Source organism: Aeromonas sp. FDAARGOS 1407 (assembly GCF_019048725.1).
Taxonomy (GTDB): Bacteria; Pseudomonadota; Gammaproteobacteria; order Enterobacterales; family Aeromonadaceae; genus Aeromonas; species Aeromonas enteropelogenes.
In genome coordinates this window covers 3,377,934-3,435,604 of record NZ_CP077399.1, presented here as the reverse complement: position 1 = coordinate 3,435,604, position 57,671 = coordinate 3,377,934, and the positions used below count along the sequence as shown (strand labels likewise).

Annotated in this window: 48 protein-coding genes (2 of these 48 cut by a window edge); 29 read left to right on the top strand and 19 right to left on the bottom strand. The window is 59.2% G+C overall.

What is annotated here, in order from left to right; all coding sequences use genetic code 11:
• Positions 1 to 138: the 5' end (the start) of an alkylphosphonate utilization protein gene (locus I6L37_RS16225; RefSeq protein ID WP_042069286.1), read on the bottom strand. Its footprint begins 441 nt before the window's first position; only the first 138 of its 579 coding nucleotides appear in the window; its start codon is at positions 136 to 138; the stop codon falls past the left edge of the window.
• 229 nt (positions 139 to 367) lie between these two features.
• Here I6L37_RS16225 and I6L37_RS16220 point away from each other — a divergent pair, with 229 nt between their 5' ends.
• The 5 genes from I6L37_RS16220 (at position 368) to I6L37_RS16200 (ending at position 8,287) form a co-directional block, all read left to right on the top strand.
• Positions 368 to 1,552: a methyltransferase gene (locus I6L37_RS16220; RefSeq protein WP_216992386.1), complete on the top strand. Its 1,185-nt coding sequence runs from the start codon at positions 368 to 370 to the stop codon at positions 1,550 to 1,552.
• 325 nt (positions 1,553 to 1,877) lie between these two features.
• On the top strand, positions 1,878 to 3,326 hold the full coding sequence (locus tag I6L37_RS16215; RefSeq protein WP_216992385.1) for a chitinase: 1,449 nt from the start codon (positions 1,878 to 1,880) through the stop codon (positions 3,324 to 3,326).
• A 725-nt stretch (positions 3,327 to 4,051) separates the two neighbouring features.
• On the top strand, positions 4,052 to 5,761 hold the full coding sequence (locus tag I6L37_RS16210; RefSeq protein WP_216992384.1) for a beta-N-acetylhexosaminidase: 1,710 nt from the start codon (positions 4,052 to 4,054) through the stop codon (positions 5,759 to 5,761).
• A 209-nt stretch (positions 5,762 to 5,970) separates the two neighbouring features.
• Positions 5,971 to 7,158 carry a cation:proton antiporter gene (locus I6L37_RS16205; RefSeq protein WP_042026127.1) on the top strand — a complete coding sequence of 396 codons (1,188 nt, stop codon included), beginning with the start codon at positions 5,971 to 5,973 and terminating at the stop codon, positions 7,156 to 7,158.
• Between the two features lies 1 nt (position 7,159).
• Positions 7,160 to 8,287, top strand: coding sequence for a YbdK family carboxylate-amine ligase (locus I6L37_RS16200; RefSeq protein ID WP_216992383.1), 1,128 nt, complete (start codon positions 7,160 to 7,162; stop codon positions 8,285 to 8,287).
• Positions 8,288 to 8,427: 140 nt separating this feature from the next.
• Here I6L37_RS16200 and I6L37_RS16195 read toward each other — a convergent pair whose 3' ends face one another.
• Complete coding sequence (locus I6L37_RS16195; RefSeq protein ID WP_026457123.1) at positions 8,428 to 9,717, bottom strand: sensor domain-containing diguanylate cyclase; 1,290 nt, start codon at positions 9,715 to 9,717, stop codon at positions 8,428 to 8,430.
• Between the two features lie 281 nt (positions 9,718 to 9,998).
• On the opposite strand from I6L37_RS16195, the gene I6L37_RS16190 reads away from it, so the two are divergent.
• Positions 9,999 to 10,409: an SRPBCC domain-containing protein gene (locus I6L37_RS16190; protein ID WP_216992382.1), complete on the top strand. Its 411-nt coding sequence runs from the start codon at positions 9,999 to 10,001 to the stop codon at positions 10,407 to 10,409.
• A 111-nt stretch (positions 10,410 to 10,520) separates the two neighbouring features.
• Here I6L37_RS16190 and smrB read toward each other — a convergent pair whose 3' ends face one another.
• Complete coding sequence (smrB, locus tag I6L37_RS16185; protein WP_201939600.1) at positions 10,521 to 11,045, bottom strand: endonuclease SmrB; 525 nt, start codon at positions 11,043 to 11,045, stop codon at positions 10,521 to 10,523.
• 65 nt (positions 11,046 to 11,110) lie between these two features.
• Here smrB and prmB point away from each other — a divergent pair, with 65 nt between their 5' ends.
• The 3 genes from prmB to I6L37_RS16170 all read left to right on the top strand — a co-directional run bounded on the left by prmB (position 11,111) and on the right by I6L37_RS16170 (position 14,874).
• Complete coding sequence (gene prmB / locus I6L37_RS16180; RefSeq protein WP_026457121.1) at positions 11,111 to 12,046, top strand: 50S ribosomal protein L3 N(5)-glutamine methyltransferase; 936 nt, start codon at positions 11,111 to 11,113, stop codon at positions 12,044 to 12,046.
• A 12-nt stretch (positions 12,047 to 12,058) separates the two neighbouring features.
• Positions 12,059 to 13,147, top strand: coding sequence for a chorismate synthase (gene aroC / locus I6L37_RS16175; RefSeq protein ID WP_042026132.1), 1,089 nt, complete (start codon positions 12,059 to 12,061; stop codon positions 13,145 to 13,147).
• A 320-nt stretch (positions 13,148 to 13,467) separates the two neighbouring features.
• Positions 13,468 to 14,874, top strand: coding sequence for a DEAD/DEAH box helicase (locus I6L37_RS16170; protein ID WP_216992381.1), 1,407 nt, complete (start codon positions 13,468 to 13,470; stop codon positions 14,872 to 14,874).
• Between the two features lie 197 nt (positions 14,875 to 15,071).
• Here I6L37_RS16170 and I6L37_RS16165 read toward each other — a convergent pair whose 3' ends face one another.
• Together I6L37_RS16165 and cra are read right to left on the bottom strand one after the other, a co-directional pair.
• A complete protein-coding gene (locus I6L37_RS16165; protein ID WP_216992380.1) occupies positions 15,072 to 16,265 on the bottom strand; it encodes an aromatic amino acid transport family protein in 1,194 nt (397 codons plus the stop codon).
• Positions 16,266 to 16,592: 327 nt separating this feature from the next.
• Positions 16,593 to 17,579, bottom strand: coding sequence for a catabolite repressor/activator (cra, locus tag I6L37_RS16160; RefSeq protein WP_042026136.1), 987 nt, complete (start codon positions 17,577 to 17,579; stop codon positions 16,593 to 16,595).
• Between the two features lie 305 nt (positions 17,580 to 17,884).
• On the opposite strand from cra, the gene fruB reads away from it, so the two are divergent.
• Genes fruB through fruA form a run of 3 tightly spaced genes read left to right on the top strand, consistent with a single transcriptional unit; the run spans position 17,885 to position 21,701 of the window.
• Positions 17,885 to 18,985 (top strand): fused PTS fructose transporter subunit IIA/HPr protein, encoded by a 1,101-nt coding sequence (gene fruB / locus I6L37_RS16155; protein WP_216992379.1) that lies wholly within the window; start codon positions 17,885 to 17,887, stop codon positions 18,983 to 18,985.
• Positions 18,985 to 19,974: a 1-phosphofructokinase gene (pfkB, locus tag I6L37_RS16150; RefSeq protein ID WP_216992378.1), complete on the top strand. Its 990-nt coding sequence runs from the start codon at positions 18,985 to 18,987 to the stop codon at positions 19,972 to 19,974. Before fruB ends, pfkB begins: the two co-directional genes overlap by 1 nt.
• Positions 19,971 to 21,701 carry a PTS fructose transporter subunit IIBC gene (fruA, locus tag I6L37_RS16145; RefSeq protein ID WP_216992377.1) on the top strand — a complete coding sequence of 577 codons (1,731 nt, stop codon included), beginning with the start codon at positions 19,971 to 19,973 and terminating at the stop codon, positions 21,699 to 21,701. Before pfkB ends, fruA begins: the two co-directional genes overlap by 4 nt.
• A gap of 90 nt (positions 21,702 to 21,791) precedes the next feature.
• On the opposite strand, the gene I6L37_RS16140 is transcribed toward fruA, so the two are convergent.
• Positions 21,792 to 22,043 carry a DUF1289 domain-containing protein gene (locus I6L37_RS16140; RefSeq protein WP_216992376.1) on the bottom strand — a complete coding sequence of 84 codons (252 nt, stop codon included), beginning with the start codon at positions 22,041 to 22,043 and terminating at the stop codon, positions 21,792 to 21,794.
• A gap of 149 nt (positions 22,044 to 22,192) precedes the next feature.
• Here I6L37_RS16140 and mltA point away from each other — a divergent pair, with 149 nt between their 5' ends.
• A complete protein-coding gene (mltA, locus tag I6L37_RS16135; protein WP_216992375.1) occupies positions 22,193 to 23,344 on the top strand; it encodes a murein transglycosylase A in 1,152 nt (383 codons plus the stop codon).
• Between the two features lie 163 nt (positions 23,345 to 23,507).
• Here mltA and yfaE read toward each other — a convergent pair whose 3' ends face one another.
• The 5 genes from yfaE to ubiG all read right to left on the bottom strand — a co-directional run bounded on the left by yfaE (position 23,508) and on the right by ubiG (position 29,319).
• Entirely contained in the window at positions 23,508 to 23,840 is a 333-nt protein-coding gene (gene yfaE, locus I6L37_RS16130) for a class I ribonucleotide reductase maintenance protein YfaE (protein WP_042069306.1), read from the bottom strand.
• Positions 23,837 to 24,970: a class Ia ribonucleoside-diphosphate reductase subunit beta gene (gene nrdB / locus I6L37_RS16125; RefSeq protein WP_124240112.1), complete on the bottom strand. Its 1,134-nt coding sequence runs from the start codon at positions 24,968 to 24,970 to the stop codon at positions 23,837 to 23,839. Before nrdB ends, yfaE begins: the two co-directional genes overlap by 4 nt.
• Positions 24,971 to 25,033: 63 nt before the next feature.
• The gene (gene nrdA / locus I6L37_RS16120) at positions 25,034 to 27,301 is read right to left on the bottom strand and encodes a class 1a ribonucleoside-diphosphate reductase subunit alpha (protein ID WP_216992374.1); all 2,268 of its coding nucleotides are present in this window, start codon (positions 27,299 to 27,301) and stop codon (positions 25,034 to 25,036) included.
• A 615-nt stretch (positions 27,302 to 27,916) separates the two neighbouring features.
• Positions 27,917 to 28,603, bottom strand: a complete 687-nt coding sequence (locus tag I6L37_RS16115; protein ID WP_216992373.1) for an HAD family hydrolase — start codon at positions 28,601 to 28,603, stop codon at positions 27,917 to 27,919.
• Positions 28,603 to 29,319, bottom strand: a complete 717-nt coding sequence (gene ubiG / locus I6L37_RS16110; protein ID WP_216992372.1) for a bifunctional 2-polyprenyl-6-hydroxyphenol methylase/3-demethylubiquinol 3-O-methyltransferase UbiG — start codon at positions 29,317 to 29,319, stop codon at positions 28,603 to 28,605. Before ubiG ends, I6L37_RS16115 begins: the two co-directional genes overlap by 1 nt.
• Before the next feature lie 199 nt (positions 29,320 to 29,518).
• Here ubiG and gyrA point away from each other — a divergent pair, with 199 nt between their 5' ends.
• Together gyrA and I6L37_RS16100 are read left to right on the top strand one after the other, a co-directional pair.
• A complete protein-coding gene (gene gyrA, locus I6L37_RS16105) occupies positions 29,519 to 32,266 on the top strand; it encodes a DNA topoisomerase (ATP-hydrolyzing) subunit A (protein WP_216992371.1) in 2,748 nt (915 codons plus the stop codon).
• Between the two features lie 185 nt (positions 32,267 to 32,451).
• Complete coding sequence (locus I6L37_RS16100) at positions 32,452 to 32,607, top strand: hypothetical protein (RefSeq protein WP_197460149.1); 156 nt, start codon at positions 32,452 to 32,454, stop codon at positions 32,605 to 32,607.
• Between the two features lie 51 nt (positions 32,608 to 32,658).
• Here I6L37_RS16100 and I6L37_RS16095 read toward each other — a convergent pair whose 3' ends face one another.
• The gene (locus I6L37_RS16095; RefSeq protein WP_216992370.1) at positions 32,659 to 33,714 is read right to left on the bottom strand and encodes a PA0069 family radical SAM protein; all 1,056 of its coding nucleotides are present in this window, start codon (positions 33,712 to 33,714) and stop codon (positions 32,659 to 32,661) included.
• A 172-nt stretch (positions 33,715 to 33,886) separates the two neighbouring features.
• On the opposite strand from I6L37_RS16095, the gene I6L37_RS16090 reads away from it, so the two are divergent.
• From I6L37_RS16090 to I6L37_RS16025, 14 genes are all read left to right on the top strand, one after another.
• A complete protein-coding gene (locus I6L37_RS16090) occupies positions 33,887 to 34,474 on the top strand; it encodes a tetratricopeptide repeat protein (protein WP_061477528.1) in 588 nt (195 codons plus the stop codon).
• A 234-nt stretch (positions 34,475 to 34,708) separates the two neighbouring features.
• On the top strand, positions 34,709 to 36,637 hold the full coding sequence (gene thrS / locus I6L37_RS16085) for a threonine--tRNA ligase (RefSeq protein ID WP_216992369.1): 1,929 nt from the start codon (positions 34,709 to 34,711) through the stop codon (positions 36,635 to 36,637).
• A gap of 21 nt (positions 36,638 to 36,658) precedes the next feature.
• On the top strand, positions 36,659 to 37,189 hold the full coding sequence (gene infC, locus I6L37_RS16080) for a translation initiation factor IF-3 (RefSeq protein ID WP_268854729.1): 531 nt from the start codon (positions 36,659 to 36,661) through the stop codon (positions 37,187 to 37,189).
• 86 nt (positions 37,190 to 37,275) lie between these two features.
• Positions 37,276 to 37,473, top strand: coding sequence for a 50S ribosomal protein L35 (gene rpmI / locus I6L37_RS16075; protein WP_005300673.1), 198 nt, complete (start codon positions 37,276 to 37,278; stop codon positions 37,471 to 37,473).
• A gap of 15 nt (positions 37,474 to 37,488) precedes the next feature.
• On the top strand, positions 37,489 to 37,845 hold the full coding sequence (gene rplT / locus I6L37_RS16070; RefSeq protein WP_026456846.1) for a 50S ribosomal protein L20: 357 nt from the start codon (positions 37,489 to 37,491) through the stop codon (positions 37,843 to 37,845).
• Between the two features lie 323 nt (positions 37,846 to 38,168).
• A complete protein-coding gene (gene pheS, locus I6L37_RS16065; RefSeq protein WP_026456847.1) occupies positions 38,169 to 39,152 on the top strand; it encodes a phenylalanine--tRNA ligase subunit alpha in 984 nt (327 codons plus the stop codon).
• Positions 39,153 to 39,164: 12 nt separating this feature from the next.
• The gene (gene pheT, locus I6L37_RS16060) at positions 39,165 to 41,552 is read left to right on the top strand and encodes a phenylalanine--tRNA ligase subunit beta (protein ID WP_216992368.1); all 2,388 of its coding nucleotides are present in this window, start codon (positions 39,165 to 39,167) and stop codon (positions 41,550 to 41,552) included.
• A gap of 3 nt (positions 41,553 to 41,555) precedes the next feature.
• Positions 41,556 to 41,852, top strand: a complete 297-nt coding sequence (gene ihfA / locus I6L37_RS16055; RefSeq protein WP_005300715.1) for an integration host factor subunit alpha — start codon at positions 41,556 to 41,558, stop codon at positions 41,850 to 41,852.
• A 53-nt stretch (positions 41,853 to 41,905) separates the two neighbouring features.
• Positions 41,906 to 45,856, top strand: a complete 3,951-nt coding sequence (locus tag I6L37_RS16050) for a transporter substrate-binding domain-containing protein (RefSeq protein ID WP_254203499.1) — start codon at positions 41,906 to 41,908, stop codon at positions 45,854 to 45,856.
• Entirely contained in the window at positions 45,840 to 47,084 is a 1,245-nt protein-coding gene (locus tag I6L37_RS16045; RefSeq protein ID WP_042069323.1) for a response regulator, read from the top strand. Before I6L37_RS16050 ends, I6L37_RS16045 begins: the two co-directional genes overlap by 17 nt.
• A gap of 2 nt (positions 47,085 to 47,086) precedes the next feature.
• Complete coding sequence (locus I6L37_RS16040; protein WP_216992366.1) at positions 47,087 to 47,719, top strand: GNAT family N-acetyltransferase; 633 nt, start codon at positions 47,087 to 47,089, stop codon at positions 47,717 to 47,719.
• A 60-nt stretch (positions 47,720 to 47,779) separates the two neighbouring features.
• A complete protein-coding gene (gene cobB, locus I6L37_RS16035; protein WP_061477530.1) occupies positions 47,780 to 48,553 on the top strand; it encodes a Sir2 family NAD+-dependent deacetylase in 774 nt (257 codons plus the stop codon).
• Positions 48,554 to 48,677: 124 nt separating this feature from the next.
• Positions 48,678 to 49,154, top strand: coding sequence for a hypothetical protein (locus tag I6L37_RS16030; protein ID WP_216992365.1), 477 nt, complete (start codon positions 48,678 to 48,680; stop codon positions 49,152 to 49,154).
• On the top strand, positions 49,154 to 50,809 hold the full coding sequence (locus I6L37_RS16025; protein WP_216992364.1) for a GGDEF domain-containing protein: 1,656 nt from the start codon (positions 49,154 to 49,156) through the stop codon (positions 50,807 to 50,809). Before I6L37_RS16030 ends, I6L37_RS16025 begins: the two co-directional genes overlap by 1 nt.
• A 49-nt stretch (positions 50,810 to 50,858) precedes the next feature.
• Here the strand turns inward: I6L37_RS16025 and I6L37_RS16020 are convergent, their stop codons facing one another.
• The 7 genes from I6L37_RS16020 to I6L37_RS15990 form a co-directional block, all read right to left on the bottom strand.
• A complete protein-coding gene (locus I6L37_RS16020) occupies positions 50,859 to 51,869 on the bottom strand; it encodes a substrate-binding domain-containing protein (protein ID WP_216992363.1) in 1,011 nt (336 codons plus the stop codon).
• Complete coding sequence (gene rbsK, locus I6L37_RS16015) at positions 51,869 to 52,801, bottom strand: ribokinase (RefSeq protein WP_216992362.1); 933 nt, start codon at positions 52,799 to 52,801, stop codon at positions 51,869 to 51,871. The genes I6L37_RS16020 and rbsK overlap by 1 nt, the downstream gene beginning before the upstream one ends.
• Before the next feature lie 113 nt (positions 52,802 to 52,914).
• The gene (gene rbsB / locus I6L37_RS16010; protein ID WP_026458219.1) at positions 52,915 to 53,790 is read right to left on the bottom strand and encodes a ribose ABC transporter substrate-binding protein RbsB; all 876 of its coding nucleotides are present in this window, start codon (positions 53,788 to 53,790) and stop codon (positions 52,915 to 52,917) included.
• A gap of 35 nt (positions 53,791 to 53,825) precedes the next feature.
• Entirely contained in the window at positions 53,826 to 54,794 is a 969-nt protein-coding gene (gene rbsC, locus I6L37_RS16005) for a ribose ABC transporter permease (protein WP_216992361.1), read from the bottom strand.
• Positions 54,791 to 56,314 carry a ribose ABC transporter ATP-binding protein RbsA gene (gene rbsA, locus I6L37_RS16000; protein WP_216992360.1) on the bottom strand — a complete coding sequence of 508 codons (1,524 nt, stop codon included), beginning with the start codon at positions 56,312 to 56,314 and terminating at the stop codon, positions 54,791 to 54,793. Before rbsA ends, rbsC begins: the two co-directional genes overlap by 4 nt.
• 20 nt (positions 56,315 to 56,334) lie before the next feature.
• Positions 56,335 to 56,754 carry a D-ribose pyranase gene (rbsD, locus tag I6L37_RS15995; protein WP_216992359.1) on the bottom strand — a complete coding sequence of 140 codons (420 nt, stop codon included), beginning with the start codon at positions 56,752 to 56,754 and terminating at the stop codon, positions 56,335 to 56,337.
• A gap of 394 nt (positions 56,755 to 57,148) precedes the next feature.
• On the bottom strand, positions 57,149 to 57,671 hold the final stretch of the coding sequence (locus I6L37_RS15990) for a phosphoethanolamine transferase (protein ID WP_216992358.1). 1,109 nt of this gene lie beyond the right edge of the window; the window shows 523 of its 1,632 coding nt (coding positions 1,110-1,632); the start codon falls outside the window, past its right edge — the gene reads right to left on this strand; it ends in the stop codon at positions 57,149 to 57,151.

Below are 57,671 nucleotides of genomic sequence, written 5' to 3'. Positions count from 1 at the left end.
GGTGTCACAGAGGGCAACGCTGTGATCATCGTCGCTGGCGGGGGAGTGAGGTACCACGAAGGCAGTCAGCTCCTGCTCGGCGCTGCACAGTTCACACTTGGCGCCCGCGCGCGCCTGCAGAATGGCGTTGATGGTCATGTTTTTGGTCCCATTGCTATTGGTAAAACGGCCCGCACCAGGCTTGCCGCGTAAAAGAGGGGGCGGAATATAGCATAAAACCCTGTACTTTGTCAGGTTGAGCCTGGACGTTGCGGTGAGGGTGATGATTTTTTGTCTGTAAAAAGCGCTATTGACGCCGTGGCGGGAGTGCATTTTGAAAGGGGATCGCTAGAATGAGCCTCCTTTTTGCTGCTGGATAAAGGCTCCCGTGCTGGCTCAACGTTTTCAACAACTGGATCGACTGCTCACCCGGCACAGGCGCTGGTGGCAATATCAACCCTACCACCACCTGACGATGCCCTTTACAGAGGAGGCCCCCGAGCTGGTGGCTCAGCTCAATGAGCTGACCTGCGAAGAACTCGAGGCGCTCGATGGGGACATGGATGCGCTGGCACGCCTGCTCGCGCCCTGGATTGCGGAGGGGCCGGAACTGCAACAACTCAGTCGGCTTGAGCCCTTCACGCCCGAGCCCATTACTTGCAGCAAGGGTATGGCGAGCCACATGCCTGGGCGCAAGCAGGCCCAGATAGAGGCCTTCACCGCCTGCCTGCCCCCCCATCAGGGGCCTTATCTGGAGTGGTGTGCGGGCAAGGGGCACCTTGGCCGGCTGGTATCGCTCCATCGCAAGACCCGGGTGTCGAGCCTGGAGCTGCAGCCACAGCTTTGCGAAGAGGGGCGTCAGCTGGCCGAGCGCGACGGGGCGACCATGACCTTCACCTGCGCCGATGCCTTTTCCCCGGGCTCCGCCCTGCTGCTGGCCCCGGAGCACCACGCCATGGCCCTGCATGCCTGCGGCGAGCTGCATACCCATCTGCTGGAACGGGTTGCCGAGCGCAGGGCGCGCGGGGTGACCATCTCCCCTTGCTGTTATCACCTGATCCGCAGCGTCGACTATCGGCCGCTGTCGGCGCTGGCCCGGGCAAGTGCACTGCGCCTTAGCAAAGCGGATCTCAAGTTGCCGCTGCAGGAGACGGTGACCGGTGGCGCCCGCATCACCCGTCTGCGTGAGCAGGAGGTGGTGTGGCGACTGGCGTTCGACTGCCTGCAGCGCCAGGTGCGCGGGGTAAACGCATATCTGCCGGTTCCCAATATGCAAAAAAGCCTGCTCGCCGGCTCTTTCGAGGCATTTTGCCAATGGGCAGCTGCACGCAAGGGAATGGTATTGCCTGAGGACCTCGATTATCCCACCTTTGTGGTGCAGGGGGAGCGCCGTTTTGGCGATGTGGCCCGTATGGAGTTGGTACGCCACCTGTTTCGCCGCCCCCTCGAGATCTGGTTGGCCCTCGATCGGGCGCTCTTCTTGCAAGAGCAGGGCTATCGGGTCGAGGTGGGAGAGTTTTGTGCCAAGCCCATGACCCCGCGCAACATTCTGATCCGCGCCTGGCGTTCCTGATGGGGTGATGAGAGGGGCTTAAAGCCTCTCTGCTCTATGAGGATAAATTCTATGAAGACACAAATAGGCACTGGCGTACATCTTCTCTGACAGGGGCATCAGGCTCAGCGTGTCGCCTCTTTTTCAGCATGCGATGTGCTCTCTTCTGGCTGCTTGGCTGCACATTTTCAGGGAACTGCACCTCATCTGACGATCCTTTTGACGCAAATGGGCTCAAAGTGAATCCGCTCACACTTCTGATTAATTCTTAATTTTCATCGTGAATTTAGTAGCCCGAGTCCCTATGCTCGGGGGGCCATTCATTGAGGGACAAAGGAGTGTAGTGATGCTAAGACGCAGATATTGCGCCTGCTTGGTCGCAGCCATGTTTGCCGCGCCCGGTTATGCCGCCATGAATATCCAGCCCGATCCGCAAAATCCGGGGGGCTATCTTATCTCGGCGGCGGACGTGAAGGCGGTAGCGCAACAAAAGACCGCCAATCCCATGTACGCCATCTGGTCCAAGGCGCTGGCAACTCGCCCCAATACGGTGGTGGATGCCATCGAGCCGGGCCTTGCCAGCAACCCGGAGAACGTCAAACGGGTAGAGCGGGTCTTTCCACAGGCAGAATGGGATTTTCTGACCCAAATGGCTGCGCCTGAATACACCTATGTCCGCTTCTTGCGGGCCATCGGCAAGTTCCCGGCGTTCTGTGGTGATTACAGCGACGGTCGCAATGCCGACGAGATCTGCAAAAAATCCATTGTGACCGCCTTCGCCCACTTCGCCCAGGAGACGGGTGGCCACATTGCCAAAGACAACATCTCCGATAACCCGCTGGCACTGGAAGAGTGGCAGCAGGCATTGGTACACGTGCGGGAAATGGGATGGTCGGAAGGGCAGACCGGCTATACCACGGGGTGTGGCCAGAACGACTGGCAAAACAAGAAGTGGCCTTGTGCCACCGGACAGGGCTACTTTGGCCGCGGGGCGAAGCAACTTTCCTATCATTTCAACTATGGCGCCTTCTCGGAAGCCATGTTTGACGGCGATGCCAGCGTATTGCTCAACAACCCGGGCCTGGTTGCCGACTCCTGGCTCAACCTGGCCTCGGCAATCTGGTTCTTCCTGACCCCCCAGGCCCCCAAACCGGCCATGTTGCACGTGATCGATCGTACCTGGGTGCCCTCGACGCGAGAGACCAATGCCGGGATTGGTTATGGGTTTGGCACCACCATCAACGTCATCAACGGCGGCATCGAGTGTGGCGAACAGAACAAGGACAAGGGCCAGCCGGTTAACCGGATCCGCTACTGGGAAGGGCTCTCCGCTCACTACCAGATCCCCCTCAAGAGTGACGAGAAAAACACCTGTTGGCAGCAGACGCCCTATGGCAGCCTCAATCTCAATGGCGCCACCGACGTGCTCTACACCAACTGGGATGGCAACTGGAAATACTACCCGGATCGCCCGGGGGGTTACTCCTTCGAGTGCGAGCTGGTGGGCTTCCAGACTGCCTATTCGGCTCTGGTGCCCGGAGACTACGAGAAGTGTGTGACCAACCTCTATGGCTCCCACGCCAGCTGGCCCAAGGTTCGGATCGTGGAGACATTGCCTGTACCGCCAGTTGATCCGGGTGAGCCACCTGTAGACGGTATCCCGACCTGGGATGCTGGCAAGGTCTACCAGGGGGGTGACAAGGTGAGCCATAAAGGCGTCGTCTATCAGGCCAAGTGGTGGACACAAGGGGACGATCCCGTCAAGGGGGGCCCCTGGGCGCCAGTCAGCCAGTGATGAGCGATGAATATTACTCGTGAGCGTCAGTTTGGTGCTGACTAAATGAAATTAATTGAGCAGCTGTAAGTCAAGAGGGAGGCCTGGTGCCTCCCTCCTTATTTATGCCGCCGGTTTGCCAGATAAGAGATAACGAGTAGTGGAATAGTGGGAGGTTCTTTATCTTCGGTACTTTTATCCTCAATACTCTGAACATGTTGAGACTGCTGTAGCCGGTGTGATCATCATCAAATCGTTTGTGCAGGGTGCGTATAAAACTGTCGCATGCGCAATAAACACCCATGTAACTGACCACTGGGGTGTAAATGCGCTATATCGGCGGTCTGCCACCAGATAATCGCGCAACACATCTTAAACGCACCTTCAATCTCATCAGCGAGATGAGATTAGTGTCACATATTATCCGGATACAACATGTTATGCATACCAAATATACCTTGGGTTCAAGCGAGTTAATCATATTAACAATAAGAATAGCGAACGATGAACAATGTTACCCAACCTCATGAGATTAAATGGCTGGAGGGCGATGATAAGACAATGATGGTTCAGATATAGCAGTATTTTCTTCTCGTTATTGATGACAATGCGAGTTGTCGTCGAGTGAGTGTAAACGATGTATATGGTTGAGTGACAAAATGACGGAGGGTGGAATGGTAAGACATTTCATAAATGATTCAATCTCATAGAGATATCAATTCTTTCAGGGAGGTTAGACGGTTATCATGGCTAAAACTAGAACAGTTTATTACTCGTTGGCAGTTTCAATAGCACTGATTGTTGTTCTATTGGTGCTTGCAGGATGCAATAATGACTCATCTGATACTAGCAAGCCTGTTACTCCAGAAGTTCAAGTTGTCTCGGTTATTCCAGCACCGGTAAAACTTGAGCAAACGGAAGGTGGCTGGACGGTAGATAATACTGTGAATATCGTCTATGAACAAAATACGAAGTTAAAGGATGAGGCTACTTATCTTGCTGATAAACTTAAGCAGAATAATAATTTAAGCCTCAATGTAAAGGAGTCCCCGGTTGATGACTCAACCAAGACTGATAAATCTATCATTCTCTCTGTCGAAGCCTCAGCCACCGTATCCGAAGAGGGATATAAGCTGAATATTGTTGATGGGCAGGCAAACATTGTTGGTAATACAGAGGCGGGTGTGCTGTACGGCATTCAAACATTATTGCAACTCTTGCCATATGAAAAAAATACGTTGCCAATTGTCAGCATCATCGACTATCCAAAATTTAGCTGGCGTGGTATGCATCTTGATGTGGCACGAAACTTCTTCAGTGTTGATAATATCAAGAAATTCATAGACCAGCTGTCATATCATAAACTTAATAAATTTCATTGGCACCTGACGGATGATCAAGGGTGGCGGATTGAGATCCGTGACTGGCCAAAACTGACGGAAGTGGGTGGGTGCCGTGCATCAACACCGCCTTATGGGGACAGAACAGGGTCAGATGGCCAACCAACCTGTGGCTATTACACACAAGAAGAGATAAAAGAAGTCGTTGCGTACGCCAAGAGCCGGCATGTGGAAGTGATCCCCGAGATCGATATGCCAGGCCATATGGCGGCGGCCGTGGCAGCCTACCCTGAATTGGGCGTGACGGATACCACGGAACCCTTTAAGCCAGAAGTCAAAATAACATGGGGTGTACACCCTTATTTGCTGAATACAGATGTGGCGACATTTAGGTGGATTGACCAAATATTCACCCAGATAGCCGAGCTGTTTCCCAATTCTCGCTATGTCCATTTGGGGGGGGATGAGGCGACTAAAGAGCAATGGAAAACATCCAAGTCAGAACAAGACAGGATTAAAGAGCTAAAACTCTCAGATGAGAATGGTCTGCAGCGTTGGTTTGTACGGGAAGTAGAAAAAACTATCAACAGCAAAAGATTCACCGCTGTTGGTTGGGATGAGGTTATGGAAGGTCGTGGAGTGGAAGGGGATGACATATCGAAGAATATGGTTGTGATGGCTTGGCGAGATAAAGATAAAGGCAGACTGGCAGCAGAAAGAGGGAACCCGGTTGTGATGGCTTCAGGGCTGTATTTTGATCATTATCAAGCACCAGAGAAGCAGGAGTTGGCGAAGGGGGTTGAATATGAGGCAATTTGTTGCCTGACAACATTACAGGATGTCTACAACTATGATCCTATTCCTCCCAAATTGGCTATTGAGTACAGGGGTAATATTCTTGGAGCACAGGGTCAGCTCTGGTCTGAGTATATGCATAGTTGGGACAAGGTTGAGTATCAAGCGTTTCCAAGGATGGCAGCACTATCCGAAATGTTATGGACACCGAAAGAAAGGCAAAACTATGAGGACTTTAGAGGACGCTTGAACAGCATGCTGGCTTATTATGAACGTGAAAATATTCGCTATGGCGAGATTTACGATGGCCTCAAACAGTAACAATATGTTGGTTGTTGTTTGGTAAATTGGAAGGGCTGTAAAAGTGGTGCAATGACTCTGTACTCTCTCGGTACAGAGTCATTGAAAAACCACAAAGCCATCATAGCTTTCATTTTTAATGCTGTTGCGGATGAATTTAAAATAACAACTAACAGTGCTCATTTTGTTGTTGCAATGTACCGATGTGGCACAACTGAGAGAGACACGACATGACTGAACTCATAGCAGTATTAAAAGATGGGGCATGGCCGATAACTATTTTTATAGCATGGTATATGGGCGAGTTGGCGCAGCGCTGGACAAAATTGCCACGTATTAGTGTGTATGCAGTGGTGGGTTTCATTCTGGCTTCATCACAAAGCGGTTTTTTGCCGCCAACAAACTCGAGCACCACATTGTTGGCAAATATTGCATTCGGGTTGCTGCTGTTCGAATGTGGTTACCGGATTAATTTACATTGGCTTCGTACTAATCCCTGGATTGTGGTAACCAGTGTCACGGAAAGCATGTTCATTTTTATCACTGTGTATGCCGTGATGATCTGGTTTGCGCAATCGCAAATGATTGCATTGTTGCTGGCGGCGTTATCAACGGCATCCTCGCCGGCAACGATCATACGGGTCATCCTGGAACAAAGAAGTTCCGGCCAGGTGACCGAACGGGCGTTGCATCTCTCGGTGCTGAATTCAATGCTGGCCGTGTTGGTGTTCAAAATGATACTTGGCCTGGTTGTGTTCAATACGTCTGGCAATGTATGGGACGCGATACATATCAGCCTGATGGTGTTGTTCGCTTCTGCGGGTGTCGGCGCTGTGATGGGAATGATGATTCCGACCCTGTTAAGGCCGACAGACCGAACCACCCATGATAATACCCTGGCATTCACGATCACCGTTATTGGGCTTGTTGCATTGACACATAGCCTCAAGCTCTCTCCCATCTTTGCTGTGCTGATATTTGGGATCGTGGCGCGCCATCGTCGGGTCGTGTTGACGTCATCACAACGTGGTTTTGGTTCATTGGGTGAACTTGTCTCCATATTTTTATTTGTCTTTATTGCGGCCAAGCTGGCATGGGGACAGGTATATGCCGGTATCTGGCTTGGTCTCTTTATTCTGGTCGTGCGACAGTTGGTAAAAGCGGTTGTGATAAGCATTTTCGCAAAATTGAGTGGTATCTCCTGGCATAAGGGGTGGCTTGTCGGCCTGGCAACGGCTCCCATGTCGGTCTCCATTATCTTGATGCTTGAACAGGCCCGCTACCGTGGGGTTGATCTAGTCGATCAACTTTCACCACTTATCGCGATAGCCCTGATGCTGGAGATATTGGGACCTGTCTTGAGCCAGCTGGCATTGCGTTGGGCTCATGAAGTGGCTGAGCCACATAAGGAGGTTTGATATGCCACTTGAACCATTCAAATCGTCACAGGCCCTGACGCTGGGGGTTGAACTGGAGTTGCAACTGGTCAGCTTTAGCGATTTTGACCTGGCTGCAGCCAGCCCCGATATGCTCGAATTATTGGAGCGTGATATTTTCCCGGGATTTGTCGTGCCAGAAGTGACCGAGAGCATGCTGGAAGTCATGACGGATGTGCACAGTGAATACACCACGCTACTGTCTCAATTGATAAAAATCAGCACGGCTCTGGTACAGGCAGGTGATCGCCTTAATATCGGCGTCTGTGGGGGAGGGACCCATCCTTTTCAACTGTGGCCTGAGCGTCGTATTTTTAACAAGACAAGGTTCAAGGAGGTGTCGCTGTTATATGGATATTTGACAAAACAGTTTACTATCTTTGGTCAACATGTTCATGTTGGTTGTATTGAAGCCAATGAGGCACTCTTCCTTTTACATGCCTTGAGCCGTTATGTTCCCCATTTTATTGCGTTGTCAGCCTCGTCACCTTTTGTGCAGGGATATGATACCTGGTTTAATTCTGCCCGTCTTAATTCAGTATTTGCATTTCCTCTGAGTGGCCGGGCGCCATTTTATCTGTGCTGGGAAGAATTTGTTCACAAGTTTTTCTCGAAAATGGAAAATACGGGCATTATCACCAGCATGAAGGATTTTTATTGGGATATCAGGCCGAAGCCGGAATATGGCACAATTGAATTGCGAGTGTGTGATACGCCATTATCGGTAACTCGTGCTGCGGCAATAGCCGGATATTTACAGACACTCTGTAAATATCTGTTGGAACGCAGTGAACCCGATCCGGTAGAGGATGACTATCTGGTCTACAACTACAATCGCTTTCAGGCGTGTCGTTTTGGCATGGAAGGGATACTGGTACATCCCAAGTCTCATGAAAAGATGTCATTACATGATGATATTTTGGCTACCGTTGCTCGCATTCAGCCCCATGCCGATGCCCTGCATTGTTCAGCCGCCCTCGAACATGTCTTGCAGATCGTTCGGGAAGGGAATGATGCACACTATTTGCGACGAGAGTATGAGTTGAACGGGAGCGTCGAAGGCATGGTCGATTTTGCCCTGCAGCGGTTTCGCGCGTCTGTCCAGAACTAGTCAACCGCAGACGATCGGGTGCCTCGCGGATCAAGTGCATGAAAATGGAGAGTGGCTTTTTCGGTCATATTGAATGAGCCTGCCTCTGACACGGGCTTTGCCAATGCGTTGTGTCTCATGCAAGGGGTGAGTGGGGCAGATTACTTCATTACCTCCTGCTGGCAGCAGTTGCGCCCCTGCTTTTTGGCCAGGTAGAGAGCGGTATCGGCCCTGTGCACCAGTTGTTCGACCGTATCCTGGGCACCCTGGCTGGTGCTGATGCCAATGCTGACGGTGAGTGGGACTTCGATGCCGCTATTGAGCTCATGAAGCCCTGATTCGATGATCGAGCGGATCCGCTCCGCGCTGCCCCAGGCTTGTTCCTGCGAGGTTTCCGGCAGTAGCAGGACAAATTCCTCGCCCCCCCAGCGTCCCAGCATGTCCACTTCTCGAAGCTGTCTGGCGATGCGCTTGACCAGGCTGAGGATGGCCCGATCCCCTTGCTGATGGCCATAGGTGTCATTGATCTGCTTGAAGTGATCGATGTCGATAAGCAGCAGACTCATGGTATGGCTGAAGCGTTGGCTGCGTTGCATCTCGAGATGCAGCATTTCGTCGATGCGGCGGCGGTTGGCGATCCCGGTCAGGGGATCCGTGGTGGCGGCCACCTTCAGCTCCTCCACCAGACGAGCCCGCTCCGAAATATCCCGCAAGATGGCGGTCATCTCGGTGGTTTGCCCCAGATTGATCTTGGCAATGGTCACCTCCAGCGGAAATTCGCTGCCATCACGCCGCAATCCCATCACGGCAGAGCGGGCGTGCATGGGGCGAGAGTTGATGGGGGAGTTGCTGAAAGACTTGAAATAACCCTCATGATGGGCGCGAAAGCGTTGGGGCAACAGGGTTTCCAGGCGCTTGCCAATATAGCTCTCGTCGATCCCGAACATTTCGCAGGCGGCGGTATTGATGAGTTCGATGCGCGACTCGCTGTTGACGCTGATGATGCCGTCATAGGCGGAGTTGACCACGGCCTCGAAGCGCTTGCGGCTCATCTTGAGCGCCTCTTCCAGCTGTTTCTTGGTGGTGATGTCGATGGCGGTGACCATGATCCGGCTGATGCGGGAGTGCTCCGACATGATGGGGGAGATCACAAAACGCCACCAGCTGGTGCGTGACAGGGTGTCGATGGGCAGTTCGCTCTCCAGCCCCGTCTGCTGGGTGACGCACTCGTTCATCGGCGGCTCTATGCAACCAGTGATGTAACGGGGGAACATTTCGCCCAACCGCTTGCCGATGCTGCCGACGACATCCAGCTCGAATGCCTGGGCAAAGGTGTCATTGGCCGACACCAAAATAAAGCGGTCATCCTCATCAAGCTCAAACATGGCCACAGCGGCACCGATGGCATTGAGTGATGATTTGATATCGGCGTGGGTTCCCTGTGTAAACATGTAACCTCCATTGCGAATAACTCATTGATAATCAGTATAGAGCTGCTTTATTGAGCGTTATGTTTGTGTCGGGCATCGGGGCCGTTTGTACCAACAGTTTCATCCTGTATTGCCTGCATCAGATTTGGCAACTATTCCTTCGCGGCTGGTGGTGAATAAAGGGGTGAGCTTTACTCTGTGGACTCGTGGATCGACGTCATGCATCTTCGCAAGGTATGAATGGCAGCAGTGAGGGAGCGGCTCGATCGGGAATTTACCTTGGTACAAATCGGGAGAGGGTGATGAAGATCAGCGTCGAGACGCGTGTCGAACAAGAGATAGAAGCGGTGTGGTGGGCCTGGAATGATCCGGATTGTGTGGCCAGATGGAATGCGGCCAGCGATGACTGGCACACGACCAGCTGTCGGGTCGATCTGGTGGTTGGGGGGCGTTTTTGTCATCACATGGCGGCCAGGGATGGCAGTGCCGGTTTTGATTTTACCGGCACCTTCACTCGTATCGAGGCACCCAACCTGCTCTGTTATGTGATGGATGACGGGCGAGAGGTAGAGGTTCGTTTCACCGAAGAGGCGGACATGACGCACGTTCATGAAATCTTCGATGCCGAGACCGAGCACAGTGCGGCCGTACAGCAGGCCGGTTGGCAGAGCATCCTGGATAACTTCAAGCGTTATGTGGAGGCCGCCGGATAGTGACCCGTCAGCGCCGATAAAAAACCACCGCAAGACGCCGGTGGTTTTTTTATTGCGCCTTGATTGCGCGATGCGCTGGTGTGGCGCTGCCCGTGGGTCGCCGCGAGGGCGTTACTCTTCTATATCCAGCAGTACCAGGATGGCGCTGTCGCCGCCCCATTCGCGGGGGGCCTGGTGGAAGGCGCGCACATTGGGGTGCTGGGCCAGCCAGCTCGGGATGCGCTGCTTGAGGATGTGTTTGCCGATGCCGTGCATCACGGAGGCGACGTGAATGTTCTCTTTTTGGCAGAGGGTGAGCAGGGCGGCCAGCTCCTGCTTGGCCTGTTGCTGGGTCATGCCATGCAGGTCCAGATAAATCTCCGGCGGGTAGCTGCCGCGCTTGAGCTTTTTCAGCTCGAATTTTGACACGTCTTCGCGCACGTAACGGGTCGGCCCATCCTCTTCCAGATGGGGCTGGTACTCATCGCTGAAATAGTGGTCAACCCCAAGCTTTTCGCGGCTTTCACGCTGTTCGCGTTTCTGCTTGACCGGGCGCAACTCGGCCCTTATGGTATCTTGCTTGATTTTCCGGGTACCTTTTATCGCATCGCGGAACAGCTGGGTTTCCTCGTCTGTCGGTGAGGGCGTTTTTTTCATCAGGTACTCGTCTTGCTCGCTTTGTAAAATTCTCGGGCCGGATATTACTCGACTTGGAGGTGGATTTGGACAAGATATTTATCGATGAGGTGGTTGCCGAGATGCACACCATCCAGGACATGTTGCGCTGGGCCATGAGTCGTTTCAACGACGCCGGTATCTTCTACGGACATGGGACCGACAACGCCTGGGATGAGGCTGTGCAACTGGTACTGCCCGCGTTGCATCTGCCGCCGGACGTTGATCCCGCCATGCGCCACTCCCGCCTGACCAGCAGCGAACGTCACCGTATCGCCGAACTCATTATTCGCCGCGTGCAGGAGCGGGTGCCGGCACCTTATCTCACCAACAAGGCCTGGTATGCCGGTTGGGAGTTCTATGTGGACGAACGGGTGCTGATCCCGCGCTCTCCCATCGCCGAGATGGTGGCCAACCGCTTCGCGCCCTTCCTCAAACATGAACCGACCCGGATCATGGATCTCTGCACCGGCTCCGGCTGCATCGCCATCATCATGGCTCACGAGTTCCCCGAGGCCGAAGTGGATGCCATCGACATCAGCGTCGATGCCCTTAACGTGGCCGAGCGCAACATCAATGATCACGGGCTCGAGCAGCAGGTTATTCCGATCCGCTCCGATCTGTTCCGCGATCTGCCGGCCGGCGACAAGTACGATCTCATCGTCTCCAACCCGCCCTACGTGGACTCCGAAGACATGTCGGATCTGCCGGACGAGTTTCGCCACGAGCCCGAGCTGGCGCTGGCATCGGGTTCCGATGGCCTCAAGCTCACCAAGCGCCTGCTGGCCCATGCCGCTGATTTCCTCAAAGAGGACGGCGTGCTGGTGGTCGAGGTGGGCAACAGCATGATCCACCTGGAGGCCCAGTTCCCCGAGATCCCCTTTACCTGGGTGGAGTTCGAGAACGGCGGCCACGGAGTGTTCGTGATGACCCGTGACGAGCTGGTGCAGTATCAGGATCATTTCGCTATCTACAAGAACTAAGCAGGAGCAAGCATGGCAGGGAACAGTTTTGGCCAACTCTTTCGGGTCACCACCTTTGGTGAGAGCCACGGCCTGGCGCTGGGCGCCGTGGTCGATGGCTGCCCGCCCGGGCTCGAGATAAGCGAAGCGGATCTGCAGGGGGATCTTGACCGGCGCAAGCCAGGCACCTCCCGCTATACCACCCAACGCCGCGAGCCGGACGAGGTAAAGATCCTCTCCGGGGTGTTCGAAGGAAAGACCACCGGGACTTCCATCGGGCTGCTTATCGAAAACACCGATCAGCGCTCCAAGGATTACTCCGATATCAAGGACTTGTTCCGCCCTGGCCATGCCGATTACACCTATCACCAGAAGTACGGTCAGCGTGATTATCGCGGCGGTGGCCGCTCCTCTGCCCGCGAGACCGCGATGCGGGTGGCGGCGGGGGCTATCGCCAAGAAGTACCTGAAACAGGTGCACGGCATCGAGATCATCGGTTTTCTCTCCCAGCTCGGCCCCATCAAGGCCGAGGCATTCGATGGGGCGCAGATCGAGCAGAATCCCTTCTTCTTTCCCGATGCGGGCAAGCTGGAGGAGCTCGATCAATTCATGCGCGATCTGAAGAAAGAGGGCAACAGTATCGGTGCCAAGGTGCAGGTAGTGGCTCGCAACGTGCCGGTGGGCCTGGGCGAGCCGGTGTTTGACCGCCTCGACGCCGACATCGCCCACGCCATGATGGGCATCAATGCGGTGAAAGGGGTGGAGATCGGTGACGGGTTTGCGGTAGTGGAGCAAAAAGGCTCCGAGCACCGTGACGAGATGACCCCGACCGGCTTTGCCAGCAATCATGCCGGCGGCATCCTGGGCGGCATTTCGTCTGGTCAGGATATCGTGGTGAGCATGGCGCTCAAGCCCACTTCCAGCATCACGGTGCCGGGCAAGACCATCACCACGGAGGGGGAGGCGACCGAGATGATCACCAAGGGTCGCCACGATCCTTGCGTCGGCATCCGCGCCGTGCCCATCGCCGAGGCCATGCTGGCCCTGGTGTTGATGGATCACCTGTTGCGCCACCGCGCCCAGAATCAGGGCGTGATGACTCATACCCCACAGCTGCGCTAAAGGGGGTTATGCGCTCGTGGCCGAGGCCATGATCAACAAGGCGACCCCGGGGTCGCCTTTTTATTGCCGCGCGTCATTTTTGCCAGAAAAGTCCCAAGGCTGGCATCAGCCAGTGGTTTTCCTTCCGTGCTGGGAGGAATGTCACATTTTTCTCGTCTATCCGAAGCAACTCCGCTAGACTGCGCCTCTATTCTTTCCCCTTTGCTCTGCTCCCCGGGGAAATCGTTGTTTTCTCAAGGCCCGGATCCTGCGAGATGGCATCGGCTCAGCAGAGGAGCCCCATCACGGATCCCTGGCGCCCCTATCCCTAGCAGGTAACTATGAGCTTTACTTCCCTCGGTCTGGCCGAACCCTTGTTGCGTGCCGTTGCCGAACAAGGTTACGACACCCCGTCTCCCATCCAGCAACAAGCGATCCCCGCCGTCCTGGCCGGCCGCGACCTGATGGCAGCGGCCCAGACCGGGACCGGCAAGACCGCAGGCTTCACCCTGCCAATGCTGCAGCGCCTGACCGAGAGCAAGCGCAAGGTCTCCCCGAACCGCATTCGCGCCCTGGTGCTGACCCCGACCCGCGAGCTGGCCGCCCAGGTGGGCGAGAGCGTGCGCAACTATGGCAAGCATCTGCCCATTCGCAGCCACGTGGTCTTTGGCGGCGTGAGCATCAACCCGCAGATGATGGCGACTCGCCGTGGTCTGGACGTGCTGGTGGCCTGCCCGGGCCGTCTGCTCGATCTCTACAACCAGAATGCCGTCAAGTTTGACGAGGTGGAGATCCTGGTGCTGGACGAAGCGGATCGCATGCTCGACATGGGATTTATCCGCGATATTCGCCGCATCCTGACCCTGTTGCCGAAAAAGCGCCAGAACCTGCTCTTCTCCGCCACTTTCGCCGACGAGATCCGCGAGCTGGCCACCGGTTTGCTGGACAACCCGGCGGTGATCGAAGTGACCCCGCGCAACAGCACCGCCGAGCGCATCGAGCAGCTGGTGCACCCGTGCGACAAAGCCAACAAGATTGCCTTGCTGAGTCACCTTATTTCCAGCAACAACTGGCAGCAGGTCTTGGTGTTTACCCGCACCAAGCACATCGCCAACCGGGTTGCCGAGAAGCTTGAAAAAGACGGCATCAGCGCCGCCGCCATCCACGGCAACAAGAGCCAGGGGGCCCGCACCCGCGCCCTGTCCGGCTTCAAGGATGGCAGCGTGCGCGTCATGGTGGCGACCGACATCGCGGCCCGTGGCCTCGATATCGACAAGCTGCCACAAGTGGTGAACTTCGAGCTGCCGAACGTGGCGGAAGATTACGTGCACCGTATCGGTCGTACCGGCCGTGCTGGCGCTGCCGGTCACGCCATCTCCCTGGTGGCGGCGGATGAGGGCAAGCTTATCAAGGCCATCGAGCGTCTGACCAAGCAGAGCATCCCCTGCGAGCAGGTGGCGGGCTTCGAAGCTTCCCGCGAGACGCTGGACAATATCGCCCGTGGCATCGGTGCGCCGCTGCGCAAAGAGCCCCGTGATCCGAGCGAGCAGCGCCGTGCGCCGCGCCCGCAGGGTCAAGGCCAGCGTCAGGGCGCCGGTCGCTCCAGTAATGGCGCGGGTGGTAACGGTGGTGGCAATCGCACTGGCAACGGCGGCAAGCCCAAGCCTCAGGGTGGCCAGCGTCCGGCCGATGGTGCCGGCAAACCGGCCCAGGCTCGTCGTCCGCGCCGCGCCAGCCACAACCAGTAATCGGGTCGGGAGCGACGCTCCCTATTCGTAATATTGCTCTAAAGGCCCTGCCAATCTGGCAGGGCTTTTTTGTGCCCGCGATCCGGATTCCGCCCTCCGTTTTGGGGATCTGATTTGCTGGATACAAAACGGGATAGAAAAAGCCCCGCCAAGTTTATTGGTGGGGCTTTTGAACTTCTGTCGCGCGGGAGGCGAGTTTACAGGGCCGGTAGCAGACCCATACTGACGCTCACCTGTACACCGACGATCAGCACACCCATGGCGCCGGCAAGTCCCAGGGCCAGCACGCCGCCCGGGGCGCGGTAGTGGTGAGTCTCTGCCTGTTTGCGGCTTTGCCATACCAGGGCCACCGGCAACAGCACCGCCAACACCGCGAGCGCAATGGCGGCGTAGCCCAGCGCCATGATGAAGCCCTGCGGGAAGTAGAGAGCAAACAACAGGGGCGGCACGAAGGTGATGAGGCCGGTCTGGGTGCGACCCTGCCAGTTGTCCTTGCGACGGGTCACCTTGGCCATGAAGTCGAACAGACCCAGGGTCACGCCGAGGAAAGAGGTAGCCAGCGCCAGATCCGCAAAGAGGTGCATCGCCTGGTTGAACGCAGGCCAGCTGACCAGCTTGCCGACGCTGGCGAGCAGGCTATCGAGCGCGCCGCCGTTGGTGAGCAGGGCCTCTTGTCCCAGCAGCCCCAGAATGGCCACCTGCCACAACACATAAAGGATGAGCGGCAGGGCGGAGCCCCAGACAAAGACCCGGCGCAGCTGCTTGGGGCAATCACCCAGGTAGAGCATCACGCTCGGGATGGAGCCGTGAAAGCCGAACGAGGTGAAGATGACCGGCAGACCCGCCAGCAGCAGCCCCTGGCCCAGCGGCATGGAGAGCAGATGCTGCCCCTCGGTGCGCGGCAGCAGCAACGCCAGCACCGCCACCATGATCACCAGCTTTACGGTGAACATCAGGCGATTGAGGTAATCCACCGAGCGGGTACCGACACAGACCATGCCGCCAAACAGCAGGGTGAAGGCCCAGGCTGCCTGTTCTTGGCTCAGGGGGATCCCGGCGTCTGCCAGTGCCTGGGCCAGCAGGCTGCTGCCGCCGCTGATGTAGGCGGAGGCGAGCGAATAGAACAGCATCAGGATGCAGAAGGAGGCGATGCGCTTGCCCCAGGGACCGAGTAGGTGATCCGCCAGCTGGTGCAGGTACCACTTGCCGGTGGTGAGGCTCGCTTCCACCTGCAGCATGGCGGTGAAGGCCATCAGGGCCCACAGGCCGATCATCAGCACCAGTGTCGCGGGGCCGCCGAGGGAAGAGGAGGCCAGCGGCAGGGCCAGCATGCCGGCGCCTATAGTGGTGCCGGCGATCAACAGGGTACAACCCAGAGTCTTGGTATTCATGGAATCCATCCGAAATCGAGCGTGAAAGTGTAAACAATACGTGCCATTGACGGTGTCGGGGCGCCTCCGGGAGTGAGACCGGAGGCTAGCAATATCGGAGTGAACCCATCGTTACGAAAAATCCATTGGCTGTAAAAGATGGTTGCCAAGTTAACGGATCAAAATATCGGAAACAACCCCTTCAAGGCAGATTTTGTACTGTAGTCCTGAGATAGGTGGAAATAAATGATGACAAGGAGGCTGGTTCGGTGAAAAAACGCGCTATGGCAATGCCGTTACCATCAGCGCGTCAACTTATTGTGCCAGCTTGAAGGGGCGAGGAGAGGGTCAGCGTCGGCGCTTGAGGGTTCGGCTCACATAGTGCAGGCCGCACTGATAGTCACCGTTGACCGCCTTGATGGCGAGCGCCAGCGCCTGGTTGGCGAGGGCATCGTGCTGCTGGGGCAGGGAGTTGATGCCAAAGGGGAGGAAGTCGAGCAGCCGATCGTCGCCGAAGGTGGCCATGGCGAGCCGGCTCATGTCGGCCTCCTGCTCTATCAGGTAGTCGAGCACCCCTTCCATCAGAATGTAGGAGGTGGTGATCAGCGCCTCTGGTAGCTGGCCAAGTTGCTGGTGCAACGTCTTGATCAGTCGATAGCCCTCGGTACGGGAGAAGTGGGCCCCCTCGCACAGATGGCGCTCGGCGCTGTGGCTGGCGACGGCCTGTTCGAAGCCGGCGCGGCGCTCTTGGCTGATCGTGAGATGTGGCAGGGCGGTGATCAGGGCGATGTGGTGGATAGCCGGGGTGAGCAGGGAGGCGGTGAGATCAAAGCTCGCCTTTTCGTTTTCGCTGGCGACGGTCACGAACTTGTCGGCGGTCATGGCCCGGTCGATGGCCAGCACCTGGATGCCGCGTGCCTGCAGGCCCGGGTAGAAGGGATCGTCTGGCGGCAGGCAGCTGGCCACCAGCAGAGCGTCCACGTGGCGGCTGGCCAGCATCTGGGCCAGCTCCTTCTCGGTGGCGGGATCATCTTCCGAGCAGACGATGAGCAGCTGATAGCCATGGGGTCGGCTGCCCTGTTCGAGGCGTTTGGCCAGCTTGGCGTAACTGGCGTTCTCGAGGTCGGGCAGGATGAAGCCGAAGGTTTTGGTCTGGCCACCGCGCAGGGAGGCGGCGCGACTGTCCGGCTGGTAGTTGTGGGCGGTCACCACCGCCATCACCTTGTCACGGGTCGCCTGGCTGATGCGGTATTGATCAGCCTTGCCGTTGATCACATAGCTGGCCGTGGTGCGCGAGACACCGGCGAGGGCGGCGATTTCATCCAGTTTCATCATATCGACTCTGTTCGAGTTGCAAGGCCCACGGGCACTGTGCCGGGTGAGGGCGGCGAAAAGTGTGCGCGGGATCATATCATTGAAAAGCACTCTTTGTGGGTACTTGATCAATTCGCTGAAACGATTCAGTCTGAGTGTAAGTGAAACGATTCAGCTTGTCAGCAGACAATCGATGGACGGGGATGAAAACCCGATAGGCCCGCGAAGGGATGCAATCCGGTCTATTGTCAGCTGATAAATGACCCGCATTGTCAATTGTGATGAGCCGGCGTCCCTCGGGCGCCAGGATCGGATGGAGGATCCCTATGTTGAAGTTGGAGCAACGGCAGATTTTGCTGGGGCAGTCGGTAGCGACCAAGGCTGACGCCATCGCATTGCTGGCAGATAAGCTGACCGAAGCCGGTCTGGTGGAGGCGGGCTACGTGGAAGGGATGCTGGCCCGCGAGGCGCAGCACGCCACCTATCTTGGCAGCGGCATCGCCATTCCCCACGGCACCACGGACACCCGCCATCTGGTGAAGAGTACAGGCGTCATGGTGGCCCAATTCCCGCAGGGGATTGAGTGGGACGAGGGGCAGATCGCCTATGTCGCCATCGGCATCGCCGCCAAGTCTGACGAGCACCTGGGCATCCTGCGCCAGCTCACCCACGTGCTGGGTGACGAGCAGGTTGCCGCTCAATTGAAAGAGGCTACCGATGCCGACACCATCATCAATATCCTGACCGGCGCGACGGCAGCAAAAGAGGTGCAGTTTCTGACCCTGGCTGACTTCCCGGCCGATGATCGCGACCAGCTGCTGCTGGGCGCCGCCGCCCGCGCCAAATCCGCCGGCTGGGGGGACGCCGCCATGGTGAGCGCGCTGCTGGCAAGCGAACCTGCTTATCTTGGTGAGGGGATCTGGTTGGCCCGCGCGCAAGCCGCCCAGACCGGCTGGTTGCTGGCGACCCCAAGCAGTGTATTGACGGCGGGCGATCTGCCGGTAAATGCCATGTTGCTGCTGTGCGCGGCCGATGCGGGCCACCTGCCACAACTGGATAACCTGGCCAAACTGGCAGCAGCAGGTCAGCTCGGGACGCTTGCGGGCAGCGAGGGGCTTGCCATGCTGCAGGCGGGGCCGGCGAGTGGTCTCTCAGATACTTTCACCATCATCAACCCCCACGGTTTGCATGCCCGTCCGGGCGCCATGTTGGTCAAGGTGGCGAAGGAGTATGAATCGGATATTCGGGTGGCGAATCTGGATGGCAGCGGCGAGGCGGTCTCCGCCAAGAGCCTGATGAAGGTGATCGGCCTTGGTGTCAAGTGCGGCCACCGTCTGGCGTTTCGCGCCGAAGGGCCGGATGCCGAAGCAGCCCTCAAGGGGATCGGCGCGGCCATCGCCGCGGGTCTGGGCGAGGGTGCGCACTGATGGAGATCGTCACCATTACCCTCAATCCGGCGCTCGATCTCACCACCCGCCTCGACGCCATGCAGCTTGGCGAGGTCAATCTGGTAAGCGAGGCCTCCTTGCGCGCCGCCGGCAAGGGGATCAACGTCGCCATGGTGTTGAAAGATCTGGGCCGTGACGTGGGGCTGACCGGCTGGCTTGGTGAAGGCAACCAGCAGAGCTTCGTCTCCCTGTTTGCCGAGCGGGGCCTGACCGACCGCTTCGTGCGTGTGGCGGGCAGTACCCGCATCAACGTCAAGATTTCTGAGCAATCCGGTCGGATCACCGATCTCAACCTGCCGGGGCTTACCATTCACGAAGAAGAGGTACAGGCGCTGGAGGCTGTCATCGACGAGCTGGCCCCGCACACTGACTGGTTCGTGCTGGCGGGCAGCCTGCCCAAAGGGGTGGCACCTGACTACTGCGCGCGCCTGATCAGCCTGCTCAAGGCCAAGGGCAAGCAGGTGATCTTCGATTGCAGCGGCGCTGCCTTAAGCGAAGGGATCAAGGCGGCGCCGACTCTGGTCAAACCCAATCTGGAGGAGCTCGGCCAGTGGGCGGAGCGTCCCATCAAGACCCTCGCAGAGCAGGCCGAGTGTGCCCGTGCGCTGCAGGCAAGCGGGATCCCCCACGTGGTGATTTCCAACGGCGCCGATGGTCTCATCTGGTTTGGTCCGGATGCCACTTGGCAGGCCACTCCGCCGCGCATGCAGGTGGTCAGCACGGTGGGTGCCGGCGATTCCCTGGTGGCCGGGCTGGCTCATGGTCTGAGCCTTGGCTGGGCGCCGGAGCAGACCCTGCGTATGGCCACCGCCGTCTCTGCGCTGGCGGTCAGCCAGGTAGCGGTCGGCTTTAGCGATATCAAGGTATTGAACCCCTTACTCGAGCAGGTGCGTCTCACCCGTCTGGATGAACAGGCACAGGCTCATTGCAATACTCCCTCAATGGAAAACTCAGGAGATGCCCAATGAAAGCAATCTTGGTTACGGCTTGCCCGGCGGGCATTGCCACCAGCTTTCTCGCTGCAAAACGGATAGAACAGCAGGCCAAACTGGCAGGCTGGGAGCTCACCCTCGATGTCGGCTCCAGCGTGCAGCCCCGTCAGGTACCGGGCAAGGAGCAGATTGCCGCAGCCGACCTGGTGCTTGTTGTTGCCAGCACTCAGGTGGATCTCGCTGCCTATGACGGCAAGCGGGTCTATCAGGGGAGCATGGATCTTGCTCTTCAGGATCCGGCTGCGCTTCTGGAAGCCGCCGCCAGTGGCGCCAGTGTCTATCGCCATCAGGCTGCCCCGGTCACAGCCAAACCGGCAACCACTGGTGCCAAGCGCATCGTGGCGGTGACGGCTTGTCCTACCGGCGTGGCCCACACCTTTATGTCGGCAGAAGCGCTGGAGACCATGGCCAAACAGCTGGGTCATCAGATCCGCGTCGAGACCCAGGGCTCGGTCGGTGCCCAGAACGCCCTGACCGCGGACGAGATTGCAGCTGCCGATCTGGTGTTCCTCGCCACCGACATCGAGGTGGACATGGCACGCTTTGACGGCAAGCCTGTCTATCGCACCAGCACCGGGGCGGCCCTCAAGAAGACCCGTGCCGAGCTGGATAAAGCATGGATCGAGGCCAAGGTGTATCGTCACAGCGGCGCCGCTTCGCCGAAGAAAGAGGAAAAGGCAGGTCCTTACAAGCACTTGCTGACCGGCGTCTCTTTTATGCTGCCCATGGTGGTGGCGGGTGGCCTCATCATCGCCATCTCCTTCATCTTCGGCATCGAAGCATTCAAGCAGGAAGGTACCCTGGCCGCGGCCCTGATGCAGATCGGTGGCGGTTCGGCCTTTGCCCTGATGATCCCTGTGCTGGCAGGCTACATCGCCTATTCGATAGCTGATCGCCCGGGTCTTGCTCCGGGTATGATCGGCGGCATGCTGGCAAGCTCCCTGGGCGCCGGCTTCCTCGGTGGCATCGTTGGCGGTTTCCTTGCCGGTTACAGCGCCAAGTTCTTGAGCGACAAGGTGCGCCTGCCGGTGACCCTGGAAGCACTGAAACCCATCCTCATCATTCCGCTCTTTGCCAGCCTGTTTACCGGCCTGGTGATGATCTACGTGGTGGGCGGGCCGGTCGCTGGCATCATGAGTGCCATGACCGAGTTCCTCAACAACATGGGCTCTGCCAACGCCGTGCTGCTCGGGATCATCATCGGCGCCATGATGTGCTTTGACATGGGGGGGCCGGTCAACAAGGCGGCTTATGCCTTCGGGGTCGGCCTGCTTGCCTCCAAGACCTATGCACCCATGGCGGCTGTGATGGCTGCCGGCATGGTGCCGGCACTGGGGATGGGTATCGCCACCTTCCTCGCCAGCAAGAAGTTCATCAAGGCGGAGCAGGAAGCGGGCAAGGCCTCTTTCGTGCTGGGTCTGTGCTTCATCTCCGAGGGGGCCATTCCGTTTGCTGCCAAGGATCCGATGCGCGTCATCCCGGCCTGCATGGTGGGCGGCGCCCTGACCGGTGCGCTCTCCATGTTGTTTGGCTGTGAGCTGGTGGCGCCCCACGGTGGCCTGTTCGTGCTCTTTATTCCAAACGCCATCAGCCACGTCATGATGTATATCGTGGCGATTGCGGCGGGGTCGCTGGTGACCGGCGTCACATACGCCATGCTCAAGCGCACCGAGCAACCGGCAGCCAAGCTGGCGGCGGCCTGACAACAGCAATGACATTCACCAGGCGGCCTGCGGGCCGCCTTTTTTATGCTTGATAGAGTGGAATGATTGATAAAGAAGGGAAGGGGGAGGTTAGAAATCCCAGCCGGGTTGTGGCATCTGTTCGGGGGGCGCCCCTTCTCTGGCCTTGCGCCGCGCCGCCTCGACCCGGCGTTTGCGATCCCGGCACAGGCGCATCACCTCCTGCTGCTGGGCCTGGGTCATCTTTTGCCAGTTGAAACGCTCCTCGCGGCTGCGCAGGCATCCCTTGCAGTAGCCCTTGTTGTTCACTTCGCAGACCCCGATACAGGGGCTTTGCAGCGGGAAGATCTCGAGCTGTTCCATCCATGGCCTCTCACACCTGTTACCTTGTTATAACCCAGAAGCTCCCCTTTGGAGAAATCCTGCGTCGTGGTGGGGAAGTCGTTTGCTTTCCCCCTGCAAATTTGGCATCTTCCCCGCCGAGCATGGCTCTTGGTGTTATATGAGGACATATGAACAAACACGCGTACTGGCTGACCGCCGCTGTGCTGGGGTTGGCCGGTTGTGCAGGCAACTCCGAGCAAGCGGAGGCGCCCAAAAAACAGGCCGACAACAGATGTTTTCTCAACTGCGAGGTGCCGGAGAATCTGGGCAAGCAGTATCTGGACGGCTTCCTGCCGGATGATCTGGTGCGGGTGGAGCGGGTCAACAGCCAGGCTCCCGCCGATTACAGCAGGTTCGCTCAGCAAAGCAGGCTGGTGCTGGATCGCTCCGGCCGCATGGCGAGCCGCTATGGCGAGCTTTATCACCAGCTCTCCCGCTGGGTCGCCAATGGCGGCCATCCCGCCGACATCACCCATTACGGCATCAGCCTGGCCCAGCTGGGCGGTGCCGATCGCATGGGCAACGTGCTCTTCACCGGTTACTACTCGCCGGTGCTGGAGGTGCGCCACCGTCCGGATGCCAACTACAAGTATCCCATCTACGCCATGCCCAACTGCGGCAGCCGTTGTCCGAGCCGGGCCCAGATCCATCGTGGGGCGCTGGCCAACCGGGGGCTGGAGCTGGGGTACAGTAAATCCCTCATCGACAACTTCCTGATGGACGTGCAGGGCTCGGGCTTTGTCCACTACGGGGACAACGATCAACTGCAATATCTGGGCTACAGCGGCAAGAACGGTCACGGCTATGTGAGCATCGGCCGGGTGCTGATCGACCGGGGCGAGGTGCCCAAGGAGCAGATGTCCATGAAGGCCATCAAGGAGTGGGCCAGCCGCCAGCCGGAGGAGAGCGTGAAGGAGCTGGTGGAGCAGAACCCCTCCTATGTCTTCTTCGAACGCCGTCCCACCAATGACGTGGTCGGCGCAGCCGGCATTCCGCTCTTGCCCATGGCGGCAGTGGCCGCCGACAAGACTTTGCTGCCGATGGGCACGCCGATCCTGGCCGAGGTACCGCTGCTCGACAAGGCGGGCAACTGGACCGGCAAGCACCAGCTGCGGCTGTTGATTGCGCTCGATGTGGGTGGGGCGGTGAAGAAGGGTCACCTCGATCTCTACCACGGCATGGGCGAGAAGGCCGGGGTTGCGGCCGGTCACTACAAGCACTTTGGCCGGGTCTGGAAGCTGGGCCTGCACCACGGGCCGACCGCCGCCCCCTGGTTGTAAATTACTGCTTTAGAGCGGATAAGAGGACCGTCTGATACAGGCCTGTGGTTTCCTCTTGCCATTGCTCGAACCGGGCAGAAAACGCCATAAAAAAACCGCCGGAGCAATCCGGCGGTTTTTTGTTTGGGTTATGTGTCGAGCACTTCACGAATGCAGATAGAGGTCACTCTTTTTGGCTATCGAGGGTCTGGATATCGAGACGGATGGCACCCACCGGCTTGCAGCAGCAGGGCAGGCACTCGCCCTGGGAGACAAAGGCCAGCGGCACGCTGGGGTAGTGCACCTTGCCGGCCAACAGCGGTGTGCGGCAGGCGCCGCAATAGCCGCTGCGACACTGGAACTCGACACTGTGGCCGTGGCGCTCCAGGGTCTCCAGTACGCTCTCGCCCGGATGGGCGTGCAGCACAGCCCCATCCCGGGTATGAACCCGGGGGGAGGATGCTTCGGCCTGAGTCGGAGCCGGTGACGTGTCCAGAGTGCCGACGGCGTCACTCACAGCTCGAAGTCACCCAGATCGTCGGCATTCACTTCGCTGTCGATCTGGCCCACCAGGTAGGAGCTCACCTCGACTTCCTGGGGGGCGACCTGCACGTTGTCGGAGGAGAGCCAGGTGTTGATCCAGGGGATGGGGTTCTGCTTGGTGCCGGAGAAGGCCGGCTGCAGGCCCACTGCGGCCATCCGCAGGTTGGTGATGTACTCCACGTACTGGCAGAGGATGTCCTTGTTCAGGCCGATCATGGAGCCGTCCTGGAACAGGTACTCCGCCCACTCTTTTTCCTGAATGGCGGCTTCCTTGAACAGATCGAAGCAGGCCTGCTCGCACTCGATGGCGATCTCTGCCATCTCGGGATCGTCCTGGCCGCTGCGCATCAGATTCAGCATGTGTTGGGTGCCGGTCAGGTGCAGCGCTTCGTCGCGGGCGATCATCTTGATGATCTTGGCGTTGCCCTCCATCAGCTCGCGCTCGGCGAAGGCGAAGGAGCAGGCAAAGCTCACGTAGAAGCGGATCGCCTCCAGGGCGTTGACGCTCATCAGGCACAGATAGAGCTTCTTCTTGAGCTCGCGCAGGGTGATGGTCACCTCGCGGCCAGCTACCTGATGGGTGCCTTCACCATGCAGGTTGTAGAGGGCGGTCGCCTCAATGAGATCGTCGTAGAAGTGGCTGATGGAGCCGGCGCGCTTCAGGATCTGCTCGTTGGTCACGATGTCGTCAAATACCTGAGCAGGGGTGTTGACGATGTTGCGGATGATATGGGTGTAGGAGCGTGAGTGAATGGTCTCCGAGAAGGCCCAGGTTTCAATCCAGGTTTCCAGCTCCGGGATGGAGACCAGCGGCAGCAGCGCCACGTTGGGGCTGCGGCCTTGGATGGAGTCCAGCAGGGTCTGGTACTTCAGGTTGGAGATGAAGATGTGCTGCTCGTGGGGAGGCAGGGCCTGGTAGTCGATGCGATCCCGCGAGACGTCCACCTCTTCCGGGCGCCAGAAGAAGGAGAGCTGCTTCTCGATCAGGCGCTCGAACACCTCGTGCTTTTGTTGATCATAACGGGCTACGTTGACCGATTGGCCAAAAAACATCGGCTCTTTGAGCTGGTCGTTTTGGGTTTGGCAGAAAGTTGAGTAGGCCATGGTTACCAGAATACGTGAATAGAGAAAACGGGAGAGCGGGAGCCAATGCTCCCGCCCGGTTTATCAGATCTTGCAGGCCCCACCCGCGCAACCGTCATCTTGCAGATCGGTCTGGGTGTCGTCCGCACCATCACGGGTGTTGTGATAGTAGAGGGTCTTGAGGCCGTATTTGTAGGCGGTCAGCAGATCCTTGAGCAGCTGCTTCATCGGCACCTTGTTGCCTTCGAAACGGGCCGGATCGTAGTTGGTGTTGGCCGAGATGGCCTGATCCACGAACTTTTGCATGATACCGACCAGCTGCAGGTAGCCATCCACGCTCGGCTGCTTCCACAGCAGCTCGTACTGATCTTTCAGGCGATCATACTCGGGCACCACCTGTTTGAGAATGCCGTCTTTGGACGCCTTGACGGAGACCAGGCCGCGCGGCGGCTCGATGCCGTTGGTGGCGTTGGAGATCTGGCTGGAGGTCTCGCTCGGCATCAGGGCGGTCAGGGTGGAGTTGCGCAGACCCACGGTTTTGATCTCTTCGCGCAGGGCTTCCCAATCCAGGTGCAGCGGCTCGTTGCAGATGGTGTCCAGATCCCGCTTGTAGGTATCGATGGGCAGGATCCCCTGGGCATAGGTGGTCTCGCCAAACAGCGGGCAGGGACCGAACTCGCGGGCCAGCTGCACCGAGGCTTTCAACAGATAGTACTGGATCGCCTCAAAGGTGCGGTGAGTCAGGGCCAGACCGGAGCCGTCAGAGTAGCGGGCACCGTTTTTCGCCAGGTAGTAGGCGTAGTTGATGACGCCGATACCCAGGGTGCGGCGACCCATGCTGCCTTTCTTCGCGGCGGCAATCGGGTAGTCCTGATAGTCGAGCAGGGCGTCCAGGGCGCGCACAGCCAGATCGGCCATCTCTTCAAGATCTTCCAGCTTGTCGATGGCGCCCAGGTTGAAGGCGGAGAGGGTGCACAGGGCGATCTCGCCGTTGTCGTCATCAATGTTGTTGAGCGGCTTGGTGGGCAGCGCGATTTCCAGACAGAGATTGGACTGGCGCACCGGCGCCACGCTCGGATCGAACGGGCTGTGGGTGTTGCAGTGATCCACGTTCTGGATGTAGATGCGACCGGTGCCGGCGCGCTCCTGCATCATCAGGGAGAAGAGATCGACCGCCTTGAGGGTCTTCTTGCGAATGCTCGGATCCTGCTCGTACTTGACGTAGAGCGCTTCAAATTTGTCCTGATCCGCAAAGAAGGCGTCATACAGACCCGGGGCATCGGACGGGGAGAACAGGGTGATGTCGCCGCCCTTGATGAGGCGCTGATACATCAGCTTGTTGATTTGCACACCGTAGTCCATGTGACGGACCCGGTTCTCTTCCACGCCGCGGTTGTTTTTCAGTACCAGCAGGCTCTCCACCTCGGTGTGCCACAGCGGGTAGAAGAGGGTGGCCGCACCGCCGCGCACGCCGCCCTGGGAGCAGCATTTGACCGCAGTCTGGAAGTATTTGTAGAAGGGGATGCAGCCGGTGTGGAAGGCTTCGCCACCACGGATGGGGCTGCCCAGGCCGCGAATACGGCCGGCGTTGATGCCGATACCGGCGCGCTGTGAAACGTAACGCACGATGGAGCTGGCGGTAGCGTTGATGGAGTCCAGGCTGTCGTCGCACTCGATCAGCACGCAGGAGCTGAACTGGCGAGTCGGGGTGCGCACGCCGCTCATGATCGGGGTCGGCAGGGAGATCTTGAAGGTCGAGACCGCATCATAGAAGCGCTTGATGTAGTCCAGACGGGTATCTTTCGGGTACTTGGAGAAGAGGCAGGCCGCCACCAGCATGTAGAGGAACTGCGGGCTCTCGTAAATTTCGCCGGTGACGCGGTTCTGGACCAGGTACTTGCCTTCCAGCTGCTTGACCGCGGCGTAGGAGAAATTCATGTCGCGCCAGTGATCGAGGTGGGCGTTGAGCTCCTCGTATTCGGCCTGGGTGTAGTCTTCCAGCAGGTGCTTGTCGTACTTGCCCATGTCCACCAGCTTGGCGACGTGCAGATAGAGGTGGGGCGGTTCGAACTGGCCGTAGGCCTTCTTGCGCAGGTGGAAGATGGCCAGACGGGCAGCCATGTACTGATAGTCAGGGGTCTGCTCGGAGATAAGGTCAGCGGTCGCCTTGATGATGGTCTCGTGGATGTCGGCGGTACGGATGCCGTCATAGAACTGGATATGGGACTTGAGCTCCACCTGGGAGACCGACACGTTGTCGAGACCCTCGGCGGCCCAGTCCAGCACGCGGTGAATTTTATCCAGATCGATGGGTTCTTTGTGTCCGTTACGCTTCGTCACAAACAAGTTCATTGGCTGATGACCCCTTTCATTGATACCTGCCGGCATCGGTTGATTCCCGAAAAACCATCGCACAATGCTGCCGTGCTGACACCGACCTGAGGCGGAATTGGGCAGAGATTGTGCGATGAATCACAAGATATAGTGTTATTTTGATTTCGAGCTACAAGATAGTGAGGTCAGTCCCTCAATGCAATGTGTGGATAACTGGCTTGCTGTGGATAAATTGTGAGTGTTGCGACCGCTGTTAGTGATCGCTCACAGTGAGCGGGTTTTCATTCGTCCGCTTCGTCAAATGCAAGTATCCAGATCGAAGATGGAAAATTTAAATAACTTTTTTTGCTTGCGAAAGAGGGGGGATTTTACTAGCGCCAGAACACTGATTATCCCTTATGCAACAGGGGACAAAAGCTGTCCAGTTGTTGCGGTCGCGCTTCTTCGCGGCGCTGATGCAGGTATGGTGGACCCGGGAACTGCGAGGCGCCTTGGTTTTTCATATGAGTATGGTGGTAGGGGTAAGGTGTCTATTTTATCCATCAATAAGGAATGGCGGCGCGGCAGGGTAGAGGGACTGTCCGGGCATAAAAAAGGCGGGCAACATGGTGCCCGCCTTTGAGTGACGCAGGATCAGCCCAGCTCGTAGCGTAACCAGTGGTGCAGCGCCTGCACGGTATCGAACTGCAGATCCGCCCCCCAGTCGGCGGGATCCTCGTCGTCATTGAGGTAACCCCAGCCGGCAACGGCAGTGCGCATTCCTGCATTGCGACCCGCTTCTATATCTCGCACATGATCTCCCACATAGAGGCAGTGGGCGGCATCGACCCCCAGCTGTTCGCAGGCAAAGTACATGGGGGCGGGGTCGGGTTTGCGCACCGGCAGGGTATCAGCGCTCACGGTGACGCCACAGCTGGCCAGTGCCGGCAGGGCGGCCAAAAGGGGTTCTGTGAGAAAACCTGGCTTGTTGGTGACTATGCCCCAGGGAAGTTGCCGCTCGTCGAACCACTCGATGAGCTCCACCATGCCCTCATAGGGGCGGGTACCGACGCAGAGATTGGCCGCATAGTAGTCCAGCAGGGCTGCGCGCAGGCGCGTCGCTCCCAGCTCCTCAAGCAGCTCGTCGCCAAGGCCTGCCTTGAGCAGGCCGAGCGCCCCATGGGAGGTGGTCTGGCGGATGATGTCGTCAGAGAGGGGAGCAAAGCCCTCACTTACCAGCACATGGTTCACGGCGGCGCCGAGATCCGGCGCCGTGTCGAGCAGGGTGCCGTCCAGATCAAACAGCACGCAGCGAAGGGGGGCCTGAGGGGTATCTGCCATCAGCTCTGCTCCGGGCGGACGAACTCCACCATGTAGTTGACGTCGACGTTGCGGCCGAGCTTGAAGTGGTTGGTGAGCGGAGAGTAGTGAACGCCGCTCATGTCGCGCACCAGGAGGCCTGCCGCTTCACCCATACGGCACAGTTCGGCCGGGGTGATGAACTTTTTGTGGTCGTGGGTCCCCTTGGGCACCATCTTCATCAGGTATTCGGCCCCGACGATCATCATCAGGTAAGACTTGGGGTTGCGGTTGATGGTGGAGACGAACACCTTGCCACCCGGGCGCACCAGGGTGGCGATGGCGCGTAGCACGGAAGCCGGATCCGGCACGTGCTCCAGCATCTCCATGCAGGTGACCACGTCGTACTGGCCGGCGGCTTCGGCTGCGTGGGCCTCGGCGGTGATCTGGCGGTATTCAAGCTCCACTCCCTGCTCCAGGGCGTGCAGGCGGGCCACACCGAGGGGCTCCTTGCCCATGTCGATGCCGGTTACCTTGGCGCCGCGGCGGGCCATGCTCTCGGAGAGGATGCCGCCACCGCAGCCGATGTCGAGCACGCGCTTGCCAAACAGGCCGCCGCTCTTGTCGGTGATCCAGTCAAGGCGCACCGGGTTGATTTGATGCAGCGGCTTGAATTCGCCCTCCATGTCCCACCAGCGGGAGGCGATGGCTTCAAATTTGGCGATTTCTGTCAGATCGACATTGGCATCACTATTCATGTTTTGATGATCCTGTGGCAAGGCACGCAGCGGGCTGGGCGCGCGCAATCTATTGTCCTGGCGCGCATTATAACGGACCGACCTCGTCGCACCAGCCCGATGTGCTCATCGGATTTGTGGCTTAATGTATTTGGCTCAGTGTGTTACCATGTCGCGCTGTTTAAGCCAAAGAACAACTAATTAGGGATTAAGGCTTTCTATGAGCGATCTGGCCAGAGAGATCACGCCGGTCAACATCGAAGAAGAGCTCAAGAGTTCCTATCTGGATTACGCCATGAGCGTGATCGTAGGACGAGCTCTGCCGGATGTGCGTGATGGCTTGAAACCGGTTCACCGCCGCGTTCTGTATGCAATGAACGAGCTGGGGAACGACTGGAACAAGCCCTACAAGAAATCGGCCCGTGTGGTCGGTGACGTAATCGGTAAATATCACCCGCATGGCGACATCGCCGTGTATGACACCATCGTCCGGATGGCGCAGGATTTCTCCATGCGCTACATGCTGGTCGACGGTCAGGGCAACTTCGGTTCGGTGGACGGCGACAACGCCGCGGCCATGCGTTACACCGAAGTGCGGATGGCGCGCATCTCCCACGAGCTGCTGGCCGATCTGGACAAAGAGACCGTGGACTGGGTGCCGAACTACGACGGTACCGAGATGATCCCGGCTGTCATGCCCACCAAGGTCCCCACCTTGCTGGTCAACGGCTCCTCCGGTATCGCGGTGGGCATGGCGACCAACATCCCGCCTCACAACCTCACTGAGATTGTCAACGGTTGCCTGGCGCTGATCGAAAACGGCGACCTCACCATTGACGAGCTGATGATCCATGTCACCGGCCCGGATTTCCCCACCGGCGGCATCATCAACGGCCGTTCCGGCATCGTGCAGGCTTACCGTACCGGTCGCGGCTCCGTCTATGTGCGGGCCAAGGCCGAGGTGGAAGTGGACGATAAGAGTGGTCGCGAGACCATCATCGTCCACGAGATCCCCTATCAGGTGAACAAGGCTCGTCTGATCGAGAAGATCGCCGAGCTGGTCAAAGAGAAGAAGATCGAGGGCATCAGCGCCCTGCGCGATGAGTCCGACAAGGACGGCATGCGCATCGTTATCGAGATCAAGCGCGGCGAGTCCGGCGAGATTGTGCTGAACAATCTCTACAAGCACACCCAGATGCAGACCACGTTCGGCATCAACATGGTGGCGCTCGATAACAACCAGCCCAAGGTGATGAACCTCAAAGAGATCCTGGATGCGTTCCTGCTGCACCGCCGTGAAGTGGTGACCCGCCGGACCGTGTTCGAACTGCGCAAGGCGCGGGATCGGGCCCACATCCTGGAAGGTCTGGCGGTCGCGCTGGCCAACATCGATCCGGTTATCGAGCTTATCCGCCACAGCGCGACCCCGGCCGATGCGAAAGCGGGCCTGGTTGCCAAGGGCTGGGAGCTCGGCAACGTGGCTGCCATGCTGGAGAAAGCCGGCGACGACGCGGCCCGCCCCGAGTGGCTGGAGCCCGAGTTCGGTATTCGTGACGGTCACTACTACCTGACCGAGCAGCAGGCCCAGGCCATCCTTGACCTGCGTCTGCACAAGCTGACTGGCCTCGAGCACGAGAAGATCCTGGAAGAGTACCAATCTTTGCTGGATCTCATCGCCGAGTTGCTGCACATCCTGGCGAGCCCGGTTCGCCTGATGGAAGTGATCCGCGACGAACTGCTGGCCGTGCGCGAGCAGTATGGCGACGAGCGTCGCACCGAGATCAGCATGTCCAGTGCCGAGATCAACATCGAAGATCTGATCACCCCGGAAGACGTGGTCGTTACCCTGTCTCACCAAGGTTATGTGAAGTATCAGCCGCTCTCCGACTACGAGGCTCAGCGCCGCGGTGGTCGTGGCAAGTCGGCCACCCGGATCAAGGAAGAGGACTTTGTGGAGCGTCTGCTGGTGGCCAACACCCACGACACCATTCTGTGCTTCTCCACCCGTGGCAAGGTCTACTGGCTCAAGGTGTATCAGCTGCCGGAGGCGTCCCGTGGCGCCCGCGGTCGTCCGATCATCAACCTGCTGCCGCTTGATGAGGGTGAGCGCATCACCGCCATCCTGCCGGTCAAGGAATATGACGCCGACAAGTATGTGTTCTTTGCCACAGCCAACGGCACCGTGAAGAAGACCAGCCTGTCAGATTTCAGCCGTCCGCTCTCCTCCGGTATTCGCGCCATTAACCTCAAAGAAGGCGATGAGCTGATCGGGGTGGACATTACTGACGGTAGCAACGAGATCATGCTCTTCTCCGACGCGGGCAAGGTCGTTCGCTTCGCGGAAGGCAGCGGTCGCGCCGATGTGGATGCCAGCGATGACGTCGAAAACGACGACGATGCTGGCAACGACGATGACGGCAGCGACAACGGCGAAGGCACCGAGAGCAAGGGCACCTTCAAGGGCGTGCGTCCCATGGGTCGTACCGCCGCCGGTGTGCGTGGCATCAAGCTGGGCGCCGGTGACCGTGTGGTCTCCCTTATCGTGCCCCGTGGCGAAGGTGCCATCCTCACCGCCACCGAGAACGGCTACGGCAAGCGTACCGCGCTGGATGAATACCCGACCAAGAGCCGCGGTACCCAGGGCGTTATCTCCATCAAGGTGGACGAGCGCAACGGCAAGGTGATCGATGCGATCCAGGTCGAAGATACCGACCAGATCATGCTGATCACCAATGGCGGCACCCTGGTACGCACCCGCGTTGCCGAGGTGAGCGTCATCGGTCGCAACACAGGCGGTGTGCGTCTGATCCGTACCGGTGAGGACGAAACCGTGGTCGGTCTGCAGCGTATCGCCGAGAGCGACGAGGACGAGAACGACGCAGTGGCCGTGGAAGGTGAGGTGTCCGAAGGCACTGATACCGCCGCAGACACCGGTGCTGTAGATACCGGGGAGGCGGGCGACGAGTAATCGTTCCCTGTTTGCCTGATGAAGAAAGAGCGACCTCATGGTCGCTCTTTTTATTTGTGCGTGATTGGTGTCAACCAGGCGTGAAACCGAAGCGAGTGGCTGTCATGCCCTTGTCATCGGGGAGAGTCATCCTGATGCGGCAACCAGCGAGTTATCCCTGCCATTACCGTTACAAGGAGCTGCATATGACCAGTTGGATCACATGGGAGATCTGGTGGAACCGGGTATGGGGCGAGTCAGAGATGCTGCATGCAAGAGAGGAAGAGCACGAAGTTGCTCATGAACCCTCGCGACTGCCGGTCGAACTGCTGGCGCAAGGGCGGGGAGATCGACCTGGTTGAACTGCCCCTCGCAAGAGGGTCAAGTTCAGGGGCCTGCCATCATGATCAGAATTAAAACAGGCTGAGCTGTTCCCCGGGACGTATAAAGAGATCGCACCGCAATTGAATGTGCCGCTTGCCGAGCGCAAGGCGCCTGCTGATGAGGCGAAAGCGCTGGGCAAGCAGATCGGCAAACTGACCCTGACCGCGCATGCGGGTGCCGAATGCGGAACTGTTGAGGGCGCCGCCCCGGCTCGCCCGCAACTGGTTCAAAATGGCCTCCTTCTGGCCCGGATAGTGTTCATCCAGCCAGTCGCTGAACAGGGTGGTCAGCTCGTGAGGAAGGCGCAGCAAGATGTAATCGGCGCAGCCGGCGCCAGCTGCGACAGCGGCCTTGATGATCTGCTCGAGCTCAGGCTCGTTGAGCCGCGGGATCATGGGGGCGGCCAGCACCCCGACCGGCACGCCTGCCCGGGTCAGCTTCTCGATCACCTTGAGCCGGCCGGCTCCGCTGCTGGCCCTCGGTTCCAGCTGTCGTCTGAGGGTTTCGTTGAGGGTAGTGACCGATACCATCACCTGGCACAAGCCTTCCCGGGCCAGCTCGGTCAGCAGATCGAGGTCGCGCAGGATCATGGCGCTCTTGGTGATGATCCCCACCGGGTGGCGATGGACCTGCATCACCGTCAAGATCTCGCGAGTGAGGCGATAGTGCTGCTCGATGGGCTGATAGGGGTCGGTATTGGCTCCGAGGACGATGGTTTGTGGCTGATAATCCGGTTTGGCGAACTCCTTGCGCAGCAGATCGGCGGCGTTGAGCTTGGCAAACAGTCGGGTTTCGAAGTCAAGGCCGGGGGAGAGCTCAAGATAGGCGTGACTGGGCCTGGCATAGCAGTAGATGCAGCCGTGCTCGCACCCCTGATAGGGATTGATGGAGCGGCCAAAGGGAATGTCGGGGGAGTCGTTGTAGCTAATGATGTTGCGGGCCTGAATCTCTGTTATCCGGGTTTGCGGGTGGCTTGGGGTGAAGGCCGCCTCCCACTCGGATTGCTGCCAGCCGTCGTCAACTACCTCGATAAGCGGGCCGCTGAAACGGTGATCGATATTGTGAGCGCTGCCTCGTCCTGCCATCGTCTTGTATGAATACTGTTTATATATACAGCAATGATGCAAGTCGGCAGGGTAAAGTGCAAGCCTCTCCCTTCCTTTGCATAAAAAAGCATGACAAATGGATCTCTTGCTTGATCCGTTCGCTACATTTCGTTTACATAAGAAAAGTGCGAACCTGATCACGGAAATCATCATGAAGCCCATCTCTTCCCGCTGGTTGTTTATCGGTGTCATCGGTCTGGCTATCTGGCGTCTCATTCCGCTCTCCACCGAGCAGGAGATGGCCTCGGCCAACCGGGCCTGGCGCACCGGCCATTTTGAAGAGGCGACCCGGGTCTGGTTGCCACTGGCCGAACAAGGGCTCCCCCGTGCCAAAGCCCTGATGGGTTGGAGCCACGAGGTGGGGCAGGGCAGCGAGCAGGACATGACTCTGGCCATCGACCTTTATCGTCAGGCCGCCCAGGCGGGAGACGCCTTCGGCCAATATAGGCTGGGGGAGGTGTATCTGCGCGGAGCCGGGGTCAAGCGGGATCTGCGCGAGGCATTTCACTGGATGGAGCTGGCGGCTCGTAACGGTGATGTACCCGCCATGCTCAAAGTCGGTGTGCTTCACCTGATGGGAGCCAGTGGGCAGGTTGATCTCACTCAGGCCAAACAGTGGCTCTATCAGGCCTCGCAGAAGGGCAACAAGCTGGCGTTGAAAGTGCTGCAGGAGCTGGTGCGGGCAGAGGAGGGGAACAGCACCTTCGATTTCAACTGGCAACCTCTTTTGGGGCAATAATTGGCCATGCCCCCGGCCGGTTGTAGAAAATCTCGACAAACCCGATACAGCTGCAACAACTTCTGGTAGGATTGCCCCGTTTTGGCTTGGTTTGCCTCGATAAATTCGCTGTTCTCGTGACAGGCCGGCTTCGCAAAGTGCTGTGGAGAACCAGAACATCACCCTTTTTTGAATCGATTTTCCATCCCGCATGTGACCTTTGGTACGGGTCACCACTGTATAAGGAAACATATAATGCCAATCATTACTCTGCCTGACGGCAGCCAACGTCAATTTGCCCATTCTGTTTCCGTCATGGATGTGGCCGCGGACATCGGTCCCGGTCTCGCCAAGGCGTGCATTGCTGGTCGGGTAAACGGTGAACTGGTGGATGCTTGCGAGCTGATCGAAGCCGATGCCTCCCTGGCCATCATCACCGCCAAAGACGAAGAAGGTCTGGACATTCTGCGCCACTCCTGCGCCCACTTGCTGGGTCATGCCATCAAGCAACTCTGGCCCCAGACCAAGATGGCCATCGGTCCTGTCATCGACAACGGTTTTTACTACGACATCGATCTCGACCGCACCCTGACCGATGAAGATCTGGCTGCCCTGGAAGAGCGCATGATGGCGCTGGCCGCCAAGGATTACGACGTCATCAAGAAGAAGGTCTCCTGGCAGGAAGCACGCGATGTGTTCGAAGCCCGTGGCGAGACCTACAAGGTCGAGATCCTGGATCAGAACATCGCCCGTGATGATCAGCCCGGTCTCTATCATCACGAAGAGTACATCGATATGTGCCGCGGGCCGCACGTGCCCAATATGCGTCACTGCCACCACTTCAAGTTGCAGAAGATGTCAGGCGCCTACTGGCGTGGCGACTCCAACAACAAGATGCTGCAGCGCATTTACGGTACCGCCTGGGCTGACAAGAAACAGCTCAAGGCCTACCTGCAGCGCCTGGAAGAGGCCGCCAAACGCGACCACCGCAAGATCGGCAAGCAGCTCGACCTGTATCACATGCAGGAAGAGGCGCCTGGCATGGTGTTCTGGCACAATGACGGCTGGACCATCTTCCGCGAGCTGGAAACCTTCATCCGCGGCAAGCTTAAAGAGTACGACTATCAGGAAGTGAAAGGTCCCTTCATGATGGACCGTGTGCTGTGGGAGCGCTCCGGCCACTGGGATAAATATGCCCAGGCCATGTTCACTACCCAGTCAGAGAATCGCGAGTACGCCATCAAGCCGATGAACTGCCCGGGTCACGTGCAGATCTTCAACCAGGGTCTGAAATCCTACCGCGATCTGCCGCTGCGCATGGCCGAGTTCGGCTCTTGCCATCGCAACGAGCCGTCTGGCTCCCTGCACGGCCTGATGCGTGTGCGTGGTTTCACTCAGGATGACGCCCACATCTTCTGCACCGAAGAGCAGATCATGGAAGAGGTGTCTGCCTGTATCCGTATGGTCTATGACGTTTACGGTACCTTCGGTTTCGAGAACATCGTGGTCAAGCTCTCCACCCGTCCGGAGCAGCGCATCGGTTCCGACGAGGCATGGGATCGTGCCGAAGCCGCCTTGGCCGAGGCGCTGGAAGTGAATGGCCTGAAGTACGATCTGCAGCCGGGTGAGGGGGCTTTCTATGGTCCCAAGATTGAATTCACCCTGCACGATTGCCTTGATCGTGCCTGGCAATGTGGTACCGTGCAGCTCGACTTTGCCCTGCCGGGCCGTCTTGGCGCCACCTATGTGGGCGAAGACAACGAGCGTCACGTACCCGTCATGATCCACCGTGCAATACTGGGCTCGCTCGAGCGCTTCATCGGTATCCTGACCGAGGAGTACGCGGGTCTGTTCCCGACCTGGTTGGCTCCGGTCCAGGCAGTGGTCATGAATATCACCGACAATCAGGCCGAATATGCCGTAAAAGTAGCCAAAGCATTGAATGATGCGGGTCTTCGTGCAAAAGCGGACTTGAGAAATGAGAAGATAGGCTTTAAAATCCGCGAGCATACTTTGAAGCGAGTGCCTTTCATGCTGGTCTGCGGCGATAAAGAAGTTGAAGCCGGCAAGATTGCAGTACGGACTCGCAAAGGGGCTGACCTGGGTTCTTATCCTGTTGAAGAGCTGATTGCTCTGTTGACCCAGGAAGTTCAGACCCGCGGACAAAAGAAAGTGGAGGAATAAGCTATAAAAGGCGGAAAAAAACTGGGCAAGCAGCCGCAAGCCCGCGCTCACCGGATCAACGAAGAGATCCGACTGAAAGAAGTTCGTTTGGCTGGTCTGGATGGCGAAGCGCTCGGTATCGTATCCATCCAGGAAGCTCTGAACTTGGCCGCTGAGGCCGAAGTGGATCTGGTCGAGATTAGTCCGAACGCTGAGCCGCCCGTTTGCCGGATCATGGATTACGGCAAATTCCTCTACGAAAAGAGCAAAACCACCAAAGAACAGAAGAAAAAGCAGAAAGTCGTCCAGGTCAAGGAAATCAAATTCCGTCCTGGCACTGACGAAGGCGACTATCAGGTAAAACTACGCAACCTGGTTCGCTTTCTGGAAGACGGGGACAAGGCTAAGGTCACCCTGCGCTTCCGTGGTCGTGAAATGGCCCACCAGGATCTTGGTATCAAGGTTTTGGAGCGAGTCAAGAGCGATCTGGAAGAGTTGGCCGTAGTCGAGTCGTTCCCGAAAGTCGAAGGCCGTCAAGCTGTGATGGTCCTCGCGCCCAAGAAGAAATCTTAAGGCCCACAAGTAATTGACACATGGGGCTCGCTCCATGTGTCGGTTCGCCTTGCGATTTTGTTGTCACTCACAATGCGGAGTATGAAATGCCGAAGATGAAAACCAACCGGGGTGCTGCGAAGCGCTTCAAAAAGACTGGCTCAGGTCGCTTCAAGTGCAAGCACAACCACCTGCGTCACATCCTGACCAAGAAGAGCAGCAAGCGTAAGCGTCAGCTGGGACCGAAGTTCTTTGTTTCCGCTGCCGACCACAAACGTGTTGTCGCTTGTCTGCCGTACGCATAAGGGGGGATGTGAAAAATGCCAAGAGTTAAACGTGGTGTGACCGCTCGTGCTCGTCACAAGAAAGTAATGAAAGCCGCCAAGGGTTACTACGGCGCCCGTTCCCGTGTTTACCGCGTAGCGGTACAAGCGGTAACCAAAGCCGGTCAGTATGCCTACCGTGACCGTCGTCAGAAAAAGCGTCAGTTCCGTCAACTGTGGATTGCTCGTATCAACGCAGCAGCCCGTCAGAACGGTCTGTCCTACAGCCGTCTCATCAACGGTCTGAAGAAGGCTTCCATCGAGATCGATCGCAAGATCCTGTCCGATATCGCCGTTCACGACAAGCTGGCTTTCACCGCCCTGGTTGAAAAGGCTAAAGCAGCACTGGCTTAATCCGGTTCTGTTATGAAAGATAAAAGGAGGCTCAGGCCTCCTTTTTTGTTGCCCCATTTCTGCTAGCCAGAGGAATGGGAAGTCCAGAAGAGGCGATGTTAAGCCAACGTTCTCTACTCTTCATATGCCAACAAACTAATGCTCAAACAAACTATTTAAAGAGGGTAGGGGATAAAGTGAGACTCGCTTGATATAACAAAATGATTTATAGGGAGAAAAGGGGACCTTAAGTATGGTCAGCGAAGGGGCTTTTTTTGTATTATTCCCCTCTTGACCTTATTTAGCCTAAAGGCTCCTGTTCCGGGAGTGGTGACGAGGAAGACATGCAACAGCTTGAAGAAGTAGTCGGCCAGGCCAAGGCCGAAATTGAGGGCGTCAGCGACATCGCGGCCCTCGACGAGATCCGGGTCAAATATCTGGGTAAAAAAGGCTTTTTTACCGAGCAGATGAAAGGGCTGGGCGCCTTGTCCGCCGAAGAGCGTCCGGCCGCGGGCGCCGTGATCAACCAGGCCAAGCAACAGGTTCAGGATACCCTGAACGCGCGTCGTGAAGCCCTCGAAATCGCCGTGCTGAACCAGAAGCTGGCCGCCGAAACCATCGACGTCAGCCTGCCGGGCCGTCGCATCGAGAATGGCGGTCTGCACCCGGTGACCCGCACCATCGAGCGTATCGAGCGCCTGTTTGGCGAGATGGGTTTCAAGGTTGCCCGTGGTCCCGAGATCGAAGACGGCTTCCACAACTTCGATGCGCTGAATATCCCGGCCCATCACCCGGCGCGTACCGATCACGATACCTTCTACTTCAATCCTGATCTGATGCTGCGCACTCACACCTCGGGTGTGCAGATCCGCACCATGGAAAAGCAGCAGCCGCCGATCCGCATCATTGCGCCGGGCCGCGTCTATCGTAACGACTACGACATGACCCACACCCCCATGTTCCATCAGGTCGAAGGTCTGCTGGTAGACGAGCATGCCAGCTTCACCGAGCTGAAAGGCATCCTGCACGACTTCCTGCGCAACTACTTCGAGGAAGATCTGACCATTCGTTTCCGTCCTTCCTACTTCCCGTTCACCGAGCCGAGCGCCGAAGTGGACGTGATGGGCAAGAATGGCAAGTGGCTGGAAGTGCTGGGCTGCGGCATGGTGCACCCGAACGTGCTGCGTTCGGTCGGCATCGATCCGGAAAAATACTCCGGCTTTGCCTTCGGCATGGGCGTTGAGCGCCTGACTATGCTGCGCTACGGGGTTAACGACCTGCGTGCCTTCTTCGAAAACGACCTGCGCTTCCTCAAGCAGTTCAAGTAAGGGCGAGAGAACATGAAATTCAGTAAATCCTGGGTGATGGAGTGGGTCCGCACCGAGTTGAGTGACAACGCACTGGCCGAACAGATCACCATGGCCGGTCTGGAAGTGGACGCCGTGGAAGCGGTGGCCGGCCAGTTTAATAACGTCGTGGTTGGTGAAGTGGTCGAGTGTGCCCAGCATCCTGACGCCGACAAGCTGCGGGTGACCAAGGTCAACGTGGGCGAAGAAGAGCTGCTGGACATCGTCTGCGGCGCGCCTAACTGCCGCCAGGGCCTCAAAGTATGCGTGGCCAAGGTAGGGGCGACCCTGCCGGGTGATTTCACCATCAAGAAAGCCAAGCTGCGTGGCCAGCCGTCCCACGGCATGCTCTGCTCCTTCAGCGAGCTGGGTATCGACGTTGAAGCCGATGGCATCATCGAGCTGCCGAGCGATGCCCCCATCGGTATCGATATCCGTGAGTACCTGAACCTCAACGACGTCGCCATCGACGTGGATCTCACCCCGAACCGTGCCGACTGCCTCGGTATCGCAGGTCTGGCCCGTGAAATCGGCGTACTCAACAGTGTGGATGTGGTCGAGCCGAGCTGGACGCCGGCTGCCGCCACCATTGACGCCACTTTCCCGATCCGGGTTGAGGCGCCTGCCGACTGCCCGCGCTATCTGGGCCGCGTCGTCAAGGGGCTGAACCTCAAGGCCCAGAGTCCGCTCTGGATGCAGGAGAAGCTGCGCCGTGGCGGCATCCGTTCCATCGACGCCATCGTCGACATCACCAACTACTTGCTGCTGGAATACGGCCAGCCGATGCACGCCTTCGATCTGAGCAAGCTGGAAGGGGAACTGGTGGTGCGCCGCGCCAAGGCTGACGAGCCCATGACCCTGCTCGACGGCACCGAGGTGAAGCTCAAAGAGACCACCCTGGTGATCGCAGATAGTCAGGGCCCTGCCTGCATGGCCGGCATCTTCGGCGGCGATCGCACTGGTGTGTCCGAGACCACCACCGACATCCTGCTGGAGTGCGCCTTCTTTGCACCGCTCTCCATCACCGGCCGTGCCCGTGCCTACGGTCTGCACACCGATTCTTCCCACCGCTTCGAGCGCGGGGTGGATCCCGAACTGCAAGCCAAGGTGATGGACCGTGCCACCCGTCTGCTGCTGGATATCTGCGGCGGCGAAGCGGGCCCGGTTATCGAGGTCAAATCCGATGATCATCTGCCCAAGGCTGCTCCTATCAAGCTGCGTCGTGCCAAGCTCGACAAGGTGATCGGCATCAGCGTGGCGGACGCGCAGGTGGTCGAGATCCTGACTCGCCTCGGCATGCAGGTGACTGTGGAGACGGATGGCTGGACCGCGCTGGCTCCCTCCTGGCGTTTCGATATCGCCATTGAGGAAGATCTCATCGAGGAAGTGGCCCGCATCTACGGCTACAACAACATCCCCAACCTCAAACCGGCTGCCTCTCTGGCGATGGTGGAGCAGGCGGAAGGGCAGGTGACCCTCAAGCGGGTGCGCGACCTGCTGGTCGCCCGTGGCTTCCAGGAAGCGATCACCTACAGCTTCGTCGATCCCAAGACCCAGCAGACCCTGTTCCCGCAAAGCGATGCCATCGTGCTGCCTAATCCCATCTCGGTCGAGATGTCCGCCATGCGCGTCTCCTTGTTCCCGGGTCTGGTGGAAGCGGTGGTCTACAACCAGAACCGCCAGCAGCCGCGTGTGCGCCTGTTCGAGCAGGGCCTGCGTTTCATCAAGGATGAAAGCGCCGAGAACGGCATCCGTCAAGAGCCCATGCTGGCCGGTATCATCACCGGCAACCAGAGCGACGAACACTGGGACATCAAGAGCCGTGGGGCAGACTTCTTTGATCTGAAAGGGGATCTGGAAGCGGTACTGGATCTGACAGCCGAAGGCGCCACTTTCACCTTCGAGCGTACCGAACACAGTGCACTGCACCCGGGCCAGAGCGCGGCCATCCTGCGCAGCGGCGAGGTCATCGGCCATATCGGCGTGATCCACCCGAGCCTCGAGAAGAAGCTGGGTCTCAAGAGCCGCGTCGTCATGTTCGAGCTGGAGCTGGACAAGCTGACCCCGGCCAAGGTGCCGGTTGCAGCCGAAGTTTCCAAGTTCCCGGCCAACCGCCGTGACATCGCCGTGGTGGTTGACCGTCAGATTCTGGCAGGCGATGTTCTCGCAGTAATTAAAAAAGTTGGCGGAAATCAGGTAGTTGGAATAAACTTGTTTGACGTATACCAGGGCGCTGGTATGGCTGAGGACAAGAAGAGCTTGGCCATCAGCCTGGTGCTGCAAGATACCCAGCGCACCCTGGAGGAGAAAGAGATTGCCGAGACCGTGGACAATGTCGTGCGGGCCCTTGGTGAAGAGTTGAATGCATCCTTGAGGGATTGATCTATGGCGCTTACCAAAGCCGACATTGCAGAGCACCTGTTCACCCAGCTCGGGATGAGCAAGCGTGAAGCCAAAGACATGGTGGAAGCCTTCTTTGAGGAAATCCGACAAGCGCTTGAGCGTGGTGAACAAGTCAAGATTTCAGGCTTCGGTAATTTTGACCTTCGTGAGAAGAATCAGCGTCCCGGACGTAATCCCAAGACTGGTGAAGATATTCCCATCAGCGCCCGTCGTGTGGTGACCTTCCGGCCTGGCCAGAAACTCAAGGCTAGGGTAGAAAATGTTGAACCCAACGAGTAACAAAGAGCCAGGCTGACGCCTGGCTTTTTTCTTTCCCTATGATCCGAACCTCCATGTTGTTGCTGACGGCGCTGGTTGCAACGCCGCTGTCAGCCACCATACTGCCGCTGGCGCCATCCACCCAGGCTTATGCCAACTCTCTCAAACAACTGACATTCTGTTACCCGGCCACGCTGCCGCCACCCTATCTGCTGGCACAAGGTGGGTTGCTCAAGGATCAGATCACCCGTCTGGCCAAGCAGCTGCCGGTGCCGCTTCTGTTTCAGGAGCTGCCCGACTGGCAAACGGTGCGCGGCGCCTTGCTGGAGGGGCAGTGCGACATGGTTCCCCATATCGGGGCGGCGACGAGCAATCTGCCCAATACCTGGCTCAGTCGCCCCATGATGGAGACGGACTCTGCCGTGCTTTACCGGGGTTCGCTCCAGCAGGCTACTTTTCTGGCTTACGCAGGTTCCGATGCCGTATCGGTATTGCGTGACATCTTTCCGGCGGCGGCGATCAGAACTCTGGTACCGGGGGAGTCCTTGTATGAGGCGATGAAGAGTGGCCAGGGCAATGCCTATTTTGGCGATTACCTGCAGCTGCGTTATCTGATGAAGGAGTTTCCGGTGGAGGGGTTGCGACTGCGCCGTCTGCTCGGGGATGACAGGGTAATAAGCTACCGTCTGATGATGCGAGAGGAGCCCGAGCTTGTTCGCCTCATCGACACAGCCATTCGCTACATGCCTGCCGGCAGTCTCTATACGGATCTTGATCACTACCTCGATCAGAGCGCGCTCTCCTTCAACCAACCCCGTTTCAGCGATATCGAACAGGCCTGGCTGGCCGGCAGCCGCCGTACCGTGCGGTTGGTGGTCAACCCGGAGCTGATGCCTTATAGCGGCCTTGACGAGCAGGGCAATCCAAAGGGGTGGAGCGCCGACGTGCTGCGCTGGATCACCCAGGAGACGGGCCTGAAGTACCAGGTGGTGCCTGCGCTTAGCAAGGCTGATGCCATCGAGAAATTGCGCAGCGGCGAGGCAGACATGATGACGGGTTTGCCGGAGTCTCCGATCCTGGCAGATGAGTTCACCTTCAGTCGGATGATCTCCATCAACCGCTTTGCGCTGATCAGCAAGGGGACCCTGGCAGCTACTCATATTTCGGCTCTCAAGCGGCAGCGGATCCTGGTGCCCGAATCGCTCTATGATCCCTCTTTGCTGACACTGCTGGGGGAGCAGGAGTGGATCCGCATCGGCACCCTGGAACAGGGGCTTGATGCGCTGCGACGGGGAGAGGCGGATGCCATGCTGAGCGAACTCTATCAGTTGCAATATCCGCAACGAACCCAGTTGCTGGAAGGGTTCGAGATCAAGGAGATGGAGGACAGGTTTGGCATCGGGTTTGCCATTCGCCAAGATGAGGCCGAGCTGGCCAGCGTGCTGGATCGCAGCCTGATGACCCTGACCCGCAACCGGATAAATGAGCTCAATCAACGCTGGCGCCGCTTGGTCGTCGTGCAGCAACCCGGGGTGAGCTATCTCGCCTGGTTCGGCTCCGTCGGTTTGGCACTGTTGATCAGCGCCATCGTCATCGGCGTGATCTGGCGATCCCGCCAGCAACTGGCGCGGGAAGTGACCCAGCGCCAGGTAGCCGAGCGGGCCCTGGCCATCGAAAGCGAATTGCGTGACACCCTGTTCCAGACGCTGCCGCTGCCGGTGTTTATGCGTGACAGCCAGGGCAGGATCATCAAGTCGAACAAGCTTGGGCGGCGCCTGGCCACTCGATATGGCGATCAGCTGGCGTTGCCTCCGGTACAAGCCCACAAGGAGGAGGGGGAGCTGACACTGGGAGATCAGGTGTTCGCCTTCGTGCAGCATCCACTGCCGCGGGACAAGCAGACTCCGGTGACCGATCTTATCGCCCTTTCTGATATCAGCGCGCTGCAGGAGCGGGCGCGTATCCTGCGCCAGGCGGAGCGGCGGCTGCGGGCCCTGACCAATACGGTGCCCGGCGTGGTGCTGCAGTTTTTGTTCGAAGATGGCAGGGTCCAGGGCATAGAGTTCATCAGTCGGGGCTGCTACGGGTTGCTTGGGCTGGCCAGCCAGCAGATCCGGCGCGATCCCGGCCAGGTCTTTGCCCTGCTGGCCCGTCACGAGCTGCGCCAGTTGCGCGATACCATGCAGGAGCGGCTGCAAGCGGGCAAACCCTTCGTTTATACCCTGCGCTATCGTCATCCACAGCATCAAGAGCGCTGGTTGCAGCTCGATGGCCGTGGCCGTCGCCAGGGACAGGGGTGGCGCGTCTATGCGGTGATGCAGGATGTGACCGCGCGCATCGAGCAGGAGCGGGCATTGCAACGTTCCCACGAGCAGGCGCAGCAGGCCGTGCTGGCCAAGGGGCGCTTTCTGGCCGCAGTCAGCCATGAGATCCGCACCCCCATGAACGCCATCCTCGGCCTGCTGGAGTGGCTTGCCAGCACGCCGCTCACTCAGGAACAGAGCTCGGCGCTGGGGCGAGTGCGACAGGCAGGGGACGAGCTGTTGGGGCTGCTCAACGACGTGCTCGATTTCAGCCGCAACGAGAGCAGCAAACTCTCTCTCTCACCCCAGCCGACCGACTTCATCGAGTTGTGTGAACAGGTGGCGGCGGTGCACTGGAACAAGGCGCGCGACAAGCGCCTGCAACTGCGCCTGGTGCTGGATCCAGCTCTGCCCGCCTTGCAAACCCTGGATCCTCACCGGATCCGCCAAATCCTGCATAACCTGCTCTCGAATGCCATCAAATTCAGCCAGCGGGGGAAGGTGGTGCTCTGGGCCACCCGGGCGGGCGACAGGCTCCGCTTCGGGGTGGATGACGAGGGCCCCGGCATTACTGCCGAGATGCGTCCCACCCTCTTCATGCCTTTCGAGCAATTTGCCGTGGCAGGGCAGCTGCGGGCGCCCGGCACCGGGCTCGGGCTTGCCATCTGCAAGCAGCTGGTCGAGCAGATGGGGGGCCTGATCGATGTGGTGGCCAGAGAGGGAGGCGGCAGCCGCTTCTTCTGCGAGTTGCCCCTAGATGTGATCCGGCAGACTCCCCACTGGCAGCCCGAGGTACGGCAGCTGGCGCTGGTGATGCCGTCGGATGAAGCTGAGTCTCTCATCCCCTGGCTGGTGCGACTTGGCGTCAACGTGGCCCCGGATGCCGCCGATGTACTGGAGGCCAGACAGGACGAGCGCGGTTTGTGGCATTGGCAGTGGGCTGGGGAGTCCTGGGTGCCAGGCACCCTGATCAGCCTGCTGCAGCCGCAATGGGTACCCGATGAACCGGTGGCCGACCTCCAGCCTGGGTTGAATATCAGGGTGCTGCTGGTTGAAGATCATGACGTCAACCGGGAGCTGATCACCCTTCAGCTAAGACAACTGGGTGCCAGGGTGGTGGGAGCGGCCAACGGTCAGCTGGCGCTGCAGATCCTCGCAGAGCAGGAGGTCGATCTGGTGCTGACCGATCTGCAGATGCCGGTGATGAACGGGGCCGAACTGTGCCGGGCGTTGCGTCATTCCCCCCAATGGCGCCATCTGCCTGCCTATATCATCACCGCCGATCTGAGCGAGCAGGCAGCCCTCGAGTTACAGTCATGCGGTTGTGATGGGCATCTCGACAAACCCGTGGCTCTGCGGGAGCTGGCAACCCTGTTGCAGCAGCTGGGGGGCGGGCAGCAGTCAGAGAAGACAAACGCGCAGTGGGAGATGGCCCCCTCTCCCATGCTGACCGATGATCTGATAGCGCTTTATCTGGAGACAACCCGGGGGGATCTCGCCGAATTGGCGCTGCACCTGGCCAACAAGGACACGTCCGGGGTGGAAGCCACTTTACACAAGGTCAAGGGGGCCGCCAGAATGGTGGGAGCTACCCCCATAGTCGCGGTGATTGAAGAGTGGCAGCGTGCTCGCCACTCTTTCCTCCAAGCCAGGTTGTCCCGGGCACTGGACGAGGTCAGTCGCCATTTCACCAAGAGAGCTCAAGATGATCATCACAGATGAAGAATTACTGGCGTTGCTCAACTCGGAAGAGCCCGGCTTGGCCAGCTTTAGACCCATCACCTTATATACCCTGGATCGTGCCTCCTATGAGCACGTAAAAGGATGCGCACTGCCCGACTATGTCGCACTGCACCGTACCCAGCCCGACGCCTGCTGGCAGTGGGAGGGGCTCTTCACGGCCGGTGCCATCGCCATCTATGATCCCGCCTCTCACCGGCAAACCGGCGATCTTGCCCAGCTGCAAGGCCATGTGGGGATCTATGCCATTGACGAAGAGTGGCAGGCCGGACTTGCCGACAGTTATCGCCGTTGGGGCGACTGGCTGGCGGCGCAGCGGATCCTGCTGCTCGAAGATCACCCGTTTCAGGGCAAGCAGTTGCAACAGACCATTGCCGAGCTGGGGATCCCCTGCCAGTGGGTGCAGGAGGAGCAGGCCTGTCTGACGGCCCTTGCCGACGGGGAGATCCGCATGCTGATCTGCGATCTCAGCCTGGTGGAGCAGGATGCCATCAGCGTCCTGATGGGGCAGCCCCAGCTGCGTGAGGCTGGTTTGCCGATCGTGCTGCTGTCCGCCCATGAGCAGACCCTGCTCAACGGGGCGCGCCGCTTGTTGCACGATGCCGGCTTCAACGTCATGGCCGCTCTTGCCAAACCCCTCGATACCGATGAACTGCTCAGATTGTTGCGCGCGCTCTATCTTGGTCCGTTGCGCCAGCGCCGCTTGAGCGGCCATCGCCGCACCATTCGTACCTGGCGGGGGGAGGTGCTGGGGCAACTCAGCCCGCGTTCCCATCCTTCCACCACCGCGCCGGTCTGGTTGACGGTGAGCGGCCTGCCGACCCGATGGGAGAGCCTGAGGGAGTGGCTGGGCGAACAGGCTCGCCAGCCTGCGGAGTTGACGCTGCTGATCCATCGCCGGGATCACCTGCTCACCAACGCCGAGCGCTTCGCACTGGTGCTGCAGGCCAGTCTGGCTGGCTGCAAGCTTGCCCTGGTGCTCGACAACAGCCAGCACCTTCCCTTTGATCTGCTGGAACGCCTACCCCTTGAGGCCTTGCTGGTCGGGCAGGGGATGCTGCCCGAGCTGGAGTCCTTGAGTCCGGACTCCCTGCAGGGGCGTTTCATGGCGCGGGTGCGCGAGCTTGGTATCGCCATCTATCTCGACGACCCCTACAACCTGCTCGATATCGAGCCGTGGCGTGATCGCGGCATGGCCGGGCGCTGGTAGCCATGGCTCGTTATCTTTGCTGGCCGATGCACAGGGAACGTCTGGAGAAGGGGTTGGCGGGATGGCACCCTCCGCACTCCCGTGCCGATCTGCCCGTCGCGATGACGATTGCAGAGGTGCCTTGCCAGCTGCGTGAGCTGCGGGGCGTAGAGCCTGCCAGCATGCTGGCGGCCTACGATGCCCTTAGCGAAGAGAGCGTCTATCTGCGTTTCATGCGTCCCAAGCTGGCACCGCCACCCGATCAGGTTGCAGCGTTTCTGCATTACGATCCGGCCCGCCAGATCTCGCTGCTGCTCACAGCGCAGGATGGTCGTCCGCTGGCCCAGGCCCAATCCATCCGTCGTCACCGCCATCCGGAGCGGGCCGAGTTTTCCTGCATCGTGGCGGATCATTTCCAGCACAGGGGGGCGGGCAGGCGCATCCTGCTGGCATTGGCCCTGCTTGCCAGGTCGGAAGGGATCCGGGAGTGGGTGGCCGAGGTGCTGGCCCAGAACCGCCCCATGCTGACCTTGCTCAAGCGATTGGGGTTGCCCCTGACCCTGGTTACGGGGCGCGAGCTGGTGTTCGTCAGGCTGGATCTCAGCGTGCTGGATGAGTGGCTCCCCGTTCACGCCCTTAATACCAAGGGCGAATAGAGCCCCATTTTCCCCTGTGCTAAGGTCACAGCTATGAGCAGGGATGAAAAGGAAGATGTCATGGGACAGACGTTCAAACATATAGTGATCCTGACCGGTGCCGGGATCTCTGCCGAATCCGGGATCAAGACCTTCCGTGCCTGCGACGGTCTGTGGGAGGAGCACAGGGTGGAAGACGTGGCGACGCCGGAAGGCTATGCCCGGGATCCGGAACTGGTGCAGCACTTCTACAACTCCCGCCGCAAGCAACTGCAGCAACCCCAGGTTCATCCCAATCCTGCCCACTATGCCTTGGCACGGCTCGAGCGCCTCTTTCCCGGTTCGGTGACCCTGGTGACCCAGAATATCGACAACCTGCACGAGAGCGCGGGCAGCAAGAACCTTATCCATATGCATGGCGAGCTGCTTAAGGCGCGCTGCCCCGAATCGGGGCAGGTGATCGAGTGGCGCGGCGATCTATCGCAGCATGAACTCTGCTCCTGCTGCCAGTTCCCCCAGCCGCTGCGACCGCACGTAGTCTGGTTTGGCGAGATGCCGCTGGGGCTGGATCGCATCTACAGCGCCCTGGCCCAGTGTGATCTCTTCATCTCCATCGGCACGTCCGGCGCCGTCTATCCTGCCGCCGGTTTCGTGCATGAAGCAGGTTTGAACGGCGCCCATACCATAGAGCTCAACCTGGAGCCGAGCGAGGTGGGCAGTCAGTTTGACGAGAAGCGTTATGGCCCGGCGTCCCTGCTGGTACCCGCCTATGTGGATGAGTTGCTCGAGGCGTGTGGCATCCATCAGCCCAGGATAGTGGATGGACACAACTGGATGGAGATGCGTGGCTCCTGACGCTTCGGAACTACTTGTAGGGGAAGGGAAAAATCCATCTTGATTACAATATCTACAGTTGCAATGGCTCATTGAAGTCGCCACACTGACAGCCAAATGATGGGATCTAGTTGGCGCAATAATCATGAATAGAATGAAGCAATGGAGTGCTTTTATCCTCCTGGTGCTGGCCAGTGCCTGTGCATCGGCCGCTTCCCCCCTGATAACGCTGGTGTTGCCGGATGGCCAGCAGCGTCAGCTCAATGAAACCGACCTGGCGACGCTGCCGCAGACCGAATTTCAGACCGTGACCCCCTGGACCCGAGGCACTCATCGCTATCGCGGTCCGACCCTGACGACCGTGCTGGCTTCGCAAGGAGTGCCACAGGCCCGCAAGATCGCCGTATCGGCTCTCAATGGCTATCAGCAGGAGGTGGATCTCGCCCTGTTTGACGGGGTGCCCCTGACCCTGGTCCGCCATGAGGATGACAAACCGCTGACCCGGCGCAACAAGGGGCCGCTCTGGCTGCTGATCCCCTTTTCCGACTATCCCAAGCTGGACGTGCCGGCCATCCACAACAACATGGTGTGGCAGGTGAACCGCATCGAGGTGATCCGCTGATGAGGCGTCGACGCCACAATGGATTGCTGATCGCCATTATCCTGCTGTTTCTGATCTCCTCCGGCTGCGGCCTCTATCTGCAGCACAAACAGGATCAGCTGCTCGATACCTACTACCGCAATGTCCATTGGAACATCAGCCAGGTGATGCTGGAGTCCCAGCGCTTTCTCTTCGATCTGCGCCTCTATCGGGCAGGCCGGCTGGAGATGGAGACCCTGAGCCTTCATTACGATCTGCTGTGGAACCGGCTCGATATCTTCCTTATCGGCAGCGAGACCGCCGAGGTTCGGGAGCGCTATGGATTGGGCAGGCATGTCGCTCGGCTGTTCGAGCAGCTCAAACAGCTCGAACCCCTGATGGATGGTGGGACAGTGCCTTGGCGGGAGTTTGACATCTTGCTGGCTCAGATGGGCGAGCAGACCCGCCAGATTGAACAGATAGGCGAACACATTCTCTCCGGCCAGGAGCGGGAGGCGTCGGTCAACCAGATCCGCGATACCCTGTTCTGGCTGCAGATCTGGCAGCTCGTCCTGCTGGCGACCGGTGGCGTGCTGGTCTATGCCCTGATCCGGGCCAATTTGCAGAACCGGCGTCTCTCCTTGAGCGATCCCCTGACCCGGCTCGGCAATCGTCGGGCACTGCAGGAGGAGCTGGCGCGCGCCTTGCAAACCCCCGGCGTACTGGCGCTGGTGGTACTCGATCTCAAGCGCTTCAAGCAGGTCAACGATCTGCTCGGTTATCAGGTGGGCGACCGGTTGTTGCAAACGGTGGCCAGCAAGCTGCAGCAGGCCCATCAGGGGAATGCCTACCGGCTGGGCGGTGACGAGTTTGCGGTGATCTTGACCGCCGGCAAGCAGCCGCTGGCGGTGCAGATCCGCGATCTGATGGCGCTGCTTCACTTCGAATTCGTGACCCGGGAGAGTCGTTTCGATCTCGCCTGCAGGCTGGGAGGGTCTGAGGTGTTGCCACCACAAGATCCCGTGCGCCTGCTCGATCAGGCCATCCTCGCCCTCAATCAGGCCAAGCGGGATGGCAGCAGCGAGCCAGTCTGGTACCAGCCCGGCATGCAGCAACAGCTGATGCTGAACCAGCAGCAGACCCAGCGATTGCGCGACTGGCTGGCCGACGAGGCGCCTTGCCCCTTGCTGATCGACAGGCTGGCGCTGTGCCATGAGCAGGGGGAGCGTTTGTGGCAGTGGTCCCTTCGCTGGCAGGAGAGTCTGGCTCCCTGTGAGGTGAGCTGGTTGCAGGAGGGGGGACTGCTTGGGCCCGTCATGGCCCGGTTGCTGCAAGAGGATGACACGGCGGCGAGTGAGCGCGAGTCACGGCTGGTGGCGCTGGATAATCAGGTGCAGTTGGCCCATCTGCTGGCTTATCTGCCGGATGTGCTCCCAAACCCCCTCGTGCTGCGAGTGCCCACCCTGCAACAGGAGGCGGCGCTGCTGGCGCGGGTGCAAGCCTGCGGCTGCGTGCTGGCCCTCGCGCAATTGGGCTCCAGCACGCCCGCCACGCTGGCGGCTGGCTGGCCGGTACGCTACTGGTTGCCTGAGCCTGCAACCCACGGCGATTTGTTGCAGCCGCTGGCCAATCGACTGGGATTGCAGTGGCTGCGTCCGGTCGATACGTCCGAGGCGAACAACTCGGCAAATCCATGACAAAGGGCGACCCCGGGGTCGCCCTTGTTGTCTCTGCGAACGTGTCGGTTCAGGCCTTGGGGGGAGGGGCGCAGGAGGTTCTAATCACCAGATCCGGCTCGACCGTGATCATCCTGTTTTCCACCTGTTCTCCATTGATCCGCGCCAGCAGACGAGTGACGGCGAGGCGTCCCAGCTCCTCCTTGGGTTGGTTGATGGTGGTGAGGGGCGGTGACATAAATTCTGCCAGCGCCACGTTGTCATAACCGACGATGGAGAGATCGCGGGGTATGTGCAGTCCCACCTGATGGGCGGCACTGATGGCTCCCATCGCCATCATGTCGTTGCAGACAAACAGGGCAGTGGGGCGCGAAGGTTGCGCCAGCAGACGTCTCATGGCCTGATGGCCGCTGGCACAGTCAAAGTCACCCTCCTGGATCCAGGCCGGGTTGACGGTGAGCCCCGCTTCCTGCATCGCCTGCTCGAACCCCGCCTGACGCTGGTTGGCGGGGGCGCGGTTGTGGGGGCCCGTGATGCAGCCGATGGCAGTGTGGCCAAGTTCGATCAGGTGGCGGGTTGCCAAGTAACCGCCGCGATGGGAGTTGTCGGCGATAAGATCCACCTCCCGGCTATCCATGCCCCAGTCCATCACCACCACCGGCAGGCTCTTGAGCCAGTCGAGCTGGTTGAACACCTCCTGCTGCCCCTCGCTGCACATGATAAGCAGGCCATCCACCCGCTTGCGCAGCATCATCTTGAGGTAGGAGAGGGCAGTTTCGGCCTGTCCTTCGGTGTTGCCCAGCATCAGGTTGTAACCCTGCTCGAAGCAGTAGCGTTCCACCCCGCGCACCACTTCGGCGAAGAAGGGGTTGCTGGAGGTGGTCACCAGCATGCCGATACTGTTGGTCTCTTTCACCTTGAGGCTGCGGGCCACCAGGCTCGGGGCATAGTTGAGCTCGCGCATGGCGGTAAAGACCCGCTCCCGGGTCTCCTCGGCCACGAAGCGGGTCTCGTTGATGACGTGGGAAACGGTGGTGGTGGAGACCCCTGCCAGCGCCGCCACCTCCTTGATATTGGCCATCAGTGCCCCTGCGCTGCTTGGGCCTGCAGGAAGGTGTCGACCTCCTGCTTGCCGGGGATGGAGCTCTGGGCACCGAAGCGGGTGACGGAAAGCGCTGCCGCGCCGTGAGCAAAGCGTACCGCGCCGTTGAAATCGGCCCCGGCGAGCTGGGCGGCCAGCAGGGCGCCGTTGAAGGTATCCCCGGCCGCCGTGGTGTCCACCGCCTCGACCCGAAAGCCCGGAATGAGCTGTTGCTGCTGGCCGTTGCTGCAATAGACCCCTTGCGAGCCTAAGGTGATCATCACCTCCGCAATACCCATCTGGTGGAAGCGATTGGCCGCCTCGCGGGCGCTCGCTTCATCGCTCACCTTGACCCCGGTCAGCAGCTCGGCTTCGGTCTGGTTGGGGGTGATGAGATCCACCAGTGCCAGCAGCTCGGCCGCGAGGGGCCGGGCGGGCGCGGGGTTGAGCACCACCCGGGTGCCATGGGCGCGGGCCAGGCGGGCGGCTTCAAATACGCTCTCGAGCGGCACTTCCAGTTGCAGCAGCAGGGTGTGGGCATCGGCGATCATGGTTTCATGGCGTTTTACCACGGCCGGGGAGAGGGCACCGTTGGCCTCGGCGGAGATGCCGATGCTGTTCTCCCCCTCATCACTCACATAGATGATGGCGATGCCGGTGGGGAGCTTGTCGTCGAGCTCCACCGCGCTGACGTCAATTCCGTCCTGCGCAAAGCCCTGACGCATCTGCCGACCGATGGCATCGTCGCCGATGCGGGCGATAAAGGAGACGCTGGCACCGAGGCGCGCGGCGGCCACCGCCTGGTTGGCCCCTTTGCCACCCGGCACCACCTGGTAGCTGTGGCCGGTCAGGGTTTCTCCGGGGCGGGGAAAGTGGGGAACGCGCAGCACGTGATCTGCATTGACACTGCCCAGAACGACGAGACGATTCATGTTGACTACTCCTGATGCATCTTGGCCTGGGGATCAGGTGGGCGTGAGCCCAGGCCGAGAGACACCGAGGGAAGGGGGAGGCGATCCTCCCCCCATCCGTTTACTCGACGCGCTTACTTGGTGACCACCTGCAGCGGTACCGGAATGGATTTCTCCACCGGCTGGCCCTTGAGCACCTTGTCGGCGGTCTCCACGCCGATGGCACCGATGAGCGCCGGTTGCTGGGCCACGGTAGCGGCCAGTTTACCCTTGGCCACGGCAGCCTTGCCATCGTCGGTGCCGTCGAAGCCGACGATCATCACCTCTTTGCCGGCGGCCTGCACGGCGCGGATGGCACCCAGCGCCATCTCGTCATTCTGGGCAAACACCGCCTGTACGCCCGGGTGGGCGGCCAGCAGGTTTTCCATGACGTTCAGACCCTTGGTGCGATCAAAATCGGCGGGTTGGGAGGCGAGCACCTCCAGCTTGTTGGCGGCCACGGCCAGGGCGAAGCCTTCGCCGCGGTCACGGGCGGCGGAGGTACCGGCGATCCCTTCCAGTTGAATAACCTTGGCACCCGGGCCCAGTTTCTCGGTGATGAAGTCGCCAGCCAGCTTGCCACCGGCCACGTTGTCGGAGGCGATGTGGGCCTTGACCTCACCCTGCGCGGCGCCGCGGTCCAGGGTCAGCACCGGGATGTTGGCCCGGTTGGCCAGACGGATGGCGTTGCCCACGGCCTCGGAATCGGTCGGGTTGATCAGGATGGCATTGACCTTGCGCACGGTGAGATCTTCCATGTTGGAGAGCTCCTTGGCCGGGTCATTCTGGGAATCCAGCACCACCAGCTCGTAGCCAAGCTCCTTGGCTTTGGCCTCGGCGCCCTCCTTCATGGTGACGAAGAAGGGGTTGTTAAGGGTGGAGACCACCATGGCCAGGGTGTTGTCGGCGGCGTGGGCGGTGCCCAGCACGGACATGATGGCGGCAGCGAGCAGGGTATTGAGCTTTTTCATCATTTCATTCCTTGTGTGTGGCGTGGCTAGTGTTATCAACGGTTGCTTTTGTTATCGATCATCACGGCAAGCAAGATCACGCTGGCCTTGGCGATCATCTGGTAATAGGAGCTGACATCGAGCAGGTTGAGAGCGTTGTTGAGGAAACCAATGATGAGGGCACCGATCAGCGTTCCCATGATGCGCCCCTTGCCCCCCATCAGGCTGGTACCACCCAGCACCACGGCGGCGATGGCATCCAGCTCGTAACCCATGCCGGCGGTCGGTTGGGCAGAGGATAGACGGGAGGTGACGATAAGGCCGGCCAGGGCTGCCAGGGCGCCGCACAGACCATATACCGCGAGCTTCACCCGATCCACATTGATGCCGGAGAGGCGGGTGGCGGACTCGTTGCCGCCCAGGGCATAGATGTAGCGACCCAGGCGTGTGTGGTTGAGCATGAACCAGGCCAGCAGGAAGACGATGGCCATCAACCAGATGGGGACCGGCAGGCCGAGCAGGTAGCCGGTACCGAGCCAGGCGAAGTGATCGGCGCCATCGCTAAAACCGGTGGAGATGGGGCGACCTTCGGTGTAGACCATGGTCACGCCACGCAGGGCGGTCATGGTGACCAGGGTGGCGATGAAGGCCTGCACCTTGCCCTTGGCGATGATGAGACCGCTGATCCCGCCGAGCAGGGTGCCGGCGATCAGGGTGAAGGGGATCACCATCCAGATTGGCAGATCCATGGCCACCATGCTGGCCGCCAGGGCGCCGCACAGGGCCAGCACCGAGCCGACCGACAGATCAATACCTCCGGTCAGGATGACCAGCGTCATGCCGACCGCGATGATGGCGTTGACCGAGGTCTGGCGCAGGATGTTGAGCAAGTTGTCGGCGGTGAAGAAGTTGGGGCTCAGGAAGGAGACCACGCCGATCAGCACCAGCAGGGCGACTAGGGATTTGTTCTCGATCCACCATGCCTTGCTCATGACGCCGCGGCGGGGAAGGGTTTGGGTTGTCATTGTGCTGCCTCTTGCTCTGCTTGCCACTGTTTACCGACTGCCGCCGCCATCAATTTCTCCTGATTGGCGCCCTCGGTGTTGAACTCTGCGCTGATGCGCCCTTCGTGCATCACCATGATGCGATCGCTCATGCCGAGCACTTCCGGCATCTCGGAAGAGACCAGAATGATGCTCATCCCCTCCTTCTTGAACTGGTTGATAAGCTGATAAATCTCCTTCTTGGCCCCCACGTCCACGCCGCGGGTCGGTTCGTCCAGGATGAGGACCTTGGGCCTTGTCAGCAGCCCCTTGGCGATGGCCACCTTCTGCTGGTTGCCGCCGGAGAGCAGCTTGATGAGCTGTTCACTGCTGGGGGTCTTGATGTTGAACAGGCGCACATAGTCGCTCACCGCCTGACGCTCGGCCTGGCCGTCGATGCGCCCGCGCTTGTTGAACTCGTCGAGGGCGCACAGGCTCATGTTCTCGCGCACCGACAGTTCCAGCACCAGGCCGTCGCCCTTGCGATCCTCGGAGATGTAGGCGATGCCGGCCTTGAGGCCATCGGCAGGGCTCTTGGGGCGCAGCGGGTTGCCATCGATGCGGATCTCGCCATTGTGGATGGGGCTGGCGCCATAGATGAGCTTCATCAGCTCGGTACGGCCGGAACCCATCAGGCCGCTAAAGCCCAGGATCTCCCCCTGGCGCAGGGAGAAACTCACCCCGCGCACGCCGGGGCCGGCAAGATCCTTCACCTGCAGGCTGACCGGGCCGAGTTCGCGCACCAGACGCGGGTACTGCTCCTCCAGTCGGCGGCCCACCATCATCTCGATGATCTTGTCTTCATCGAGCTCGCTTACCGCCTTCTCGCCGATCCATTTGCCATCGCGCAGCACTGTGACCCGGTCGCAAATTTCGAAGATCTCTTTGAGGCGGTGGGAGATATAGACGATGCCGCAGCCCTGCTCACGCAACTCGCGGATCACCTTGAACAACTGCTCGGTTTCGGTGTCGGTCAGGGCATCGGTGGGCTCGTCCATGATGATGACGCTGGCATCAAACGACAGCGCCTTGGCGATCTCCACCATCTGCTGTTCACCGATGGAGAGACTCCCAAGCTGGGTATCCGGGCCGTGCTTGACCCCGAGACGAGCAAGCAGGCTGGCGGCACGTTCGCGCAACTGCTTGTGGTCGATATTGCCAAAGCGGGTGCGCGGTTCGCGGCCAAGGAAGATGTTGGCGGCAATGGAGAGTTCCGGCAGCAGGTTCAGCTCCTGGTGGATGATGCTGATCCCCTGATCCTGGGAGTCGCGGGGCCCTTTGAAGTGAACCGGCTGGCCGCGATAACTGATGCTGCCACTGTCGGCCTGATAGATGCCGGTCAGCACCTTCATCAGGGTGGACTTGCCTGCGCCGTTTTCGCCGAGCAGGGCCATTACCTGACCCGGGTAGACCTTGAGGCCTGCCTCATCGAGCGCCCGCACGCCGGGGAAGGTCTTGACGATCCCGGTGAGCGACAGAATGGGCGAGGGGGTTGTACTCATGGCTGATTCCTTGAAAGGGCTTAAAACGCCACACCGGCGCAGAGGATCAGGTTGGCGTAGGGGGTCACCTCGCCACTGCGCACGATGGCCTTGCTCTGGCGAGTGCGGGCCTTGAATGCTTCGTGCAGGCAGTATTCGATGGTGATGGGGTTGCCCTGGCTGATGGCGTGGGCCTCTATCTGCTCAAGCAGGGCCTGGTGAGCATCGGGGCTAACCTGCTTGATCTCGCTCGCCATGATCACCTTCTCCACCACCAGATCGGTGAGCAGGGCGCCCAGCACTGTCTCGAGGCTGGGGGTGCCCGCCATCAGCGCCAGATCGATGCGCTCGGGGCCTGCCGGGATGGGCAGGCCCGCATCGCACACGGTGATCTCGTCGGTGTGCCCCATCTGTGCCACCAGGGCACTCAGGGGGGCATTGAGCAGTACGCCTCGTTTCATACAGCACCTCGTCAGGTCTTGGCCTGTCCATCTGTTTTTGTCTAAAGCAACCGGTTACGCAACCGGTTGCGTGATGGCGCAAAGATAGGCCTTTCGAGTGTCAAGAGCCATCCCGATGGGGCAAAAATGTGAAAACGATCTCAAAGGTGCCAACAGAAAGGGTGGCGAGGGTGTCAGCAGAGGCCAAGCTTCCAGATGAATGCAACGCCGTTGGCGAAGGGCTGGATAACTGGCGTGCAGGTTAACCCGCCCTGATGGTTATGGAACTGACAGTGCCCAATTGCCTTGCAAGCCAGGCGAGTCAGACCCCGTGTTGTGTCGCCAAGGTTTCCCGCTCACTTTCTTGCAAATGAACGAAGCGATGGAAAGGGCGGCAGTGCAGATGCAGGGAGGATCAGGGCGCCTGCGTCGTTCGGCAGGGACTGAAAATATCGAGACGCTTGTCATAGACGGTCGTCTTGACGTCCCAGATCCCCAGCATGGACGAGAACAGATTGTCATGGGAGTAGGGGGTGGCGTTGGCATTTTTCTGCAGGCAGCGGATGTTCAGCTTCTTCTCCTTGATAAAGCCCGGCGACATCCAGATCTGCATCGGTATGCGAGTCTGTTCATCGGGGGCGATCCGGTACGGGGCCGAGTGCAGATAGAGCCCCATTTCACCGAGGGATTGGCCGTGATCCGAGAGGTAGATCAGCGCCGTGTTGTACTTCTCTTCATACTGCTTGAGTCTGGCGATCAGCCGGGCAACCACCAGGTCGGCATAGCGGATGGTGTTGTCATAGGTATTGACCAGCTGCTCGGTCGTGCAGTTCTCGATGTCGCTGCGCGGACAGTCCGGCACAAACTTGCGCTGCTCACTGGGGTAGCGCTTGTAGTAGGTGGGGCCATGGCTGCCAAGCAGGTGAAAGGCGAGCATC

Coding starts and splice junctions, on each gene's coding strand:
- I6L37_RS16205 (WP_042026127.1), top strand. CDS start 5,971: ATGACTGAACTCATAGCAGTATTAAAAGATGGGGCATGGCCGATAACT.
- ihfA (WP_005300715.1), top strand. CDS start 41,556: ATGGCGCTTACCAAAGCCGACATTGCAGAGCACCTGTTCACCCAGCTC.
- rbsB (WP_026458219.1), bottom strand. CDS start 53,790: ATGAAAAAGCTCAATACCCTGCTCGCTGCCGCCATCATGTCCGTGCTG.
- thrS (WP_216992369.1), top strand. CDS start 34,709: ATGCCAATCATTACTCTGCCTGACGGCAGCCAACGTCAATTTGCCCAT.
- I6L37_RS16200 (WP_216992383.1), top strand. CDS start 7,160: ATGCCACTTGAACCATTCAAATCGTCACAGGCCCTGACGCTGGGGGTT.
- fruA (WP_216992377.1), top strand. CDS start 19,971: ATGAAAGCAATCTTGGTTACGGCTTGCCCGGCGGGCATTGCCACCAGC.
- rpmI (WP_005300673.1), top strand. CDS start 37,276: ATGCCGAAGATGAAAACCAACCGGGGTGCTGCGAAGCGCTTCAAAAAG.
- I6L37_RS16215 (WP_216992385.1), top strand. CDS start 1,878: ATGCTAAGACGCAGATATTGCGCCTGCTTGGTCGCAGCCATGTTTGCC.
- gyrA (WP_216992371.1), top strand. CDS start 29,519: ATGAGCGATCTGGCCAGAGAGATCACGCCGGTCAACATCGAAGAAGAG.
- cra (WP_042026136.1), bottom strand. CDS start 17,579: ATGATGAAACTGGATGAAATCGCCGCCCTCGCCGGTGTCTCGCGCACC.
- pfkB (WP_216992378.1), top strand. CDS start 18,985: ATGGAGATCGTCACCATTACCCTCAATCCGGCGCTCGATCTCACCACC.
- I6L37_RS16115 (WP_216992373.1), bottom strand. CDS start 28,603: ATGGCAGATACCCCTCAGGCCCCCCTTCGCTGCGTGCTGTTTGATCTG.
- smrB (WP_201939600.1), bottom strand. CDS start 11,045: ATGAAAAAAACGCCCTCACCGACAGACGAGGAAACCCAGCTGTTCCGC.
- I6L37_RS16140 (WP_216992376.1), bottom strand. CDS start 22,043: ATGGAACAGCTCGAGATCTTCCCGCTGCAAAGCCCCTGTATCGGGGTC.
- I6L37_RS16090 (WP_061477528.1), top strand. CDS start 33,887: ATGAAGCCCATCTCTTCCCGCTGGTTGTTTATCGGTGTCATCGGTCTG.
- I6L37_RS16210 (WP_216992384.1), top strand. CDS start 4,052: ATGGCTAAAACTAGAACAGTTTATTACTCGTTGGCAGTTTCAATAGCA.
- I6L37_RS16020 (WP_216992363.1), bottom strand. CDS start 51,869: ATGGCCAATATCAAGGAGGTGGCGGCGCTGGCAGGGGTCTCCACCACC.
- ubiG (WP_216992372.1), bottom strand. CDS start 29,319: ATGAATAGTGATGCCAATGTCGATCTGACAGAAATCGCCAAATTTGAA.
- rbsK (WP_216992362.1), bottom strand. CDS start 52,801: ATGAATCGTCTCGTCGTTCTGGGCAGTGTCAATGCAGATCACGTGCTG.
- I6L37_RS16195 (WP_026457123.1), bottom strand. CDS start 9,717: ATGTTTACACAGGGAACCCACGCCGATATCAAATCATCACTCAATGCC.
- fruB (WP_216992379.1), top strand. CDS start 17,885: ATGTTGAAGTTGGAGCAACGGCAGATTTTGCTGGGGCAGTCGGTAGCG.
- I6L37_RS16030 (WP_216992365.1), top strand. CDS start 48,678: ATGAATAGAATGAAGCAATGGAGTGCTTTTATCCTCCTGGTGCTGGCC.
- I6L37_RS16050 (WP_254203499.1), top strand. CDS start 41,906: ATGTTGTTGCTGACGGCGCTGGTTGCAACGCCGCTGTCAGCCACCATA.
- rplT (WP_026456846.1), top strand. CDS start 37,489: ATGCCAAGAGTTAAACGTGGTGTGACCGCTCGTGCTCGTCACAAGAAA.
- I6L37_RS16170 (WP_216992381.1), top strand. CDS start 13,468: ATGAGCTTTACTTCCCTCGGTCTGGCCGAACCCTTGTTGCGTGCCGTT.
- mltA (WP_216992375.1), top strand. CDS start 22,193: ATGAACAAACACGCGTACTGGCTGACCGCCGCTGTGCTGGGGTTGGCC.
- cobB (WP_061477530.1), top strand. CDS start 47,780: ATGGGACAGACGTTCAAACATATAGTGATCCTGACCGGTGCCGGGATC.
- aroC (WP_042026132.1), top strand. CDS start 12,059: ATGGCAGGGAACAGTTTTGGCCAACTCTTTCGGGTCACCACCTTTGGT.
- I6L37_RS16095 (WP_216992370.1), bottom strand. CDS start 33,714: ATGGCAGGACGAGGCAGCGCTCACAATATCGATCACCGTTTCAGCGGC.
- rbsC (WP_216992361.1), bottom strand. CDS start 54,794: ATGACAACCCAAACCCTTCCCCGCCGCGGCGTCATGAGCAAGGCATGG.
- nrdB (WP_124240112.1), bottom strand. CDS start 24,970: ATGGCCTACTCAACTTTCTGCCAAACCCAAAACGACCAGCTCAAAGAG.
- I6L37_RS16190 (WP_216992382.1), top strand. CDS start 9,999: ATGAAGATCAGCGTCGAGACGCGTGTCGAACAAGAGATAGAAGCGGTG.
- I6L37_RS16025 (WP_216992364.1), top strand. CDS start 49,154: ATGAGGCGTCGACGCCACAATGGATTGCTGATCGCCATTATCCTGCTG.
- pheS (WP_026456847.1), top strand. CDS start 38,169: ATGCAACAGCTTGAAGAAGTAGTCGGCCAGGCCAAGGCCGAAATTGAG.
- rbsA (WP_216992360.1), bottom strand. CDS start 56,314: ATGAGTACAACCCCCTCGCCCATTCTGTCGCTCACCGGGATCGTCAAG.
- I6L37_RS16045 (WP_042069323.1), top strand. CDS start 45,840: ATGATCATCACAGATGAAGAATTACTGGCGTTGCTCAACTCGGAAGAG.
- pheT (WP_216992368.1), top strand. CDS start 39,165: ATGAAATTCAGTAAATCCTGGGTGATGGAGTGGGTCCGCACCGAGTTG.
- nrdA (WP_216992374.1), bottom strand. CDS start 27,301: ATGAACTTGTTTGTGACGAAGCGTAACGGACACAAAGAACCCATCGAT.
- I6L37_RS16165 (WP_216992380.1), bottom strand. CDS start 16,265: ATGAATACCAAGACTCTGGGTTGTACCCTGTTGATCGCCGGCACCACT.
- rbsD (WP_216992359.1), bottom strand. CDS start 56,754: ATGAAACGAGGCGTACTGCTCAATGCCCCCCTGAGTGCCCTGGTGGCA.
- I6L37_RS16040 (WP_216992366.1), top strand. CDS start 47,087: ATGGCTCGTTATCTTTGCTGGCCGATGCACAGGGAACGTCTGGAGAAG.
- I6L37_RS16100 (WP_197460149.1), top strand. CDS start 32,452: ATGACCAGTTGGATCACATGGGAGATCTGGTGGAACCGGGTATGGGGC.